Annotated in this window: 45 protein-coding genes and 4 pseudogenes (1 of these 49 cut by a window edge); 9 read left to right on the top strand and 40 right to left on the bottom strand. The window is 41.6% G+C overall.

Annotated elements, in window-relative coordinates; genetic code table 11:
• Positions 1 to 66 precede the first annotated feature (66 nt).
• The gene (locus AB4111_RS11705) at positions 67 to 669 is read left to right on the top strand and encodes a TetR/AcrR family transcriptional regulator (RefSeq protein ID WP_442031747.1); all 603 of its coding nucleotides are present in this window, start codon (positions 67 to 69) and stop codon (positions 667 to 669) included.
• 581 nt (positions 670 to 1,250) lie between these two features.
• Here AB4111_RS11705 and AB4111_RS11700 read toward each other — a convergent pair.
• The 3 genes from AB4111_RS11700 to AB4111_RS11690 form a co-directional block, all read right to left on the bottom strand.
• Positions 1,251 to 1,847, bottom strand: coding sequence for a TetR family transcriptional regulator (locus AB4111_RS11700; RefSeq protein ID WP_192267449.1), 597 nt, complete (start codon positions 1,845 to 1,847; stop codon positions 1,251 to 1,253).
• A 132-nt stretch (positions 1,848 to 1,979) separates the two neighbouring features.
• Entirely contained in the window at positions 1,980 to 2,735 is a 756-nt protein-coding gene (locus AB4111_RS11695; RefSeq protein WP_192267450.1) for an SDR family NAD(P)-dependent oxidoreductase, read from the bottom strand.
• A 56-nt stretch (positions 2,736 to 2,791) separates the two neighbouring features.
• Positions 2,792 to 3,247 carry a MarR family winged helix-turn-helix transcriptional regulator gene (locus tag AB4111_RS11690; RefSeq protein ID WP_442031746.1) on the bottom strand — a complete coding sequence of 152 codons (456 nt, stop codon included), beginning with the start codon at positions 3,245 to 3,247 and terminating at the stop codon, positions 2,792 to 2,794.
• Between the two features lie 1,051 nt (positions 3,248 to 4,298).
• Between AB4111_RS11690 and AB4111_RS11685 the strand changes: the two genes are divergently transcribed.
• Positions 4,299 to 4,667, top strand: a complete 369-nt coding sequence (locus AB4111_RS11685; RefSeq protein ID WP_442031745.1) for a TetR/AcrR family transcriptional regulator C-terminal domain-containing protein — start codon at positions 4,299 to 4,301, stop codon at positions 4,665 to 4,667.
• 90 nt (positions 4,668 to 4,757) lie between these two features.
• Positions 4,758 to 5,246, top strand: coding sequence for a pyridoxamine 5'-phosphate oxidase family protein (locus AB4111_RS11680; RefSeq protein WP_442031744.1), 489 nt, complete (start codon positions 4,758 to 4,760; stop codon positions 5,244 to 5,246).
• Positions 5,247 to 6,419: 1,173 nt separating this feature from the next.
• Here the strand turns inward: AB4111_RS11680 and AB4111_RS11675 are convergent.
• From AB4111_RS11675 to AB4111_RS11640, 8 genes and pseudogenes are all read right to left on the bottom strand, one after another.
• Positions 6,420 to 7,409, bottom strand: a complete 990-nt coding sequence (locus tag AB4111_RS11675) for an LCP family protein (protein ID WP_442031743.1) — start codon at positions 7,407 to 7,409, stop codon at positions 6,420 to 6,422.
• A 32-nt stretch (positions 7,410 to 7,441) separates the two neighbouring features.
• Positions 7,442 to 8,113, bottom strand: coding sequence for an SGNH/GDSL hydrolase family protein (locus AB4111_RS11670; RefSeq protein WP_442031742.1), 672 nt, complete (start codon positions 8,111 to 8,113; stop codon positions 7,442 to 7,444).
• 54 nt (positions 8,114 to 8,167) lie between these two features.
• Complete coding sequence (locus AB4111_RS11665; protein ID WP_442031741.1) at positions 8,168 to 9,976, bottom strand: acyltransferase family protein; 1,809 nt, start codon at positions 9,974 to 9,976, stop codon at positions 8,168 to 8,170.
• A gap of 184 nt (positions 9,977 to 10,160) precedes the next feature.
• Positions 10,161 to 11,309 carry a hypothetical protein gene (locus AB4111_RS11660; RefSeq protein ID WP_442031740.1) on the bottom strand — a complete coding sequence of 383 codons (1,149 nt, stop codon included), beginning with the start codon at positions 11,307 to 11,309 and terminating at the stop codon, positions 10,161 to 10,163.
• Positions 11,302 to 12,768: an ATP-binding protein gene (locus AB4111_RS11655; RefSeq protein ID WP_442031739.1), complete on the bottom strand. Its 1,467-nt coding sequence runs from the start codon at positions 12,766 to 12,768 to the stop codon at positions 11,302 to 11,304. The genes AB4111_RS11660 and AB4111_RS11655 overlap by 8 nt, the downstream gene beginning before the upstream one ends.
• Position 12,769: 1 nt before the next feature.
• The gene (locus AB4111_RS11650) at positions 12,770 to 13,468 is read right to left on the bottom strand and encodes a winged helix-turn-helix domain-containing protein (RefSeq protein ID WP_442031738.1); all 699 of its coding nucleotides are present in this window, start codon (positions 13,466 to 13,468) and stop codon (positions 12,770 to 12,772) included.
• Positions 13,469 to 13,550: 82 nt separating this feature from the next.
• A pseudogene (locus AB4111_RS11645) lies at positions 13,551 to 13,731 on the bottom strand (helix-turn-helix transcriptional regulator); the annotation flags it as partial.
• A 225-nt stretch (positions 13,732 to 13,956) separates the two neighbouring features.
• Entirely contained in the window at positions 13,957 to 15,360 is a 1,404-nt protein-coding gene (locus tag AB4111_RS11640; RefSeq protein ID WP_442031737.1) for an MATE family efflux transporter, read from the bottom strand.
• Positions 15,361 to 16,143: 783 nt separating this feature from the next.
• On the opposite strand from AB4111_RS11640, the gene AB4111_RS11635 reads away from it, so the two are divergent.
• Entirely contained in the window at positions 16,144 to 16,239 is a 96-nt protein-coding gene (locus AB4111_RS11635; protein ID WP_442031736.1) for a putative holin-like toxin, read from the top strand.
• A gap of 71 nt (positions 16,240 to 16,310) precedes the next feature.
• Here the strand turns inward: AB4111_RS11635 and AB4111_RS11630 are convergent, their stop codons facing one another.
• From AB4111_RS11630 to mdcH, 8 genes are all read right to left on the bottom strand, one after another.
• A complete protein-coding gene (locus tag AB4111_RS11630) occupies positions 16,311 to 16,592 on the bottom strand; it encodes a hypothetical protein (RefSeq protein WP_442031735.1) in 282 nt (93 codons plus the stop codon).
• Between the two features lie 237 nt (positions 16,593 to 16,829).
• Positions 16,830 to 17,702 (bottom strand): hypothetical protein, encoded by an 873-nt coding sequence (locus tag AB4111_RS11625; RefSeq protein ID WP_442031734.1) that lies wholly within the window; start codon positions 17,700 to 17,702, stop codon positions 16,830 to 16,832.
• A gap of 560 nt (positions 17,703 to 18,262) precedes the next feature.
• Complete coding sequence (locus AB4111_RS11620) at positions 18,263 to 18,895, bottom strand: malonate decarboxylase holo-ACP synthase (protein WP_442031733.1); 633 nt, start codon at positions 18,893 to 18,895, stop codon at positions 18,263 to 18,265.
• Positions 18,886 to 20,589 carry a biotin-independent malonate decarboxylase subunit beta gene (mdcD, locus tag AB4111_RS11615; protein WP_442031732.1) on the bottom strand — a complete coding sequence of 568 codons (1,704 nt, stop codon included), beginning with the start codon at positions 20,587 to 20,589 and terminating at the stop codon, positions 18,886 to 18,888. Before mdcD ends, AB4111_RS11620 begins: the two co-directional genes overlap by 10 nt.
• The gene (locus AB4111_RS11610) at positions 20,567 to 20,872 is read right to left on the bottom strand and encodes a malonate decarboxylase subunit delta (protein ID WP_442031731.1); all 306 of its coding nucleotides are present in this window, start codon (positions 20,870 to 20,872) and stop codon (positions 20,567 to 20,569) included. The genes mdcD and AB4111_RS11610 overlap by 23 nt, the downstream gene beginning before the upstream one ends.
• Positions 20,873 to 20,901: 29 nt before the next feature.
• On the bottom strand, positions 20,902 to 21,759 hold the full coding sequence (locus AB4111_RS11605; RefSeq protein WP_442031730.1) for a triphosphoribosyl-dephospho-CoA synthase: 858 nt from the start codon (positions 21,757 to 21,759) through the stop codon (positions 20,902 to 20,904).
• A complete protein-coding gene (gene mdcA, locus AB4111_RS11600) occupies positions 21,759 to 23,420 on the bottom strand; it encodes a malonate decarboxylase subunit alpha (RefSeq protein ID WP_442031729.1) in 1,662 nt (553 codons plus the stop codon). The genes AB4111_RS11605 and mdcA overlap by 1 nt, the downstream gene beginning before the upstream one ends.
• Before the next feature lie 35 nt (positions 23,421 to 23,455).
• On the bottom strand, positions 23,456 to 24,391 hold the full coding sequence (gene mdcH, locus AB4111_RS11595) for a malonate decarboxylase subunit epsilon (RefSeq protein WP_442031728.1): 936 nt from the start codon (positions 24,389 to 24,391) through the stop codon (positions 23,456 to 23,458).
• 157 nt (positions 24,392 to 24,548) lie between these two features.
• On the opposite strand from mdcH, the gene AB4111_RS11590 reads away from it, so the two are divergent.
• Positions 24,549 to 25,433, top strand: coding sequence for a LysR family transcriptional regulator (locus AB4111_RS11590; protein WP_442031727.1), 885 nt, complete (start codon positions 24,549 to 24,551; stop codon positions 25,431 to 25,433).
• A gap of 117 nt (positions 25,434 to 25,550) precedes the next feature.
• On the opposite strand, the gene AB4111_RS11585 is transcribed toward AB4111_RS11590, so the two are convergent.
• From AB4111_RS11585 to AB4111_RS11555, 7 genes and pseudogenes are all read right to left on the bottom strand, one after another.
• A complete protein-coding gene (locus AB4111_RS11585; RefSeq protein WP_442031726.1) occupies positions 25,551 to 27,410 on the bottom strand; it encodes a beta-glucoside-specific PTS transporter subunit IIABC in 1,860 nt (619 codons plus the stop codon).
• A 96-nt stretch (positions 27,411 to 27,506) separates the two neighbouring features.
• The gene (locus AB4111_RS11580; RefSeq protein WP_442031725.1) at positions 27,507 to 28,934 is read right to left on the bottom strand and encodes a glycoside hydrolase family 1 protein; all 1,428 of its coding nucleotides are present in this window, start codon (positions 28,932 to 28,934) and stop codon (positions 27,507 to 27,509) included.
• Between the two features lie 27 nt (positions 28,935 to 28,961).
• Positions 28,962 to 30,020, bottom strand: a complete 1,059-nt coding sequence (locus AB4111_RS11575; protein ID WP_442031724.1) for a carbon-nitrogen hydrolase family protein — start codon at positions 30,018 to 30,020, stop codon at positions 28,962 to 28,964.
• A gap of 63 nt (positions 30,021 to 30,083) precedes the next feature.
• Entirely contained in the window at positions 30,084 to 31,076 is a 993-nt protein-coding gene (locus tag AB4111_RS11570; RefSeq protein WP_442031723.1) for a molybdopterin-dependent oxidoreductase, read from the bottom strand.
• Positions 31,077 to 31,587: 511 nt separating this feature from the next.
• The gene (locus tag AB4111_RS11565; RefSeq protein ID WP_442031722.1) at positions 31,588 to 32,598 is read right to left on the bottom strand and encodes a LacI family DNA-binding transcriptional regulator; all 1,011 of its coding nucleotides are present in this window, start codon (positions 32,596 to 32,598) and stop codon (positions 31,588 to 31,590) included.
• A gap of 1,684 nt (positions 32,599 to 34,282) precedes the next feature.
• Positions 34,283 to 34,486: pseudogene (locus tag AB4111_RS11560) on the bottom strand (hypothetical protein); the annotation flags it as partial.
• 133 nt (positions 34,487 to 34,619) lie between these two features.
• On the bottom strand, positions 34,620 to 34,823 hold the full coding sequence (locus AB4111_RS11555) for a hypothetical protein (RefSeq protein ID WP_442031721.1): 204 nt from the start codon (positions 34,821 to 34,823) through the stop codon (positions 34,620 to 34,622).
• A 233-nt stretch (positions 34,824 to 35,056) separates the two neighbouring features.
• On the opposite strand from AB4111_RS11555, the gene AB4111_RS11550 reads away from it, so the two are divergent.
• Positions 35,057 to 36,019 (top strand): oxidoreductase, encoded by a 963-nt coding sequence (locus tag AB4111_RS11550; protein ID WP_442031720.1) that lies wholly within the window; start codon positions 35,057 to 35,059, stop codon positions 36,017 to 36,019.
• Between the two features lie 15 nt (positions 36,020 to 36,034).
• A complete protein-coding gene (locus tag AB4111_RS11545) occupies positions 36,035 to 36,505 on the top strand; it encodes a MarR family winged helix-turn-helix transcriptional regulator (protein WP_442031719.1) in 471 nt (156 codons plus the stop codon).
• A gap of 759 nt (positions 36,506 to 37,264) precedes the next feature.
• Here AB4111_RS11545 and AB4111_RS11540 read toward each other — a convergent pair.
• Positions 37,265 to 37,357, bottom strand: coding sequence for a hypothetical protein (locus AB4111_RS11540; RefSeq protein WP_442032754.1), 93 nt, complete (start codon positions 37,355 to 37,357; stop codon positions 37,265 to 37,267).
• Positions 37,358 to 37,824: 467 nt separating this feature from the next.
• Here AB4111_RS11540 and AB4111_RS11535 point away from each other — a divergent pair, with 467 nt between their 5' ends.
• The gene (locus AB4111_RS11535) at positions 37,825 to 39,090 is read left to right on the top strand and encodes an IS110 family transposase (protein ID WP_442031718.1); all 1,266 of its coding nucleotides are present in this window, start codon (positions 37,825 to 37,827) and stop codon (positions 39,088 to 39,090) included.
• A gap of 738 nt (positions 39,091 to 39,828) precedes the next feature.
• Here AB4111_RS11535 and AB4111_RS11530 read toward each other — a convergent pair.
• Positions 39,829 to 40,221: a hypothetical protein gene (locus AB4111_RS11530; protein ID WP_442031717.1), complete on the bottom strand. Its 393-nt coding sequence runs from the start codon at positions 40,219 to 40,221 to the stop codon at positions 39,829 to 39,831.
• A gap of 70 nt (positions 40,222 to 40,291) precedes the next feature.
• Positions 40,292 to 41,434 carry a hypothetical protein gene (locus AB4111_RS11525; RefSeq protein WP_442031716.1) on the bottom strand — a complete coding sequence of 381 codons (1,143 nt, stop codon included), beginning with the start codon at positions 41,432 to 41,434 and terminating at the stop codon, positions 40,292 to 40,294.
• A gap of 277 nt (positions 41,435 to 41,711) precedes the next feature.
• On the opposite strand from AB4111_RS11525, the gene AB4111_RS11520 reads away from it, so the two are divergent.
• A complete protein-coding gene (locus AB4111_RS11520; protein ID WP_442031715.1) occupies positions 41,712 to 42,365 on the top strand; it encodes a stalk domain-containing protein in 654 nt (217 codons plus the stop codon).
• Between the two features lie 69 nt (positions 42,366 to 42,434).
• Here the strand turns inward: AB4111_RS11520 and AB4111_RS11515 are convergent.
• From AB4111_RS11515 to AB4111_RS11465, 11 genes and pseudogenes are all read right to left on the bottom strand, one after another.
• Positions 42,435 to 42,692: pseudogene (locus AB4111_RS11515) on the bottom strand (IS30 family transposase); the annotation flags it as partial.
• 81 nt (positions 42,693 to 42,773) lie between these two features.
• A complete protein-coding gene (locus AB4111_RS11510) occupies positions 42,774 to 43,796 on the bottom strand; it encodes a phosphotransferase enzyme family protein (protein WP_442031714.1) in 1,023 nt (340 codons plus the stop codon).
• A gap of 125 nt (positions 43,797 to 43,921) precedes the next feature.
• Positions 43,922 to 44,877, bottom strand: a pseudogene (locus tag AB4111_RS11505) (IS30 family transposase).
• 780 nt (positions 44,878 to 45,657) lie between these two features.
• Positions 45,658 to 46,620 (bottom strand): glycosyl hydrolase, encoded by a 963-nt coding sequence (locus AB4111_RS11500; RefSeq protein WP_442031713.1) that lies wholly within the window; start codon positions 46,618 to 46,620, stop codon positions 45,658 to 45,660.
• A gap of 32 nt (positions 46,621 to 46,652) precedes the next feature.
• Positions 46,653 to 48,332, bottom strand: coding sequence for an ABC transporter substrate-binding protein (locus AB4111_RS11495; protein WP_442031712.1), 1,680 nt, complete (start codon positions 48,330 to 48,332; stop codon positions 46,653 to 46,655).
• 93 nt (positions 48,333 to 48,425) lie between these two features.
• Positions 48,426 to 49,364: a carbohydrate ABC transporter permease gene (locus AB4111_RS11490; RefSeq protein ID WP_442031711.1), complete on the bottom strand. Its 939-nt coding sequence runs from the start codon at positions 49,362 to 49,364 to the stop codon at positions 48,426 to 48,428.
• 14 nt (positions 49,365 to 49,378) lie between these two features.
• Entirely contained in the window at positions 49,379 to 50,338 is a 960-nt protein-coding gene (locus tag AB4111_RS11485) for an ABC transporter permease (RefSeq protein WP_442031710.1), read from the bottom strand.
• A 223-nt stretch (positions 50,339 to 50,561) separates the two neighbouring features.
• On the bottom strand, positions 50,562 to 52,724 hold the full coding sequence (locus tag AB4111_RS11480; RefSeq protein WP_442031709.1) for an alpha-galactosidase: 2,163 nt from the start codon (positions 52,722 to 52,724) through the stop codon (positions 50,562 to 50,564).
• Between the two features lie 55 nt (positions 52,725 to 52,779).
• Positions 52,780 to 54,381 (bottom strand): glycosyl hydrolase, encoded by a 1,602-nt coding sequence (locus tag AB4111_RS11475; RefSeq protein ID WP_442031708.1) that lies wholly within the window; start codon positions 54,379 to 54,381, stop codon positions 52,780 to 52,782.
• A 228-nt stretch (positions 54,382 to 54,609) separates the two neighbouring features.
• On the bottom strand, positions 54,610 to 56,157 hold the full coding sequence (locus AB4111_RS11470) for a response regulator transcription factor (protein ID WP_442031707.1): 1,548 nt from the start codon (positions 56,155 to 56,157) through the stop codon (positions 54,610 to 54,612).
• On the bottom strand, positions 56,145 to 57,671 hold the 3' portion of the coding sequence (locus AB4111_RS11465) for a sensor histidine kinase (protein ID WP_442031706.1). 264 nt of this gene lie beyond the right edge of the window; the window shows 1,527 of its 1,791 coding nt (coding positions 265-1,791); the start codon falls outside the window, past its right edge — the gene reads right to left on this strand; it ends in the stop codon at positions 56,145 to 56,147. The genes AB4111_RS11470 and AB4111_RS11465 overlap by 13 nt, the downstream gene beginning before the upstream one ends.

Below are 57,671 nucleotides of genomic sequence, written 5' to 3'. Positions count from 1 at the left end.
GACGATGTTTGGTTAGAAATCTATAATGAGATCAGAAATTTGTAGATTATATAGGGAGCGGTTTCTTTGAGAACAAAAAGTGAAGACAAGAGAAAAGCAATAATCGATGCTGCCTTACAGTTGCTAAAGGAGAGCGCTTCATATGAAGTATCCATGTCCGAAATTGCTGCGCGTGTGGGGGGTTCTAAAGCCACTTTATATAACTATTTTTCATCTAAACAAGAAGTGTTTGTAGAATTGGTTAAACAGTCTGTTCAACCTGAATTAACTACCATACAGTCCATATTGTCAGAAAATGAAAATCTTAAGACGATGCTACAAAATTTTGGGGAACATTACTTGCATCAACGGTGCAGCCCGGATACGATCGCTATTAACCGGATGTTAATTGCAGAGTCCGCGCGCTCAGATGTTGGGATTTTGTTCTTTGAGGAGGGTCAAAGGAAAATTCTCGGTATGTTATCTGTACTGTTTGAGAAAGAAATAAATGCTCAAAATTTAAAAAATATGGATACAAAAGTGGTTGTGTCACACTTTATAGCCTTAATCGAATCAGAACTAGTTGAAAAATGTCTATTCGGCTTTATTGAGGATCCATCCGATGAGCAAATCAAATTGTGCGTTGAGCGAGCTGTCAGTGTTTTTTTGGATTCGTATTTATCAAATTAAGTTATTGATAAAAATAAACGAGAACGAGTTATAACATGTTGACACGCCAGCAAAAAGGGATTCTTTCCCAGCCTACAGCTTCGCTTGTTATAAAAGGTCAACGCCTTTAATAGCTCAAACATTGATCTTTTGGGGATCGTGTGAGAACTATTTTTTTATGGTTTTATCTCCTAAAGCAGCCCGTTTTTCTAGCTCCCCATCGAAAACAACAAAAAAATTACTGACAGTTTTAGCTGGCTATCTTGATAACTTGAAATCCGCTTATTCTATCGGGGAACAAGCGTTTTAACTTTTTCAGGAATCTGTTCTGGTTATCGTACCGAATAGATTAGCTCACTTGCTGAACAACCTCAGCTGGACAATGTCTAGCTGAGGTTGTTTCAATTAACGGTTAAATGGCTTCGAGGTGTATTGAATTTGATGCGAGTGTAGGAGTACACTACTCAGATCCAAGTGATGGTCTGTATTCTCCATAAGAATGTCCAGGTATTCACTTGTTGCAGTGATGAAGCCTATCCTAGAACGTTAAATTCTAACTTTCTCCTGGATTTATTGTTGCTTTACATCTCGTTTTTAACAACTTAAGACTTTACTCCTAATCCTCGAAGTACAAAATCATTAATTTGTTCTATTAAATTTTCATACATAACACTGTTATGATCCATCATTAACCATGAATTATGTCGATTTGTATGTGTGATTGCAAGGTTTAAAACCATTAACATACTGTGCGGAATAGACTCAATTTCAAACATCCCTCGCTCTTTACCCACTCGAAGGAACCCATTCATTTTTGTAAAGAGTTGATCAATAAATTTATTTACAGTTGATGAGTGATTAATATTAACGGATAACTCTTGATAAATAATGTTACTCATCTCAGGATCTCTTAGAGTATACCGGACAATTAAACTGATTATTTTCCTAACCCCCTCGGTAGGATGCATTGAATCAGTTATGAGCTCCAATTCACTTGTTACATGGGGGCAATAAAAATGGTGAAACAAGGACTCATATACACTCTTTTTACCACCAAAATGATATGAGACAAGCGAAAGGTTCACATCAGCCTCTTCACAAATCTGACGAATTCCTGTGCCTTCATATCCTTTTTCTGCAAAAAGCTTCTTGGCGGCAAGTAAGATTTTACTTTTATTTTCTAATTTTTGTTCCAACAAATTATGCTCTCCTCATATTAGCTAGATGCTAAAGCTCCAATCAAGGCCCCGACACCAAAGAAAATAAGCGCTGTAATAAACAATTGCCTCGTTGTAAACGTTGAATTAATAGACCCGATAGTGAAACGAAAATTACACCATGGTGATTCCACCATCAACTGGCACATAAACACCTGTGATGAATTGACAATCATCACTCACATACATCGCAATTGCTTTTGCAACATCCTCAGCACTTGCAATCCTTCCCACCGGCGTCATTTCAGCCAGTTGATCACGGAATTGTTGCGGTTGATTAGCGGAGGCTTCTGTATCCACAAGGCCAGGTGAGATCACATTAACCGTAATTCCATTTGCTCCCAATTCCTGTGCAGTATATTTTGCAAACTGAACAAGTCCAGCCTTGGCTGTCCCATGTGCGATCATTCCGGGTGCAGGATTTTTTGCCAGACCACTTGCAACATGTACGATTCGACCATATCTATTTTGAATCATCGATGGTGTAGCTGCCTTGGTCATTGTGAAAGCTGCCATCATCTCATCGTTTAATTTTTGCGAAAATTCCTCCCAAGTCATTTCTTGAAAAGGTTTTATAACAAACGACATGCTGGCGTTATTCACTAACGCATCAATTCCCCCCCATATGGACAGTATTTCGTTCACCATTAGATTCACTTCATCTGGCCGGCGAACATCTGCCTTTATAGCTATTGCTTCGCCACCCTTCTCACTAATTTGTTCGACAATCTCGTTGGCACGCTCAGCATTATAGGCATAATTCACCACAACACGAAAACCTCTTTCAGCTAGAACAAGTGCTGTTGCAGCTCCAATTCCACGACTTCCGCCAGTAATTAAAACAACCTTTTTCTCGGTATTCTGCTCCATAGATAATCATCCTCCTGATTCATTTAGACAATCAGTTGACTAATTGAATAAAAAAATTATTCTTTTCTCTCTATGTTTTGACCAAGGTGGCTAACCAATCGCTCGACAAGTGATGCAAAATACAAAAGTTCTTCTGAACTAAACACTTCAAATATCTGATCGTTGGTGGAATACGTTAATGGTGTTAGATCCGTTAATATTTGATGACCTTGTTCTGTCAATTTCACCCTTGTGATTCTCCGATCAGAAAAATCCTCGTAAGTAAAAACATATCCAGCTTGACGTAAACGTTCCACCATGCTCGATATATTCTGTTTTGTTACAAGGGTATCTTGACGTAAATCTTTGATTGCTAATCCCTCGTGATTTGCAATCCTGTTAAGCAGCATCCATTGTTGAATACTGTGCACTCCCACGCTGGCAGTAATTTTACCACCTATTCGGGAAAGAAGATTCGAAGCTCTCATAACATTCAGCACAATATCCGTTTGAAAATCGTCTTTGTTCTGCATTTGATTACACACCTTATCCACAAAGTAGTCAACTAATTGTCTTTTGGATTATAAAATATAATTTAAAATTCATCAATAAGTTTTAATAATTCACTGAGTTACCATTACAATTCCCCTCCTTTAATCTAACCTTTTGTTCGAAGTAAATAAAAAAAAACCACAGGCGACTGTGGTGGGCAAGCTCACATAATTAACGAACAGTCCGTCTAATAATAACAGCAATCATTATCTTTTAATTTTTACTTTACCTGTAAGCAGAAGTCCATCTCTCATACTCAGGCTCATTAAGAGAAGGTTTATGGTACCACCTATAATTTCTATCGACTGTACCACGAAGAATCTTATTCCGAAATGTCCTGATGATGCCCACATATGAAGCGCAATAGCGGAGGAAATCATTACTAATATCCCAGTATACGCAATAATGGGCATCCGCTTTTTTTCTTTTCTATAAGGTTTCCTCTTCTACCCTGAGATATTTTAAATTCTGTCGCTCCAGTGATGCGTTGGCAGGAATCAATATAATTAAACCGGGAAGCAGGATCAATCTTTAGCAATCGTTTCATCGCTATAAAACAGCTCTGTGATTGTAGTAGCCATAAAAAAATAACTATTCAAAGATAGACTGCTATGCTCTCACTTAAAAGTAATTTCTTCATAAACCCTCCTGTAAATCCTTTGCATAATCTATGGAGATAAATGGAGGTTTAATTGATTAGCCGATCCAAATGCCGTATAAGACTTCTATCCGTATACAGGGTTGCTTTTCAAGAGGCAAATATTCGGTAAATTCATACCCTGCCTTACTCCTTTGTGCTTGCAGTGCTTTTTTTAATTCCTCTGGGTCACTCCCCAGTTCTTCCATCCCCATAAATTGGAAGGATTTTGCCTGCTTTTCATTTTCATATCCAGGAGAGATTGCTGCACGTGTTGGGGCTTTAAAGCAACGTTATACAACTACTTTTCGTCGAAACAAGAAGTCTTCCTTGAACTGGTCAGGAAGTCGTTCAACCTGAATTGACTGATATCCAATTCATCCTTTCAAAAGAAGATGATCTTAAGCGTGCTTCACAATTTCGGAGTACATTACTTGCAACAACGGTGCAGTCCAGATACTATAGCGGTTAATCGAATGTTGATTTCTGAATCTGCGAAATCTGAAATTGGGATTCTATTTTACCAAGAGGGACAAAGGAAAATTATCCATATGCTGTCCGAGTTGTTTGAGAAAGCAATGAAAGACTCCAAGATAAAAAGGAATAAGACAGCAGTGGTTGTGTCCCATTATATTGCCCTAATTGAATCAAAATTATTGGAGAAGTGTTTATTAGGCATAATTAAAGAACCTTCTGATATCCAAATCATAGAGTGTGTTGAGCGAGCAGTAAATATTTTTTCGGATGCATATTTTCTGCATTAACTGGTGTTCGGATTCGTGATTGTCTTGATGTTTATTGGAGCATTTCATGGGGGATACTGTGATTAATACAATGAAAGGGTACATTAAACAATGAATCCAAACTCCCCTAACCAAGAAGCGATCAAAAAGATTCAGCAACTGATTAAGGATATTGACATTGCGATGCTTACAACGGTCTCAGAAGAAGGCTTGGTTTCTCGTCCCATGAAAACTCAGGATGTCGAGTTCGATAGCAACCTCTGGTTCCTGACCAAGAAAGATACTAGCAAATTTCATGAACTGCTTCAAAATCAGCAAGTCAACGTGGCATACGCGGGTAAATCTTTCGTCTCCATTCGTGGAGAAGCCGAGCTGGTGGATAATACCGAGAAAATCAAAGAGTTCTGGAGTCCAGCCTACGAAAAAATACTGGAAACCACATTTGAGGATCCAAATCTCGTACTAATTAAAGTCAATGCCGAGAGTGCCGAATTCTGGGATGCAGGCAACAAGTTCAAGATGGCTTCGTTCCTGTTTCGTAGACTGCTGGGAAAAAATACGGAAGGCACAGACCTCAATCAAATCGTGGAATTCCATTAAAGGTTCAGCAGCCTCATCTTGCTGTAATACAATGCTCCTTTGTTAGACATAGCAAACAGCAGCAGCCTGTCACCTGATGGGCTGCTGTTTCTTCTGTATTTCTTCACACTTCACAATAAAATCATTAAAAGAAACGCTTATCCCCTCAGTAAACTCTCATGTAACCCTCCACCTCTATAACCGCTTGTCGAGAACCTACTCCCATTTAAACTTTCACAGCTCATGAAATACAATTTCATACTAGATGAGTTGAGCGATGTCGCCACTCTTGCCAAACATCCCTTCATCTGGCATAATAACCGGGTCATTTGGATACTGCTCCTTGGGTCGTAACCCGTTATTATTTAGACAACCATCTAATCGAAAATCGGACTATGTTCTTGTCCATTCCGGCAATCGGTACAAGTTCTTGTCCCTCCTCAGCTTTTTCCAGTTACTAAATTCCGTTTTTTTGAGTAACTATTAGCTGCTGGTTACCTCTCCTTGAGGCAGTGGTTCCATTAAGACGAAAAAAAGTCCTGTATTATTGCATTTATCTGGCACAAACTTACATGCGCTCCGTATTTAGATATTCATCTAATCGGAAATCGGATCAAGTTCTTGTCCATTTCGGTAATCGGTACAAGTTCTTGTCCTTAGCTTGGGACAAGAACTTGTACCGATAAAACAAAAAAGCCGCTAAAATAGCGACTTCAATGGGAATATGTTCTTGTCCCTCGACATCAGACAGACCGCCGTTACTATATTGTCGGTTAATTAATTTAAGATTCTTCTGCAGTTGGCCGTGTCGCGCTAACGTTGTATGCGGTGCAGTTCATATTTGTATGGATACTTACTCTGTCAGAGATCAATTATAGTTATGGGGAGATACCGTTCGGGGATCTGCTAGTTGTTGTTACAACACTGATTCTGGGGTGGTTGATCTCACTTCTCGGAACGGGTCCGCTTGAGTCATTCATGCGATACTTTGATCGGCTATTTAGTGCCCCTCCTCAAAAAATAATGCTGCATAAATCCTTTTTTTCATCTAGAAATCAAGTGGCGTCCAATCCTCGATATTATCGGCAATTGGACGCCTGTTTTTTTTAAGGATCTTACATAGTTACAAGTCCTTAAAATAGAGTGTTAATTAATTATGAAAACTTTAACCTAACTCAAACCCGATTTACAACTTCAATCCTGACGCGTTGAACTATCAGCTTCAGCGGGATCAGACTCATTGGTTTTAATAATGTTACGTACATACTCTTTTAACTCATCACTGCTGGAAACGGTTAATACCGCTGCCTTTCCAACATAGGTTTCCTTGAGTAACTTCATAGGCGGAATCTGTTCACTTGCTTCCATTTTGCTCTTATAGCCTACCGATGCCAGCTTCCACATATCGTCAACAGACAAATTCGTGTCGATATACGGACTGACTTCTTCCAGTATAGATGGAAGTTTTATGATGGATGTTGTACTTATCATTTTTTTGACAATAGCATTGGTAAAATCACGCTGCCGTTTTGTCCTGGAGTAGTCCGACATAGCATCATGACGGAAGCGAACATATTGTAGAGCAGTCTTACCGTCTAAATGCTGCTCTCCTTCTTTCAAATGGATGTCGTACTCATTTTTGTCAGCTTTACTTTCATAAGTCATATCCTTTTCGACATAATAATCCACCCCTCCTACAGCATCCACAAGTTTGATAAATCCCTGAAAGTCTGTATATACGTAAAATTGAATTGGAATACCAAGCAGATCACCCACAGCACGCATAGCTGTTTGCGGTCCATGCGTAATTGCTGTGTTAATTCGGTTCTTTCCATGTTCCGGAATATCGGTGTAAGTATCCCGAAGAATAGAGAAAACATTAATTCGCTTTTGGACAGGGTCTAAGGAAACCACCATCATACTGTCAGATCTGGGGATTTCACCTTTTTTGTTTCCACGTGAATCTACTCCCATTAACAAAATATTAACAGGCTCAGTACCTGACCATTTTGGAGGTTCTATGACTTTTTCTTCCTTTGCCATCACTTCAGAAAAAGGAGAATTTTCCGAGTTTTTATTTAAACCTTCCAACCCTTGATATACGGAAAAAACATAGTACAGTCCAGAAGCAACAACTATAAAAAATATAATGAATAATGTGATTTTTTTGCTTTTTAATGACATGTTTCTACTCCTTATTTTATCAAGAATTTATATTACTTTTCCTGCAAGGCTTGAACAAGAAGTGAAGCATAAAATCTGCTGCCATCCGGCTTCAAGTGCACACCATCTTTGTAAAAATAGTCATCTTTACCCGTGCTAGCTGTGTACCAATCAACAACTTTAGCATTTTCAAACTCACTCACAACATCTTTAATATTTGAGTTCACCGTGTTTTGCCATCTTTTAGGGACCCGGGTGGTCACAACCAAAACCTTCTTGGCTTCAGACAGAGACGCAAGCAAGCTTCTAAATTGATCCTTGGTGAAGGGACCATTTGTTCCAAGTTCGATAATGATGTGGTCTCCCAATTCTCCTTGCTTCCTTAGATCTTCAAGCAGTTTTTTGGCTTGCGACATCTGTCTGCCAACTTTTCCGTTGACGGTAGCTCGAGGGAGCTTCTCCTTTAAGTATGGCTCCACTCCAACCATGACTGAGTCGCCTATAACTGTAACACCTTCACCGTTAATGGCTGCTGAAGATGAAGTCTCTTCTGTTTGCGAATCTGTATCTTTCGTCGGCTCAATTTGATTAGGGGTTGAAGATACTTTAATCACTCCATTTGATTGAATATTGTTTTTTGCTGACTCTCCTTCAGGAGAAGCTAGCGAGCGGAAACCCATATCCCTAACCCGAGTATTAGAAAAATAAGCACCCATACCATCCATGTTTTTCGTTGTTTCATTTGATTTCTTCCTTTCATTTATAACGCTTGATATAATTTAAGATTGCACTTTCAGATGTTCTGCCAGCAATGAAGCATAATATCTAGCTCCTTCCGGAGTTAAATGAACACCATCATGAGCAAATAAGTCGCTTCGGTTCTCACTAGCTGCATGCCAATCAATAAGGACTACATTTTGGTATTCATTTGCAATTTCTTGCAAGGCATCATTTACTGTATTCTGCCAACTTCTAGGAACACGCGTCGTTACTAGGTAGATTTTCTTGTCCGGTAAAGAATCAATTAAGGATCGCAGTTTGCTTTTATTAAAAACCCCATTGCTTCCCAGCTCAATGATAATCCGGTCTCTTAATATCCCCTCTGCTTGCAGCTGATCTACTACCTCTTGAGCGCTTGACATCTGCCTTCCAACCTTACCGTCAACCACGATTCCCGGAAGCAGCTCCTTCACGTAAGAGTCTACATCCAGCGCAATCGAATCGCCGATCAGCGTGATGCTCTCTCCCGCACTGGAAGAGTAAACGGGTTCGTCGTCATGACTTCTCTGCTGATTCTCATTGATCGGTATTTGCTCATCATTCGTGATTTGTTGTTTACCATCTTGTGTAATCTTTTGAACGCTCACCATTTGATCCAACATGGTTTGATCTTTGGTTGCGTTAATAATCCATGAATGAGCAATGAAGAAAGCGACAAATGTTAAACTCAAGGCAGCCAATGGTTTAAATCGATCATGCCGCCAAACTTTACGCCATGTTGCCCGGAAATGTCCCCTTCGGATCGGCTCTTCAATGAACTTGTACGATAATGTGGATAACAACATAATGATTACAAAACGCAAGATCATTTGTCTGAATTGAAGTCCCTCAGTGCTTGCCTCAGGTTGCATTAAAATAATGACGGGGTAGTGCCAGATATATAGGCTGTATGAATGCTGACCAAGCCAAGTTAGTGGCCGACACCCAAGGATTTTACCAAGCCGACTGGCCGGATGTACCAAAACAGCAACAATCACATTCGATAACAATGACAGAAAGAGAAATCCAAATTGATATAACGAATCATCAAACTCATTCGTGCGATAAATTAATAGAATCAAGATGAACAATCCTAATGTGCCAATAATATCAAGTGACGTGCGCCTTAATGGTGAAATCGTCCCACGGATTTTCCAGCTTGGCCTTACAACTGCCAACGCAGCACCAAACAGAATGGCAAAAGCTCTAGTGTCTGTTCCATAGTAAACTCTGCTGGGGTCTGTTCCTGGCACGTACATTAGCGCCATAGCTGCTGCAGAAATCATAGCCAACACCAACATGCACAATAATAGTTTTCCACGTCGGGGTGCGAACCTTAAGCAAACAAGCAGAATAATAGGCCAAATCACGTAAAATTGCTCCTCGATGGAAAGTGACCATAAATGTCCGATCGGCGAGGCTGGACCGAAGCTTTCAAAATAGGATACTTCATGAAAAATAAGGTACCAATTATTCACATAAAAAATGGAAGAGATGAAGTCTCCTTTTAGTGACAAAAGTCTGGCTGGATCAGAAGCCAATAAGCAAATTGCAACAAGGAGGAGCATGCTTAACATCGCAGGTAACAATCTGCGAAACCTCCTCATCCAAAAGTTCCAAATCGATATGTAACTGTTCATTTTCCACTCGTAAAGAAGCTGATCCGTAATCAAGTACCCGGACAGAACAAAAAATACGCCTACTCCGAGTAATCCGCCTTGCGCCCATTTCAAATCCATATGGTAGGCTATGACCGCCAGTACAGAGATAGCCCGTAAACCATCAATCCCTGGCATATAACGCTTTTTCGGTTGATTCAATTTCCCCACCTCATTATGCTTCATTCCTTTTCTGTATAGGGAATATGTTTCTTTTTAAATATAATCAGTGGATGTCGCGAAAGTTTGATCAAGATGTAAACAAGTTGTTACAACGGATACATCCCTATTGACACAGAAAAAGCCCTTGATCCCGGAACTTGCTCTGGATCAAGGGTTTCTCAATGAGATGTTGCTATTTAAATTCAATAATAAAAGCGGGCTCCTTTGTCGAATTATCATGGGGTATACTATTTGAATTCGTAAAGGTTCTAGGACCTTGGATGAACAATCTTGTATTATCCGAACTCCATTTCATATTGGAAGGTAATATCCCGCGATAAACGGGCCCGTTATATAAAACATTTCTTCCTTGTATTTTTCCGACATAGACAGCATCTTCATCTTGCAACGTATAGGCAATGAATTTTTTGTCCGGAGAGAATTCAAATGTAAACACTCGCTCCAGAATGACGGAAAGCTCACCATTTCGTTGATCATATTCGTACAACGTATCATCTCTTCCCAGAAAAGCAAATTGATCCTCACTGATCCAGGTCATTTGTTTGTCTGCCATTTGATGTTTGTACTTCGCCTCAAAATGTCCATCGGCTAATTTGCCAAGCACGAGCGTAATACTTCTCGATTGACGGGTTTCAAACAACTTAATTAATGCACTGCGGCCATCATTGGATACCTGAGCATCAAGAAGAGTGTCACCTGGACCAAACCCTTGTAAAGAGTACGATTGGGATAACTTCGTCTTCGTATCATAAACCCTCAAGGTATCCTTTTCATATTGAACTGGGTCCTGAACGAGATAACCTATCATTTGGCTGTTTTCAGACCAGGACATAGTTTGCAGATAACTTTGACCCTTGGGATCGAATGTATCGACCTCCGTTTTCTTGCCGTCCTTTGTAGACATTAATGTAGTCGTTATCGTCGTTTGATGAGTATGAACATCAGCGATCTGGTCACCATCCGGAGACAGCGCTATTCGGGAATGGTCTCCTTCGCTTTGAATTATGTTTTTGCTTTCTTCAAAGGGATAAGCCAACTCTTTTAACTTATAACGTTCAGGAAAACCCGTGTTTTTGAATGAACCAATAAGCGAATCGCTTGAAGTCCAGCCCAACCAGTAGCCATTATCCGTATTCTCATCCGGAAGACGATAGATTTTTTGGACTTGGACAGGACTTAGCAATTCTTGATTTGCCGGTTCGGACATTTCGTCCCCAGAGATAATGACCGTTTCGTTCTGATACCGGGTACCACAAGCTGTCAGCAAAAGGATAAGCAAACACAGCAAACTTAACCCCAATCTGCCGGATGTTTTAAGCATGAATGCTGCCCTCCTCTGCTGGTTTTGAATGCTTAAACTCTACAGTAACTGTAGTGCGATGCTCTCGACTAACGACGGAAATGGAGCCTTCCAATTCATCCACGATAGACTTGACGATACTTAGTCCCAGTCCCACGCTGCCCTCTTCTGAGCCTGTGGGATGAGCAAGGTAGAATGGTTCAAACAGCTTGGAGAGTTGGTCAGCATTGATCGGATCACTTGGATTGTCGATAGTAAAGCGAATTTTTTCTTCTGCATGAACACCTCTTACACTAATCTCCGAAAAATCCAAACTGTATTTGATGGCGTTATCCAGAAGGTTGATAAAAAGCTGACGAATTCGGTCCTCCTGGGCGAGCATGAATAACTCCTTCTCCATGTCTACACATATGCTTTTTTTGTATCTCTGTGCGCGTATGGCCATGGACTCGCATACATCCCGCAGAATGGCTCCCGCTTCAACGTAATTCAGGTCCTGATGGACGGCGTGACGACGGGAAACTTCAAGCAGTTTAAGCACCATTTTGTGGAGTCGCTTGCTCTCTTCAATGATGTGATTCATACCTTTTTCAAAAAAGTTGCGATCCTTCTCTCCGTTCGTCTTGATCAATTCGGCATAGCCTAAAATGGAAGTTAACGGTGTTTTTAGTTCATGGGTAATATTATCAAAAAAGCGCTTTTCCTGCTCATGGAGCTCTTTGAGATGGTCACGATCCTTTCGAATAATGTTCATTTGCAGACCAATCTGATTAATCATGTCATTAAAATTATCCGCGAGCCGCCCAATCTCATCTTTTCGTTTCAATCGGATGCGGACGTCCAAATTTCCATTCTTCACCTCAGAAGAGGCTCGGGCGAGTTTACCAAGTGGAAGGGTAATGTGCCTGGACAGAATGAAGGAAAACAGAAAAGTAACTGCAAATATGGCCAATGTAATATATAGTGTTGTGTCAAGAATTCGATTGCTTTGCTGATACAGCTGGCTAAAGTCCTTGTAGAAACGCAGAATTCCAACTTTTGCTCCATCGATCACAACGGGATAAGAGAACAGGACCGTTGCTTGATCACCATCATAATTAATGTTATAAGCGGTCTTACCATCGACGGCCTCTTGCAGATCAGTCCCCTGCGGCTGTGTAAACAAGGACTTTTCAGAGGCATATATTAATTCTCCATCGACGTTATATACGCCGACGCTATTCCCGGTGGCATGATTCAGATTGTTTCCCAGTTCCTCAGCCATTTCTCCGAAGTACAGTTCGTTGTTTGAGAAATGATTAATCAAAAAGGTCTGTCGAACGTAAACGTTACTATTATTTTTAAGACCGACTAATTCGGTTTTGATCAGGTTTTGGTTACTTGTATGGATAGTCTCCATCACCGTTTGGCTCAATACAAGAAATGAAAAGGAGAAAATCAAGAGAAAACCGATAAGAAATTTAATACTGATTTTGCGCATATTAATCCCCTGTTTTTTTGAACTTGTATCCGATACCGAATACCGTTGTAATAAGGTCGGTAGCATCCAGCTTTTTGCGAAGTCGCTGGATATGTGTATCTACCGTTCGTGTATCACCAGCAAAGTCATAGCCCCAGACCATATCAAGCAGTTCGGACCTGCTAAATGTTCTCCCGGGATTCCTCACCAGCGTCATGAGCAGATCATATTCCTTAGGCGTTAAATCAACCGGTTTAGCATTGTTGTTCACAAGTCGTTCTTCGAAGCGAATCTCAATGTGACCAAAACAGATACTATCCGGCTGCCGATCACTCTGTTCTCGGAGGTTGGACTGCTCCAACCGGCGAAGGATGGTCCGGATCCGGGCTATCACCTCGCGTAGATCAAACGGCTTTGTGATGTAATCATCTGCACCGAACTCGAGTCCAAGCACTTTATCTGTAATATCGGATTTCGCGGTGATCATGAAGATCGGGATGTTATATTCGGCGGTAACTTTTTTGCAAATATCCAGACCGCTCTGGTCTGGAAGCATCCAATCCAGCAGCAAAAGATCAGGTTGAAAGGACTGGATTTCACTAATTCCTGCAGCCCCGTTTGATGCGACACGTGTTTGATATCCCTCCAAAGAGAGTCCATATGAAAGCAAATCTGCAATGGGCTTATCATCTTCAATAATTAGGATTTTTGAATTATTCATTATAATCTCCATCTCATTTGGTTACTCATGTCTACGAGCTCTTCGACATTGAATCCTATGTTAACGATTTGTCGAGAATTAATCAATTCATTTGAATTTCAGGCCCGTCGTCGGCACTCTCCCGGTACTGTCCCGGCGTCAAACCCTCCACCTTTTTGAATATTCGAATGAAATAAGATGGCTGATACCCGAACTCTCTCCGCGATTTCGTTAATTTTCATATCCGTTTCCCGAAGCAGCTCCTTTGCCTTGGTTATTCGTATTGTGTCACATAATTAATGAAATCGGTACAAGAACTGGTACCCATAAAAAAAAAAAAGAAAGCCGCTAAAATAGCGACTCTCAATTGGACCATGTTCTTATCTCTCGAAACTTGAATCATTAACATTCGTGGTCCAAATTTATTAAAACCTTTTTCCGCAATTGGAGCAAATACAACATTCATAAATAAGGAGGCGTTAGTCTGAGGGCTCTTCCATTCATATTTATTAACCCCCTTCTTCAGGAGCAGTCAATCCATTCAAGATTTTATTTGATTTATCATTTAAAAGTTTGTTAATGGTAACTCCAAATAAAACACAGCAAGTAATTGCCGCACATAAATCTGCGATGGGTTCAGCAATAATAACTGCGTCCGTTTTCGGACTAACAAAATTGGGGAGGAAGAGTACTAATGGAATAAGCAGAATAATTTTGCGCAAAATCGCGATGAATATAGAAACTTTAGCTTGTCCCAAGGCAATAAAGATCTGTTGAAAGGCTAATTGAATACCATAAATACATGTTCCCAGGAAAAATATTTTCATTAGTCTAGCCGTCAGTCCAATAAGCTCTTGATCGTTGGTGAACAGGCTAATGGGTAGCCGTGGTATAAATATCGCTATGCCCCACATTAACAAGCCAATAGTAGCACAAATAATACTACAATATGAAACTGTGGATTTTACTCGTGAATAATTGTGAGCCCCGTAGTTATAGCTAATGATGGGTTGTGCGCCCTGTGCAAAACTGGACAGCAACAGCCCAAATATCTGCATCAGCGTTCCCATAATTCCCATAGCCGCAACATACATGTCACCACCATATCTGGCGAGAGACGTGTTAAATACAATTTGAATTAAACTTTCCGTCGATAGCATAATGAACGGAGAAAGCCCCAACGCAAGGACGCTTGCTGCTTGTTTAAGGTTGATGCGCATATTGGATAAGCGTAAGCGCAAATGGGCACGTTTGGACGTTAAAAAGCCTAACACCCAAATCGCCGAAATAAATTGTGCAATAACAGTAGCCCATGCCGCACCCTTAATGCCCAAATTCATACCATAAATAAAAATGGTGTCGAGGATAATGTTCACAACGGCACCAACACATACCGTGAGCATGGCTGTTTTAGCATATCCTTGTGCTGCAATAAACGGATTTAATCCCAGAGAAATGAGTACTCCTAAAGTTCCAAAAAGGTAAATGTCTAAAAATTCATTGGCGTATGGCAAAGTCTCATGACTGGCACCAAATAGTATTAAGAATGGTGACTTAAATAGAAGAAACACAGTTGTTATTAGTATGGATCCCATTAGTAGCATAAAAAAACAACTACCAAGCAATTCTTCCGCTTTTTTATGTTCCCCTTCTCCCATTTTTATAGAAGCTAAAGGAGCACCACCCGTTCCAAATAGAGCTGCAAACGCTGAAATTAACATAATAATCGGAAAAGATACACCTATTGCCGATAAAGCTAGTGTTCCCCCTTCTTCCATTCTGCCCAGGAACATTCGATCAACTAAGCTATACATGGCATTGATTAACTGAGCTATGACGGCCGGAGTAGCTAACCAAAAAATCAGCTTGGGAATACTTTCATTCGTAAAACGGTAATTCATTGTATTTTTCATAACATGGACATCCTTTTTTGATCTTTAGAAAATGTTATTACTGCTCAAAAAGCCATCATAAAAAAACAGCAAGAAACAGCAAGAAACAGCATGAACATGTTGTTATATGAATTAATCAGAAAGAAATATATATGTTTAACTTACTGTTCCTATAGGATGTGAATGGATAAATACTTACATCTGATATTGCTTGATGGTAGGCGCATCCACAGTTTTTGTGATCTTTAAATTCATGCTTTTCCTCCTATTAACTCTTATTATCATTAATGAAAGGGAGCACTTTTCATCATGTATTAATCGATTAATATAACATTGGATTCGGATCAATGAATATAGATTAACATAATAAACACCTATGTAAAACATCGATTTTAAAGGTGCTAGTATACGTTTAATGATCTTTAAACTGTATGTTTGATCCTACCATACTAACGATCTAATAGAAACGATTATGCGTAGAAATAGAGCGTATAATGAATAGGGGAATTCATGGTTTCCAAAAATGATTAACTACGCTAATACAGTGACTGCGAAATTAGTAGTTACCTAATCGCAATTTGACTACGTTCTTGTCTATTCCGTCAATCGGTACAAGTTCTTGTCCTTGGCTTGGGACACGAACTTGTACCGATAACATAAAAAAGCCGCTAAAATAGCGACTTCAATGGGAATATGTTCTTGTCCCTCGACATTGAAAGAATACCCTACTCCACTTATACTACGTAGGTGTCAACGTGTTGATAGAAGTAATTTCATCATATTTACTAGAAAGGAGGTGATGGAATGAGTACATATGAGGCACTGGATGTCATGCTCAACTTTGGTATTTTAATTTTCGCGATGCTAGCTTTCCTTGCATCAAACACAAAAAAGCGATAGCCTCCCCGCCAAGAGCTGCTACCGCGATTCACTTTACGTAATTATCATAATCTTTACCGCCAACACACCTCTCAGTACTCAGCCCGAGATACTTCCGCATCAACACGCCAGCCTCCGCCGCCATCTGTTACCTCTTCGTAGACTTTGATGCCGCGTTGGCGAAAGCCTTTGCGCACCTCGTAGATGTCTGCGGTGAGTTTGCGTTGAGCTTCAGCAATTGCGTCGACGTACGGGCCAAGCGTCTTTAGCGTTGCTTTGATGAGCGCGATATCCCGTTCAAATGCGGTGAGAACACGCGGGAGGATGATATGCGATTTGATTAACGTATGATCTTCGTTGGTGATATCGATCATTAGGTGGGAGACCTTCGTATGTAGGGCGTTTAATCCGCAAAATCGAAACGTTTGTTCTTAGTATAGCTCGGAAACTGCGAATTATACTAGCCGGAGAAATGTCGCGACGTCGCGACATATTAGCGTAACCATACGCAACACTTCTGCGCGGTTGTGAATTGCGCATCTCAGGTGCTGTGCGGTATAACTACAAAAAACTGCAAACAGAAATGATATCCGCTGCGGGTCAGAATACTTTTATTTTTCTTCGTTCAAATACTCTTGAACGTCAATGCGCTTCTCGTTGTATTTGTCATCATCAGTTAAGGAAATAACTTCATTCATTACTGGTTTAGTAAGTGAAGAGTCTTCCATTTTCATTAGGCTTAAGCCTGCTAAATAAAAATAATTAACATAATTGACCTTTCCATCAGTAAAGGCACCTTCCATATTATCCTTGAGAAGTACCTCAAAAGCATAATTTCTTGTATCATCCATCTGAGCTTTAGTAGGTATAGGGTAACCAACACTTTCAAAGAAAGAAAGATCGCTTGAGTCAGTTCGAATAGTTGTATCAAAATTTAAGTCTGTAAGTTCAAATTCAGAATGATCCTTGTAATTACTTAATATGTACTTAGCTGATTCTTCAAAGTCCTTCAGAAGTTTTGTCTCTTTATCAAAGTCCTCTGTAAGAGTATTTTTAAGCCTCTCTACTTCCTTCTCTTCTACCAGTAATTCTGCGATATTGTCGATTCCTTTGCCTAACGATCTACGCACATACGAATAACTTTGGGATTCTGTCGCTATAATTGTAGACTTTAATACCGCAGCGATGAAGGCCGCATCCGTATCTTTAAAATCGGTTACGGTCATATCTAGGTATGTCTTTGCACGATCAATGTTACCTGACTTCAATTGCTCACTAGCCATACGTAAAGGTTCAGGTATTATATTTTCTTTTACTTCTCTATTGTCTTCTTCCTCAACAGCAACAACATTATTATCGGAGTTAGTCGCACTAGAAGCCTCTAATGATGCCTTCTCTTTTTCATTTGTCCGGGGGTCACTGCTACACCCTGCTATCACTGAAATTGAGGCTAAAATTGACAACGCTATTTTAATTTTATTCATTAAGCAAAAAACACCTCCCTTATAATACTTCAAAGTATATCATATATCGAAAAAAGCGCAGCCCTCATTGGAAGTGAATCCGCGAGATAGATCGTCACGAAGCTTGCCCCCATAGTTCTTATTTATACCTATATTTGCATTCGGCCTCGGTGGGGTCTTCACTCTAAGCATGACCTTGCCACTGGATAATACGAAGACGGTTGAAGAATCTAATGTTTGGAACGCATTCGTTCTAACTGTGGGTTATCTAATCGCAGCGATAGGACCGTTTGTGGTTGGATTTGTGCGGGATATTTCTGGAGACTTCGGTACTTCGATCTGGCTGCTTGTAGGTGTAACAATAATTATGCTAGTCTTGACACATTTTCTTAAACCGAATGATTGTTCCATACAATAGTATTTTTAAATCCCCCTATTATTACTCACTAAACTTTTTTCGGAATAATTGTAAAATTTTTGACGCGTAAGGATTTTGGACGCTTTTCAATAGGAATGATTAAACTCTTGTTTATTACAAAAAACCAGCTAATATATATCAGGATATTAGCTGGTTTTCTCTTCTAGTCCGTTTCCCAGATGTCATTAACACCCACAAGAGAAGGCCCGTTTGCAGACTTCAATAGAATGTTCCCTCTATTTTGTGTATACTCTACCAAAGAAATAGCTCCTTTGATTGTTTCCAGTTGTACATCAACTCTCGATGGTACAAATCTCAAACGATGTACTATCCCTCTTGCGATATTAAGAGACAACTTTGATGGTGTTCTAATGATAAGATCAAGGTCACTTTCCGAAGTAACTGTTGGAAGCCCTGTTGTTAATTCGAAACCTACACTTCCTGTTGGACCCCAGATTAGTCCATAGGAATCCATTAGTGCACTCACATGGAACAATGACTGCAGAGCAGGTAATGATCCTATCCGAAGGTTTTTCCTCCATAACGACTCGTCCACCAGTTCTTCAGGTGTAATTCTACTTACCACACGGTCATACGGTAGAAATGCTGCGAATCGTTTATTCCTTGTTTGTCCGCGTACACCTACTGCGATCTGATCTCCCAGAGAAAAAGCTCGACGAACGACGACAAATGGAACATTTTCAATAGACGTAAATACCCAATCTGGGATTTCAGAAAAACTGACCAAATCCTGTATACCATCGATTTTCAACAAATCATGAGGTTTTAGGTCCATTGTCTTTTCAATTCTTTTCTGACTTTTATGGAAGCTTGCCGCCCACCATTTAGTGCGGCTATGGTCTGTAAACGGTTAGTTAAGTCAGTGGATGTGTTCTGAATGTCCTCCATCGCTTGAATCAGTTTCTCACGAATCGTTTGGATATCCTGATGCTTTGGCAAGTCCGCTTCAATTCCTTCTATTAATTCATGAACTGCTCCTAACGTAGCATATGATTGAATATCGTACGCCATTGCTGGTATTTTTTCGGTGGCTTTCTCCAACTCATCGATACTTCTTCGGGTGATGCGCGTTGCAGATTGTTTGGACATCGCATGAACATTCACGCCTGGATCATTTAGTGCCAAGATGCGGCTCGCTTGATACCCGTGGGCAAGGAAGGCACCGGAAATTGCTTTACCGACCAGAAGGGATATGACAGGATGTCCAGCTAGTCTTGCCGATGCATAGGCGTCAACAGCAGCAGCACAAGCGTAGTGAATACCGAATAATTCCTCTCGATAACCATATGCTTGGCTTGGTACATCGACAATAGCAATGATGGAACGTGGGTTTCCACCTCTATCTTCTTCGATAACTTGCCGGATACGCTTTGCTATCTCCCAACCTTCCTCCAGACCAACTTCACCATTTCGCACTCGAGGAAAGCGATTATGTGGATTAGGGACTACAGAAATATACCGGACGAGATGTTTACCTAACTGAACATCTCCATATAAAACTGATGGTAGATCTGTTTGTGGATTATCCATACCAGTTAAAGCTGTAAACCATATCCTTCCTCGGCTTTGGGGCATGTCTTCAACATTATTGGCAATCTTATTTACCTGGGGAATTTTTACCTGTTGTTGTTTTGTTTGTCCCCACAAAGTTTGAAACAGTTGTGGGTTTGTTTTTTGTTCTGGATCAACGAGTTTCAAGAGTTTTTGAAATAAATCTACTTGTTCAGTTCTGTTTGTTTCTTTTTTGTTTTCAAAAACAGCCTTCTTGACAGCAAGAAGTATTTCTTGTACATCATCGTTAACTATAGTATCGACCAAGCCTGTACTGAAGCGCTGTGTTCCACCAATCGTGCCCCAAATAAGCTGGCGATCCCTCGAATCGAATTCTTCAACTCCAGCTTCCTGTTCAATAACCTCAGGTCCGTTAAGACCAAATCGGCCCTGCTTCGTCATAATGAGATGACTAAACAACGCAGCCGTGATTGACATGCCCCCGAAACAGCCTACATTGCCAGGAATGATCCCCAAAACAGGTACGTATTGGCGAAGAGCTACCACAGCCGAACTAATCTCCGAAATGGACAACAGTCCATAATTTGCCTCTTGTAACCGAACACCGCCGGTATCAAGAATCACAATGGGAATGATTTTTCTTCCATTTTGATTGTCCTCTAAGGCTAACTCTAGTGCTCCTGCAATCTTTGCACCAGATACTTCGCCGATTCCACCACCTTGAAAGCCTCCTTCTATAGAGATGACAACAATAGAATGACCACTGACTGTCCCCTGGGCAATGACGACACCATCATCACTTTGCGGTACGATACCTTGAGGGGCTAAGTGAGGGGATTCAAGCTTATCAAACGGTCCTAATAACTCGCGAAATGTCCCTGAATCCATTAGAGTCTCGGCACGTTCTCTGCCACTTAATTCAATAAAACTATGTCTAATTTGTCTGTTCACGAACACTTACCTCCAATGCTTGCGCTAGACGTAATGCAACAACACCTGGGGTTGCACCAAAATCATTAATGGTTACTCGTGCAGAAACATCATGAACCGTAAAAAAACGATCCATGACTGCTCTCCATGTCTGCCCAAATCCTTCACTACCTGTACGCACAAATACCTTTGTTCTGTGGTCACTCGAAGGTTCAAGCAAAACTTCCAAATCACCAGACCCCACAATACCAACATGCGCACGAGATGCCACGGTTTTCGTTGCATGATATTCAAATAGTAATGTTTCCAAAGTAAGCACCTCCCATTAATCGGACTTCGTTAACTCTCGCAACAAACCCAATCCAAAAACAACGTTGCAGCCAACAAATCTGCACTTCCACCTGGAGATACTCGTGCGGAAAGCAATTTGTCTTCCAACAGTTGCAGTCTGTGTTTCCCTTCTATTGTAGTGCTTCCCCCTGCTTCTAAAACTGCTTTAGCATGAGTTTTTGTCATAGATAATGCCTCTAATCCACCACGGTGAAGAATACAGGTATCATCTAAGGTAGCCATCAATGCCAAGAGTGCATCAAGTCTGGCTTCCTGTTCATTAATAACTTTGCTTCTGGCCTCTCTCAAGGCAGGAAGAGCAACATGCACAACGTGAGGGAAACCTTCCTGCGCTTCTCCAATGGCACCAGAGAAACCAAAACGTTTTCTCACCTTATTTCCATTAGTGTCATGCTCATGAGGAGTGGGGGCTGGATAACTTGCTATTTTGCCAGCTGTTTGAGTTAGCTGATCCACATCCGTACAATAGCCATGAATAGAGGTAGCAGATATCAATAGACCTAGCGCCCAAATGGCACCTTTATGCGTATTGATGCCACCTGTTGCTTCAAACATTCGACGCTCTCCCTCTTGCCCAATCCATGCTAACATATGACGTAAACGTTGATTTGGCTGTTCATTAATACTTTTAAGAGACATTTCTTTGAACGTAGCATGCAAACTACAGGCAGACCTTACCATCAAAGTAATATTCATGTCCGTATGAGCGCCGCTGCTTCTAGCGTCAACTAGTCCTGGTTTAGGTGATAACATGGCTTCTTCAACAAGTGCTTTAACTGCAAGATCCGCCAGATAAGTTGCATATAACTCCTCTTGGCCACGACTGAAATGATCATATATACGCATCACCAATTTCTAAATTTCGCAGGGGGATTATATAATCCCCCTGACCACTCTACAATGTCTTCTACGTTTTGTGCAGCCAGCAAAGAGCGTTTGGCATCCGTTCTACGGATCTCCAAGTCCTCCGGAAAGGCAATAAGTCCGGCTTGTTTTAATTTCTCATTTCGTTCTGGATTATGATCGATTCCAATGGGTGTTACTCCAGCAATGGCTGCAAGCGCTTCTCGCCGCTCTTCCAAACTTTGCGCTCTATATAAGTAAGCGATACCTTCTTCGGTAACTACATGCGTGACATCATCGCCATAGACCATGACGGGCGTAGTGGATAATCCTGCTTCCTTACGGACATCGATTGCATCCAAGGATTCAACGAAAACAGGCGTATTTCCAGATTGATATGTTTCTACCATTTGAACGACCAGCTTTCGGCCCATGCTGATGTCTCCCTCTACAGTCATCATATCTAACCATGCTGGGGTAGAATGTCGGCGTCCTCTTGGGTTATGTCCCATATTTGGGGCACCTCCAAATCCCGACAAACGACCTGAGGTTACTGTTGATGAATTGGCAAGTCCATCTATTTGAAGTGTTGAACCGATAAATAAATCCACGGCATACTGTCCTGCAACCTGGCACATTGCCCGATTTGATCGTAAACTTCCGTCTTTCCCAGTAAAAAAGACATCTGGACGCGCTGCTACGTACTTTTCCATCCCTACTTCACCGCCAAAACAATGAATGTTCTCTATCCATCCACTTTCAATAGCTGGAATCAGCGTAGGATGAGGATTCAAAGCCCAGTGCTTGCATATCTTACCCTTCAAGCCCAATTGTTCTCCATAAGTGGGTAATAAAAGCTCAATGGCAGCTGTGTTATATCCAATGCCATGATTTAATGACTGAACATTGTGCCGCTCATAGATCCCTCGAATAGCCATCATTCCCATTAATATTTGCAGCTCCGTTATATGTCTAGGATCACGTGTAAACAACGCTTCAAGTTGGTAGGCATTATCGGCTTTAACAATAAAATCCACCCAGTCCCCAGGAATATCGACACGAGGAAGTGTATCCGTTATTTCGTTCACTTGAACAATGACAATTCCATCTTTAAATGCGGTTGCTTCAACAATAGTTGGCGTCTCTTCGGTATTGGGTCCGGTATAAAGATTACCATTCTGATCTGCCTTATCAGCTGCTACTAAAGCTATATTAGGGATTAAGTCTATAAACAATCGCCCATACAGTTCTAAATACGTATGAATCTCACCAATTTTGAGCGTCCCGTCTTCAATCATCTGCGCTATTCGAAGACTTTGAGGACCTGCATAGGAAAAGTCGAGCTTTTCTGCAATCCCTTGTTCAAAAATATCCAAATGTTCTGGACGAGAAATACTGGACATGATCATGTGAAGTCCATTTACTTTGTCAGCATTAACTTGAGCAAGTGAAGTTGAGAGAAATGAAGCTTGTTTTTGATTGTTACCTTCTAAAACAACTCGATCTCCATTAATTAAAAGGGTTTCTAGTGCTTCAACAATACGATCTGTTGGAATAATCCTCCCTTTTGTTATGTTACTCAGTTTAGAAATTCGTATAGCTTTCTCATCTCGTCTTGTCGTCCATGAACGTCGTGACTGACCAGTTTTATTTGTTATATTCATTCACATTAGCTCCTTCCACACACTAGTTTAATATCCTAATATCCACTTTGGTAACGCTTAATTATTTGAACAGTATTCTTCAAACCGGTTGTTGATACATCAATAGCATGTGCATCAGGAAATGCTTCCGAGGCAAGATTACTTAATACGTTTCCGGGTGATAATTCGACATATAATCGAGCACCTAATTCAAATAGAACAGATGTAGCATCATGCCACCTTACAGGATTACAAATACTTAGTGCCAGATCCTCTCGTATTGTTTGAGCTGTTCGTAGAGGACGGGCAGTGCGGTTACCTGCAAAGGGAATAGTCGGTTTTTGAAGTTCGACATGTACCAACAAATTCGATAATTCATTGGCTATACGATTTAACAGTGGACAGTGTGAAGGAACACTGACATTTAGTTTGCAAGTCCTCCGTGCTCCAGCAGTTCTCGCCTCCTGAAAAACACGCTCAATGGCAGAATCTTCACCAGTAATGGTCAATTGTGTAGGTGAATTCAAATTTGATATATACACGGGATAAGATGGTGTGTGAATTCGATCTATGATAGACGCCAGTTGTTTTTCTCGAATGCCCAAAATGACACCCATGCCATATCCTTTTGGAAAAGCTTGCTCCATATATTCTCCACGTCGTCTTACCAAGTTAACGGCTTCCTTGAACGGTATTACACTTGCAATAACCGCAGCGCTAAAGGCACCTACAGAATGTCCAGCAACCATATTGGGTCTGGCTCCTCTCTGCTGTAGCAGTCTTGCCGTAGCAACTCCTGCGACTATTAAGCAAAGCTGGACCGCTACCGTAGAATCTAATTGGTCTTCAGCATCTAAAGTCAAAATGTCCCTTTCAAGCACCAGGCTTGCTTCTTCAACCGTTTGCTGCACAATGGGTTCTTCCAAAGGTAATTCATGTAGCATTCCGGGATACTGTGACCCTTGTCCCGGAAATAAAAAAGCTACTGACATATCATTCACCTTTATCTCATTAGAATTTTACTTCCTACGTCACAAAAACGATACGATTGCACTAGCGATCTATTTTTATTATAATTCTCAACATATATATAGTTAAATACATGTTTCAATATATGTTATATAAATCATAAGTTATGAGGGAGGTATTATGGAACTTCTGCAATTACGTTATTTCAAGACTGTCGCACGTTTGGAACATATGAGCCAAGCAGCCGAAGAACTGCACATTTCTCAGCCTTCACTTAGTAAAACCATTGCCTTATTGGAAAAAGAACTTGGCATCAAACTTTTTGATCGCCGTGGAAAGAACATTCAACTTAATGAATACGGCAAGCTCTTTTATAAAAGAGTGGATGAATCCCTGGTGGCACTAGAGAATGGAAAACGTGAGCTAGCTGATTTGAAAAACGAAAATCATGGTGAAATTAAATTGATGGTGCTTACTGCGTCTCATCTTCTCCCAAATTTGCTGACTGAATTCCGCAAGGTTCACCCTTATATAAGTTTCCAGCTATTGCAACATTCCCCTCATTCCATAATCCGTCCTGACTTTGATTTGTGTATCGGTGCACATTCGTTTCAATTCCATGAATGTGAAAGTACTCCACTGTTAACTGAGGAAATCTTCATAGCAGTGCCTAAAAGTCATGATTTAGGTAAAGAAGAGTGTATTCACTTGAGTAAGGTTGCCAATGAAGGATTTATCAGTCTCAGATCTGGAGCAAATTTACGAGAACTAACCGATGAATTTTGTCGTAATGCCGGCTTTTCGCCGCGAATCATATTTGAAAGTGATGACCCTTCCATGGTGCGTGGATTGATTAATGCTGAACAAGGTGTGGGATTCATTCCAGAAGTCACTTGGGGAGGTTCGACAGGATCTTCAGTTAATCTTCTACGTATTAGTCAGCCAAGTTGTCAACGAACCATTACATTGTCTTGGAAACAGACTCAATATTTTTCAAAACCACTACGACTATTTAAAGATTTTACTATCCAATATTTTGCTCAGTTATCTGAACATCGACAATAACTAAGAAATTAATAACCGTAGCACTATTCATGAAAAAACAACCAGCTATCCAAGCGATAGTTGGTTGTTAGGTGATTCAAAATTTAACTATTTTCCGAACATGATTTTGTATTTATGTCAAACCGGATTTGAAGTAGATTCTCCAAGTTCTGCAGGGATCACATGTAATAACCGTTTAGAATCTGGATCTTCTAGGTTTACATTCACTTGATCATAATTAAATGAATTTGTAACAATTACCATTACAGTAGGATCATAGCCTGCAGCCTTGATCTGCTCTAAATCAAATTCAACTAACGGGTCTCCAATCGTAATTCTGTCATTTTCCTTCACCAACGGTTTGAAGTGTTGTCCCTTTAATTTTACAGTATTAATACCAATATGAATCAAAAGTTCTAGACCAGAATCAGATACAATTCCAATTGCATGTCCTGTTTTGTATACGCTGCTTACAGTACCACTTACAGGAGCTGTAGTAATGCCGCTTACTGGAACGATGCCTGCTCCCTTTCCCATAGCTTCCGAAGCAAATACTTCGTCACTAACACTGCTTAAAGGAACAATTTTACCTTCCACAGGTACCATTACATCATTCGGATTCACTTGATTGCTGATTGGGTTTGTCAGATTTTTATTAGATACACCAAAGAAATATGTTAGTATGACGGCTCCAACGAAAGCAATAAGTAACCCTATGATTTCTCCGATAAATCCTTGGCCTAAATAAGTGGGAATAGCCAACAAGCTAGGAAACGTAAACGTGGATGCATGCACTTCAAAAGATCCGATAACAGCGCCGCCAATACCCGCTGCAATCATAGCACAGTAGAAAGGCCGTTTTAACTTAAGCGTAACGCCATAAATTGCTGGTTCTGTAATACCAAATAAGGCAGTGATTGCTGCAGACCCTGAAAGTCCTTTGATTTTTGGGTCTTTACTTTTCAAAAATACGCCAAGAGAAGCACCAGCTTGAGAAAGGACTGCTGCACAAACCACCGGCAACCATTGGTCGTAGCCCTGATTAGCGACATTGTTTATCATCAGTGTAATCAACGCCCAATGAACTCCGAAAATAACAATCGACTGATGGAATGCCCCTAAAACCAATCCTGCAAGCAAAGGTGAAAAGGCATATATCACCAATAAAACCCAGGCGAACAAATCGCTAATCTTTGTGCCTACTGGGCCAATAACAGCTAGAGTCAGAGGTAACATAATCATAAGCGAAACCAGAGGGGTTAACATGTTTCGCATTGATTCTGGAAAGATTTTGTTCAATAAAGGTTCTAAATAAGAGAGTCCCCATATGGACAATAAAATTGGAAATACGGATGATGTATACGTAATCGGAACAATTGGTATACCGAAGAAATCAATAGTTTGCGAGTTGGATACAATTTCCACTAATGATGGGTGAATCAGTGCACCAGCCAAGGATACAGAAACGAATTGATTAACTTTTAGTTTTTTGGCTGCAGTAAACGCCAAGAAAATAGGTAGGAAGTAGAAAATGGCATCGCTCGCTGCATTCCAGACTTTATATGCACCGCTGTCGGTCGATAACCAATTCATTGTTGTAATTAAAGCCAGAATACCTTTTAAGATTCCTGCTCCAGCCAATGCTCCCAAGAAAGGTGTAAACACAGCCGAGACAAAATCCATCAATTGACTGACAGGATTAAATTTCCCAGATTGTTTTTCTGTAGCGCTTTCAGAGTTGGCATGTACTGCCATTCCAGGTAGCGAAGTTAGTTCATCGTAGACTTGAGCTACGGAATTACCTACAACTACTTGGTACTGTCCGGCACTGCTGACAACGGTAATAACCCCATCAGTACTTTCAAGCTTAGTGGTATTGGCAATATTTGAATCATTTAATTTAAAACGCAATCTTGTAGCGCAATGCCATACTGCATTTATGTTCTCTTTCCCACCTACGCCATCTAGAATATTTTCTGCCAGTTTCTGATAACTCATTGTTATCCCCCCTGCTGTTAGTTCCCGGATCATCCTGCTGAGCTGATCCGGGAATGCCATATTCGTTTAGTCGGTTTTCATCTTATTCAGGTATTTTTATAATTCCTCGCCGTTTGAATCAATAACTTGCTTATACCAGTAAAAACTATCTTTATAATGGAACTGACCACTTCCATTGCCCTTATCATCATAGTCCACATAAATAAAGCCATATCTTTTGCTCATTTCCGCAGTACCTGCGCTGATAATGTCAAAAGGAGCCCAAGTGCAGTAGGCAAAGATATCAGCACCTTCACGTATAGCCTCTTTCAAGGCAGCAATATGTTCTTGGTGATATTCGATACGATAATCATCATGAACTTGGTTGTCAGGTGTTAGAACATCTTTGAATCCAATACCATTCTCTGCTACCATCATAGGAACGTGATACCTATCCCAATACTGGGACATACAGAGGTATAAACCTGATGCATTAATAGACCAGCCCCAACGATTGGCTTTCAAGTGAGGATTTTTGACGGTAGAGTTAGGATCCATCGTATTCTCGCTTGCTTTAACAGTATTGGACCAATAATATGAGACTGCAAGGAAATCGGCTGTATTGTCTCGCAGCAATTTTTTCTCTTCTTCAGTAATTTTTAACTCGATACCCTTGTCTTTAAAATAAGCCATGGCATATTCTGGATAATCTCCACGGATTAGAACGTCACTGTAGAAGTACTGCATTCGATTCCGTCTAAAGTTTAATTCGACATCATCAGGTTTACAAGAATAGGGGGCTGTTAAGGTGTCAGCCAGCATCACTCCCAATTGCAAAGAAGAATTAAGTTTATGCCCAAACTCAGTGATCTTTGCTGATGCAACGAATTGATGATGTACTGCTTGAAATTGAGCCTGTTCGTAATGATCAACTTTATCTTTCAAAATACCTAGCGAGGCAAAAGCTTCTTTGTGAATAAGATTAATTTGATTGATAATGATCCAATACTTTACCATTTTATGATATCTTTGCAGTACAGTTTTTCCGTACTTCACGAAAAATTCGACCAGTTTTGAGTTTGTCCATCCACCATATTCCTCAACCAAATTCAAAGGCATTTCATAATGAAATATTGTTACAATTGGCTCAATATTTTTTTCTTTCATGTACTTAAATAGTTCATCATAGAAAGCCAAGCCCTTTTCGTTTGGGTCGGTATCATCACCATTAGGAAAAATACGACTCCAGGAGATAGATAAACGTAATGTTTTTACATGCATGTCAGCTAATACATCGATATACTCACGATATCTTTCATAGAAATGTACCCCTTGCCGTTTAGGAAAATAGTAATCTCCTTGTTGATACTTTTCATAAGTGATGGAATCCATATCATTAAAATGGAGGTCTGTGGGCTTAGCATCAGGTATAAAAGGTTGAATATCTGCGGTGCTTAGACCTCTTCCATCTTTGTTGTATGCCCCTTCTGCTTGGTTGGCTGCTATGGCGCCCCCCCATAGAAAGTCTTCTCTTATTTTGCTCATGTCTCTTCCTCCTAATAGAATCGCCAATTACTTTTTATCTTCCTCTAAGCTGATTTTGTTAGAAAGGTCTGCGGGATTCCCTAAATGTTTAGATGGCTGATTCTCATTAGAGTTAGCATCAATGAACTTGGCAGGGACCATTCGTTCTCTACGGACACGTAAATCAAAAATATCAAAACGATTATAATAACCTGCCACATCATGGAATTGTTTTTGCTCAATACATTCATCGAGATCGATTGTACAGTACAATATTCCTTCTTCTTCACGCATGACTTCACTTACCACTTCGCCGTGAGGGCCCATAACAAACGAAACACCACGTGCTGTGCCTTCGATAATATCTTTAGCATCACTCCCCAAGCAAGAGAGTCTGGTCTTGGCTGTTGTATCGTAAATTGATGAAACTACAAGGTTAAATACTTTTCCTTCAAAGGAATGTGCTCCAGCCCGAATACGAATTGCACTCTCTAAATCATAATCTCTCCCCATGGAAGGATCCTGCGTTGGCCATAAAGGTGGATAGGTTGAAATATGAAGTTCTTCCCGTTCTGCAATGAGAGCAAAACGAGCTAACGGATTGGTGTTTTCCCCACATATCAACGTACCAATCCGGCCAATTTCTGTATCGGATACACGCAATCCTTCACCATCACCAGGAGCCCATACAAGCTTCTCATAAAATGTGGGCATGATTTTTCGATGATGATTAAGGACTACTCCATTACTTCCAATTAAAATATTCGAATTCCATATACAGCCTACACTGGCATGACTCAATTCGCTGAATCCAAAAGATACATAAATGTTGTTTGTTTTTGCAGCTTGCATGAGTTGCTCTACTTCAGGACCATCCGTATATACGGAATTCTTAACCATCTCCGTGAACAGTTTGTGATTGTAGACCGGAGCTCGGACAGCAGCCCAAACCGGGAATCCAGGCAAAAAAGATTCGGGAAAAGCAATAAGCTGAGCACCAGACTTGGCAGCTTCTTGAATTGCTACTATGGCCTTTTCGATGGTCGCCTGTTTGTCTAAAAAGACCGGAGCTAAATGAGCTGCTGCTACACTAATGTTTCGAGTCATGTTTTATTCTCCTTTTGCATGCATGAAGATTAAGGATCTCAGTCTATGACGTGAATATCCCACTTACAAATCACTACATTGCTCAACAAAAATCATTACTCTGGTTACCTGATTGCGCTTGAGCGTTATGGGTTGGTTGAAACCTTCGATGTTCTTGGCTCGCGACATAATACAGTACTCACCAACGGATTTTGGCATCCATGTATAATTGAAGCGCTGCCATTCCATGTTAGATCTGGGCTCTACATTTGTTTGTTGCCAAGTCTCACCCCCATCAACAGATACTTCTACCACATCAATAGCTGATTCAGCCCATGCCCAACCCCAAATTGTAATTTCTTCAAGTTTGACCGTTTGACCATTTTGAGGATGTACTATAATTGAATTGGGTTGAATTCCCCAAACTGGTGTTTCTTTTAGTTCGCCATCGACCATTTCGCGATCCATATAGTACTTGGTGGTAAATGCACTAGAACTTCGGACATTAGAAATGATTAAATCCGTTAACCATTTCGTTGAGTTTGTCCCATAATATCCTGGGACGACAAGTCGAATGGGACCACCACGTTCTACCGTAATTGGTTCATCGTTGATGGTTAAAGCAATTAATACATTAGGATCTAAGGCTTTATCCAATGGAAGGTCCTTTTCATAATTGGAGTAATAAACGTTGTTGTACACCCCTTCATCAATTCCTCTAGAAATCACATAGGCTGCGTCGCTCAGGATATTGACCTCTTTTAATAAATCAGAAAGTTTGACTCCGCCCCACACAACGTTTCCAATTCTTCTTTGAGGCACTTTTGGATTTAACGGACTTCCAGCGCATTCATGAATTGCTGTCACTGATGTTTGCGGCAAGGATTGTAAATCCGAAAGTTTAAATTGTAATGGATGTTCCACAAGGCCAGTAAGGTTTAGGACCCATTGACTAGAATCGACAATGTCAGGGATACCTAGATGCCAAACTTTAAACAGGTCACGTTCATTAGTAATTCGGTTCTCATGAACAAGTGGGTCACGGTTTTGTACAAGCCCATATCCTGAAAACTTCATTTTGAGCTTCCCATTTGAGGAATTTACCATGGCGAAGACCCAACATAGTGACTAAGGATGTGCTTTTGCTGTTTCATTTCTTCCTCCTCATCTATCCTTCCTGATGTCGTAATTTCATTTCTATCAGAATATTCATTTTCTTAGCTGTTATTATAGTTCACTGTGATTCATACCGTGTAATACATATTTAATCATATAATATATACACTACAAGTTATAAGGAGTTTTTCCCTTTCCCTGCAAGACAATTAGCCTTTTTTATTAGGTATAAAGTGCATTCTAAAAATGTAATCCATTACATTTATTAATTGAAAAATATGAACATATTAATAATACTTTATACAATGTAACGGATTACATTATTATGTACACATAATATATGTTAGCTCGAAATATATGTCAATATTCGTATCTTCAATTGGAAAAATAGTTCTATAGATTTCTGATATCAGCTAAAATAAGTAATAATCGACTTAAACATTAACAATTTGTCTAAGTCGATTTTATTTGTTCACTTCGTTTTTCTTGTTGATTCTCGAACAATGATCTCATGTTTGTGCATTACATTAAAATATTTCTTATGTTTATTAGTCATGTTATGGATTAACAACTCCATCGCGCTGTACCCTATCTCATGTTTAGGTTGATGGATTGTCGTAAGTTGAGGAACAGACATCAAAGCCTCTTTTGTATTGTCAAAACCTACTACAGCGATGTCATCTGGTACGGAATAGCCGTACTGTTTAATTGCATTAATGCAACCGACACCGAGAATATCGGACAAGCAAAAAATAGCTGTTGGAGGCTCTTGAACTTTTAGAAGTTCATACGTTAATTTTATCCCATCCATGTAATCACAACCATACTTCACTAAATCAGATCTGAAAGAAATTTCGTTACTCTCTAAGGCTCGTTTATATCCTTCTTCTCTACGTAAAGTTGATGATCTCGATAACGGATCATTATCACCTATAAGTGCAATTCGTCGATGTCCCAGTTCGATCAAGTAATTAACTGCATCAAAAGCTGCTTTATCGTCATTAATGGATACCGAACATGTGAAAGGGGCTTTCTTATACTCGCAACATTGAACAATGTTGTATTTTTGGCTGATTTCACTCAGCTCTAGCTCACTTAGAGCTGTACTGAATGTAATTGCTCCATCAGCAAGTCGATTCTTTAACATTTGAATAAGTTCTTGCTCTTTATTCCAATTATATGAAGTCGGGCACACTAAAACATAATACCCATGTTCCTTAGCACAAATTTCGATTCCTTTAACAACATCAGCAAGAATTGGCTTTTCTAATGCGGAAGTTAACACGAGTATCTTCTTTGTTTCTGATCTTCTTAAGTCTCTTCCTAATAGGTTGGGCTGGTAATCGAATTTCTGAATCACATCTAGCACTTTCATGCGAGTAAGCTCTTTAACTTTTGGGCTATTATTTAGTACTCTGGAAACCGTAGCGACAGATACACCTGCCAAGCGTGCGACTTCCTGTATATTCATATCTTTCTTCATTACAAATCCTTCCTTATCTGTGTTGTGATCACCTCTAGACACCAACATTACTTTCCTTGCATTCGTAGAGATAGATATTTCACTCAAATTGAATACGAAATTATGAAACGTTATAGAATCCTTTCTTTGAAGTTTAAACAAGAGGTGGAACCTTAATAAAACCCAATAATCGGGCTAGTCGTCGTAGAGTGAACCATTCACGGATATAATCAAATTAGTTCCCAATTTACTTATAATAGTACTATAGTACAAAGTAAAACTCCAAAGCATATGGAAAACTCAGTTGTGCAACTTTGTCGCGTTGAAGCTTGGGTGACAGCTCGCTTGCTATATCTTTAATTTTCGCTCGCCGTTCCGGAACATAAAATTATTGTGGTACTTTTGTTGAAGTGCACTCAATATTTGAGGATGCAACTCAATAATCAATGCCTGCTGCATTAACGAACATTGAGTTGTGTATGTTAACGGCGGAATTTCTTTTCCCGAGGTTGGAGTTCGAACAGCAAAGTTAATCCAAGCACTAAAACGAATGTCAAAATTACTTTTAAAATCACCTCGTGATTGGGAATTTTATTTTTTCCAATATAATGAGTTGAATGCAGTTTTATTGAACTAACCTTCCCGATAGCTGAATGAGAAGAAGCAATTGCCGCGACGGCAAACTGCTCTTATTTAGTCTTACTCACTTACCATAGCGTCCATATCAGCATGATCTCCATCCATAATACTATTTAGACAATTACCTATTCGGAAATGGCACAATGTTCTTGAACCACGACAGCTCGGGACACAACTTGTACCGAAAAATAAAAAAGCCGCTAAAAAATAGCGACTTCAATGGGAATATGTTCTTGTCCCCCGACAGTTGTGTTGGACAGCGTCTCTGGCCCATTTGTACAGATTGCTGTATCTTATGGATTTCACTGATCCAGTTACCGATTCCCTTATCCGGATCAGTGATTCGATTATATCGGATCACTGATCCGTTTGTCGAGACAACCATGTGAGCCGATGCCAGAAAAACTACAGTATCTACTTGCAATCGCGCGTGACATCGTCGCCGAGCATGGTGTCGATGCGTCTGTCTATGCGAGATATCGTCCGCTAGGCCGACGCCCCAGCTTGCTGCGATCAATATCGCTTACAATCAAATCCGCTATACGATCTTCGTCGACATTGGTACTATCTTCTTAACCTTTTCAGCAATGGCACTAAGTTCTTGCCTTATGTCGGAAAAAACTAGTTCGTGATACAAAAAAATCGTTATTCAAGTGAAGACTTATATTAATGTGCTCTTATCTCGCGACAGGAGTTCCATCATGTTACTATTTAGATAAATACCTAATCCGAAATGACACATTGTTCTTGTCCTTTTCGGCAATGGGACAATGTTCTTGTCCTCGGCTTGGGACAAGAACTTGGTTCCTTAAAACAAAAAAAAGCCGCTATAATAGCGACTATGAATGGAACAATGTTCTTGTCCATCGACAATTCAACACTAATAATGACACAAAGTTCCCTAAAAAAACACCTCCAAGTTAATTACCATATCTAACGACAAGGTAACCATCACTTGAAGGTGTTTGTACATATCTTAGCGGCGCTCGACGGCTACGCCCCCAAAGATTGTCTATTGTTTAAAATAAAATTGTGCAAAACATAATATCTCTTGTCTGAGGTGAACGCCCTCTTCCTCCCCTACAGCGATGCGGAAATTCCGAATGGCCCGGCTTGGTTCAGCTCCTTCGATACGGTCATTGAGCGCTTCCCATTGGTAGGGAACAACCACGTTGCGGACCAGTTCAATATAATGTGACCAGAATGGATCATTGATTTTATGGCTATATCCTATTGGCTGTGGATGGTACGGTACATCCGGTTTTGTCATGGGAACCTCTCCTTGTTCTATTCAATATCCTTATTTTACAAATCATTACATCAGGGTGAAATCATCATTTCCAACTGAAATTTATATGATTACAACCTTGCACGAGCGCCTTCCTTGCTACCATTGTTCTTATTCAGGCTTTCTCCTCAACAAGATACACGGCCAGCAGCTTATAACCATGATTGGAATCGGCAATTCGGATGCAACCAGGCCAATCGTGCCGGTTAAAGCCTTGGGATAGAATTCGTTTCCCATATCCTTGTTTCTTCAACAGTTTTGGCCAGTAGGATAAGACCACCCGTACCATATACCTCGCTGGTGTAGTTCTGTATCCCATTACAATTATCATTCTTAATGTGTGGGACAAACTGGTCAGTATAAGTGCGAAATTTTGAAGCAAAAGAACGGTCAATGAGCGGCATCCACGGGTTTACGACTACGCTTATAGCAAAAGTTTCCCTACAAGAGCTCTATTGATATTCATACAGTTAATATATATACTGTAAACATATTAACTGTTCAAAAGTTGAAATATAACTGCTTACTTAATTCAATAGAAGGAGTTAAATTATGAATACAAATAAACAATGTGCATGGACGACTTCCGATATTCCCTCCCAGAAAGATCGTCTTATTGCCGTTACCGGTACAGGGGGATTAGGTTTTGTAACCGCTCAAGCTCTGGCCAATGCAGGTGCGCAGGTGATCCTGTTGGGTAGAAACAAGAGTAAGGGTGAGGCAGCAGTAACAAAAATTCGGTCAAGCATTCATTCGGCAAATGTTCATTTTGAAGAACTTGATCTTGCCGACCTTGCCAGCATTGAAGCCTCCGCAAAACGAATGCGCGACAAATACCAAAGGTTAGACGTTCTTATTAATAATGCTGCAGTCATGACGGTTCCGAAACGGCAGGTTACTCAGGATTGCTTTGAATTACAATTCGGCACAAATCACCTCGGGCATTTTGCGTTAACGGGTCAGCTTATGCCGCTATTGCAACAAGGGCACAACCCTCGTGTGGTCAATGTATGCGCCCTTGCCGCCAAATACGGTATAATTAACTTCAATGATTTACAATCGGAACGTGAATATAAACCCATGCAAGTATATGGGCGGTCAAAACTAGCTAATTTAATGTTTTCACTTGAACTTCACAAACGCAGCGAAGCCCAGAGGTGGGGGGTTATGAGCATTGCCTCCCATCCAGGTTTATCCAGGTCGGATTTGGTCGACAATGGACGAAGCGAGCAAAGTAAAGCACCACTTCTCCTTCGCTTGTTTGGAGGATTTTTAATGCAGTCAGCTGAACAAGGGGCGTTGCCAACACTTTTCGCTGCAACATCCCTTGAAGCGAAAAGCGGGCAGTACTACGGCCCTGGCGGCGCAAATGAAACAAAAGGGTTGCCCGCACCGGCTAAAATACCGAATCAGGCAAGAGACGAGGATACCGCGAAAAGATTATGGGAAGTTTCAAAACAATTGACAAATATGAATTTTGATAACATAGCGTCAACCACAAATTTGGACGCCTGATAAGGAAGTATAAAGATGGATCAAAATTTAAAGACTCAATTCATACATTCAATATTTCAATTCAAAAAGATGTTAGTAACCGGAGTTGGAATGGAGTCGAATGGAAATACAAATGACCTTAATATGGCGGAGATTGTTTTAATGAAAGGAGTCGCTGGTAATTCTGTTGAATCCGAAAGTAATATCGGTTTATCCGACATTCGGGGATATCTGTCAATCTCCAAAGCAGCAGTTTCCCAGATGCTCGGCGTGCTTGAGAGAAAAGGATATATAAACAGAGATATAGATAAAAACAATCGCCGGAATCTTATAGTTACGCTAACCTCAAAAGGACATGAGGTTTTGGCTAAAAAAGATAATGAATTTAACGACAGGCTCGATAGAATAATATCCTATCTAGGAGAAGATGATGTTAAACAGATGATAATGAACATAAGCAAAATGGTAGAGATTATGAACAAACTCAATAACGAATTAGACGAGTAAAAATGGGCCTGGGAGTACCCCCCGAAGTTTGTACCTAAAAGTCAATCATTACCGAAGGCCGAGTGTATGTTATCGTTAATATGTTGGCGGAACCCCAAGAAGATGCTCAGCAAATTCGCTCCATATCAAGTCGGATTTATACACTGGGATTTGCTAAGCAATGCAAAACTGCGAATAGCCACATTTCCTTTAAGCAAAACATCCCCAGGGTTTTCCGGGAGCTGCTTTGCTTATTCCTTTTCTTGGTACTGCCGCCCTAGGAACTGCGGATGGAAGTTGGCAAGAAATGGCATCTCGTCATTCTCGTTAGCGTATGTTTTTTTGAATTTTGTTGGGGGATCCCTGATGCTGTTACTATCACTAAATAAGATGAGCAGCCCTCATTGTTCTGTAATATTTTCCTATTCACATTGCCCCTGATGACGGCTACGCTGGTACTCCCCCTATTAGTTGTTCTTTTCAATATCCTGCAGCCATGGCAGACCGGGCGGATGAAGCTGCCGGCGCAGCCAAGGCGTAAGAGGCGCTGATAACGGGGCAGGCCGCAATCGTAATAGCCAGCGAGCATGCCAACGTTTTTTGCGATAAAGATTTGAGGTTTGTTCGAACTATTGAATTCTCTCCCTTATTTAAATGTTTAGTACTTACATCCGGGTTACCTGTATGAAGATTATTTCCGGCCAGCGGCCAGCTTTTACTTCGCTAGGTCGGGTAGTTCACTGGCCTTTATTTCCCGGTAGGAGCTGACTTCACCTCCCTTCACATAGATTCGCAGGTACGCTTCTTGCGCAGTTCTTTGAATGCTGTAAAGGTCAGGTTTTTTTCCTTCCCGTTAGAATCAAAACCCTTCATGCTGTATTCGTACTTCCTTTCCATTGTCCAACTTCTCTTCCCGTTTGCAATATAGTTTCATGGAATGCCACTTACTTAAAGTTGAATTTCTTGAATGCAATTTTAATCTTAAAGGCCGAATCTTACACCGTCTTTATCCCAACCTTACATTACCAAAAAACCTCAGGGCGCTAACCATAGCGTTTATCCAGTCACTGAGGGAGCTAGAGAAACAGGAATAGATCCTCCGGGAAAACGCGAGGTCGCGTGCGTGGACCCTTCTACTGGCATTCCAGATATTGATGCTGTCAGCGCAAGATCCAAAGCAGGAAAGCATGATAAGATCGCACGCCTGCGCCTATCCCTTCCCGTTAGAATTCCTGTAAAACGAATAATTTGGGGTTTGAACAAAAACGAGCGCCTCGGTACGATGGGATTACGCAACGGGTCAAAAGCCCTTAAAATCCACATCAGGAGGTCGCTCTACTATGAAGTTTAAGGCACAAGACAAGCAAAATCAACTCATTGAAAACATTACCGTTCATCACTTGGTCATTGGTGTAGACATCGCCCAAGAAGTCCATGTTGCTCGTGCAGTCAGCTTTCGTGGGATTGCTCTGGGAACACCACTTGAGTTCGGTAACCATCGCGAAGGCTTCAATCTGTTCGAACGTTGGGTTCAAGATCTACTCAAATCCTACAAACTTAGCAGCGTCATAGTTGGTATGGAACCCACTCGTCACTACTGGTTTAGCCTTGCACGCTGGCTCCTCGATCAAGGCATCGAGCCCGTTCTGGTTAATCCTCATCTCGTCAAAAAGAATAAAGAAAACCGGGATAATACCCCGTCTAAAAGTGACCATAAAGATGCACTTGTCATTGCAGACATGGTCAAAAACGGTTACTACTCCCCTGTTCGTTTTCATCCCGAAGATTATGAGGAACTACGTATTCTTATGGCAAACCGAGAGACGGTTACCAAACGCCTCAACGCTGCGGTTAATCAGATTCATCGCTGGGTAGACATTGTTTTTCCTGAACTTCGGCAGGTCTTTAAAATCCTCACTTGCACCAGTGCAATCGCAACACTCAGACTCTTCCCTTTGCCGAAAGAGATCCGTTGCTTAAACACGGAACAGATTATTGGCGGTTGGAAGCAATTTGTAAAGCGTCATGCTGGGGTTAAACGTGCTGAGTTACTCATTTCACTCGCAAAATCCAGTGTGGGCACTACTCAAGCACTCCGTGCTTACAAGCTTCATCTTGGACAATTGCTTGAAGAATATGACCTAGCCCAGCGCCAGCTTGAACAAATTAAGCATGAACTCCATCTCATACTTGAACATATTCCTTATGCACAGAAGCTGCTTAAAATACGAGGCGTCAATGCGACGAGTCTAGCGGGTATACTCGGTGAGGCTGGCGATCTAAGTGGTTACACGCACGGAAACGCTCTACTGCGGCATGCCGGGTTAAATCTAGCTGAAGCTAGTTCCGGGAAATGGCGAGGAAAGATGGTGCTCAGCAAACGAGGCCGGCCACGTTTACGCCATTTTCTTTATCTCATGACGATGAGCATGGTCATGACCAACCCAGAAGTTCGGGCGTCACATCGGTACAACGTAGAGGAAAAGAAGCTGAAGAAGATGAAATCCATTATGAAATTATGCGGTAAAGTCGCACGTATGTTAGTCGCTCTGGCTAAAAACGGCACAACTTACGAACCGATCAAGGTATTCTCACACGCAGCATAAAACCAATCCATCCTCACCAGCTCATGCATTCGCAGGATTTCAAGAAGCACGGAGTATCGGGAGACGTTACGCAAAAGGGCTTGAGACCCGTTCCGTTAGAAAGACCGACCTCCACCCCCTTGGTTAGATGTGACGAAGGAATGATAGGGCTTTGACCCGTTGAGACATGGGAGCGAGAATCGCTAGGGCGAAGTGGAGACGTGCAATATATGGAACAATATGGGTGATGGATGCCTCACCTTTGTTTACGCATGCCCTTTTCTATTCACCCGGCCAAAAGTTCCTCCATGACTTCTTCTCCCACACTTACCACAGGGTGAAATCCTGCGAATTCATGAGCTAGAGTGAGGATACTGAATCATTTCGAGGGAGCTTAACGCCGACGCTGCCAGTCTAGAACTTTATTTTCCGGTCTAACACTTTATTTTCTCAGTCTACAACTTTATTTCCAGAAGACACCCAAATATGATAGCCTAAATGTTAGCTCGAAAAGATCGATATTCAATACACTGATTCCTCAGCAACGAGCTTAGCGACTACCGCCAACCGCTTTGATGTGCCAGCTGCGCCCTGACAAGTCGATAATATTAGATACCGATCATTAATAATCGTATTGTCGGATCGATTTAAGGCTTTGACCTCGTTCCTCTTTGAAAGATTGTCGACAAATTTCTGACGCTCGGGAGAGCAAAAAATGCAAAAGAAAACCACCCTTGGAGACTGGGTGGTTGGGTTGAGCTAGTCCTGCATTGCTTTTCTGATAGCTGCTTCATTCACTTTGTCCTGGCATTCAAAGACCGAATCAATCAATCCCTGAAGCTCTTCAACGGAATAGTTAAAGTCCGTATTAGGGTTATCGAAATTTTGAATGACCTTCCTTACGGCAATTTCAAACTGAGCTGCCGCTCTTTCCATATCCTCAATATCGTCTCGGACAAGAGGGTATACCTTCTTGTATTGATCAAACCGATTGTAGATACTTGCTCTTGCATGCTCAACGTCTTTGTTGGAGTTGACCCTGCGAAAGTAGGAATTATCGTTAAAGAAGTGCATATCCGAGTATTTACGCAGTTGTTTATTGTACTGGTGCTTCTCAATTATTACTCTAACCTCAGGAGTTATTTTACCCAAGAAACCCACCTCTCCTCTCATCAAATACATATCCCTTACGATACCATTAAGTGGAAATGCGGACAAGCGATCAAGTATTCTCAGCAAGCTTCGCATAGAGCAGGAGCTGCAGGTCAAGCTTGTCTGTTTCCAAGTCTACGAAAGGCGGTAAGACCCCTGCTCCGACGAGACGCTTGATATGATACTCCAGTAATGATGGTTCATAATACGGATTGTGCAGGTACTCGAATACTTTGGATAAGTCGTAGGATACCTCTTTAAACCTTCTCGGTCTCGCATGCAGAAGATGCCAATGGGACAGTTCTTCGGAATCCGTATCGTCATCTTCATTTGTAAATGTCATGCCCTGAAGTGCCTTGCATAGCTCATCAACCAATAGGTGAAGGGACTTCAAGTACTTAGCTACTTCTTGCCGTTCTTGCTCAGGAAAGTCCTGCGAAGCAGTAAACAGCTCGATCATCGTCTCGATCTCAAACTGATACCCCGATTTATCACCGATCCGAGCATTGTTTTCTTCTAATAATATTTGAAGCTGTTCGAAAATGTTTGAACTACGCCCAATCTCTCGCTGCCGCTGCTTCTCGACAAAGATACCATTCTTTTTCTTAATTTCGCATACCACGTTCGATAAGAGATCGTATCGCATAACCGTATACTCATAAATTTTGGCGAAGCTCATTGAGAAGCGAATCGGTTGAACCTCATCAGGCTTGTTGCTGTAGAGGTAAACCGCGTAATCGCCCTCACCCCCGACATCACTAGACCAAGAAGCAAAGTACTTGTCCGTACTCTTCTTGTCTGGCGGGGTTCCGTCAGCACTCCTTAAATCTACCGGATGTGCCCCAAAACATGCCCGGATCTGCGCGAAGTACGCATCGTCTGGAACTGCCGCGTTAAATACCGAATCGTCCTTCTTTAGCGGGTATTCTATCTCGAAGACACGATGGAGCTGCTCCATCGATTGAAGAACAAGATCGTATGTCGTGATCAGCTGCAAAACATTCAATGAACGAACATCGTCATGAGGATGGGACAGATTGATGTGCGGCAAACCGTTCACGCTGACGGAGAGCCAGTCCTTCGCTGAGCATATTATGCTCCAGAAGTTTTTACCGTTGTAGTTTCTGTATGTATTAATCAGGAAATCGTCATGATCGCTTACGGCTTGCTTGAAATTCTCAAGCAAGGTGCTATCGAGAATGTATGGGTTCATTACAAATCCTCATTTCAGGTTTAGGTAGTCTAAAATTATTTTATCTGAAATTGTAAGATAGAAAAACCACTCTTTGAGTATGAAAGGTATTCTACTACATCAGTACTGAACTAACCTGCCCGTTAGCGTAATGAAGCTGCCGGTCCAACACAGGCAGCCTCGCAGAACGGTGAAAAGAAGTGCCCTTGTTGTCTTCACCAAATACCTCTATAATAATTATCGAATTTAAAGATAGTGTAGGTATCACAGATACCGATTTTCGAAAGGAAGAATCAACATGAAGAACAAAATTATTGCCGGACTCCTATCAACTGCTTTACTACTTAACCCATTAGCTGCTCATGCAGATGAGGCAGTTCATCTCAATGGGAAATTGGTTGATGGTCGAGTATTTATGCCTTTGAGAGCAGCGGGTGATCAGATCGGCGCAGTAACAACTTGGAACCAGAAAACTAAAGCTGCAACTGTTAAAAAAGATGGAAAAGTGTTGGAAGTAAAGCTAGGGGAATACGTTAAAATGTTTGACAATCGAGTGTACGTCCAGTTTCGAGAGTTCAATGAAACATTCTTTGAGCAAGACCATATCGTCTGGCATCCAACTGATTTGGTTGCTAGTTCAGAACACATCACTGTCGATATTGGAACACTGGATAATACCCAAGTCTTCAAATTGGTGAAACCTTTATTGAGCAAACACGAAGACTCTAAGGAATATTTTGAAGATAAAGACAACTCATACTACGGTCTTTCAATCTCTTACTCTGGAACTGATAAAGCAGTAGTAACCGTTAGCACTGGACAGAAAGACGAGTACGGAAGGTACATTTTCATATGCTCATACAAAGTTAACGTAAGCAAGTATAGCTCTGGTTGGAAAGTCGTCTCCTACAATTACACCAAAACGGAAATTCCTGACTGGGTTTACTCTTAATAGAACCAACGCGGTACAAGACTTCTGGAGTCCTTAAACAGGCTCCTTTTTTATTTATATGACAGATTGTCAAACCAAGTGCGACAGTTCCTCTGTGAAAGATTCGTGAGCGGTTCTCCAACCCAAGCATTTTCGTGGTCTGTGGTTTATTAGATCTAGTGAACTGGCAAGATCTTCATCCTCGACTTGAGCGAGATCGGTGCCTTTCGGGAAAAACTCTCGAAGCAATCCATTCGCATTCTCATTGGAACCGCGTTGCCAAGACGAATATGGATCAGCAAAATAAACGTGCAGGTCATGGCTTGTTTCCAGATTGGCATAGCATGTTATGAACAAACACTCTAAACAGCGACCTATTGTAAATCATCACCATAAGATATCATTATTTTAGCCCGGTATCGGTTAGTATTAATCCACATTTACAGGCTCGATCACTTCGAATAAAAATGGATTACCATTTAAATATTCTCTTATGTATGCTTGGGCATACTTTTGTTCATCGATTAAACTGGTTGTTTCTCTTGGATCAGAGGCGTGATGGCAGCAGTTCTCGATCATGAACATGACAAAAAAACATTCCAGATCCCGAATATAGTCGGTTTCCAACTTCCTAATACTCTCATAACCTTGGATAAGCATCCATCGATGCTTTGGCCAAAGCTCCAATATGGTGCCTGCCATATCGTAGAGATAATATCCGTACCCACATCTTCCAAAATCAATTGGATAGGGTTGATTATCCTCAAAAACCATATTACCGGTATGTAAATCAGCATGAATGAGCCCATAGTTATGTTCACTTGGATGCATCGTGGTAAGTTGGGATACAACCTTCTCAGCTGCATCTTGATACAGCTTCCATCCCTCTTCGGATAAAAAACGCTCATAGTAACGTTCCAACTTAGCCATTTCACGTTTAAAACTTTCTACTCCCCAAGTAGGTCTTACAAAATCAGAAGGTGGATTGAAATCCTTTGCTGCTTCATGGAGCCTGCTCATCAATACACCTATATTATATGCGTGACTATCTGTAAATTCACCTACAACTTTTTCACCCTCTATCCATCGCATCATCGTTATATAAGGGCGCCTATATCCTGTCTCTGTTTCGATGTCCAATACATAAATACTATCACAATTTGCCATCCCTTCTGGTACTTTTAGATCTTTCGATTTGTTCAGTGCTTGTAACAGTAGGAGTTCCGAACGAATTTCCTCTCTGCTTAATCGGTCCGAATGAATGCGAAGTAAATAATTGTTATCTGTACTGGTTTCAATTTTATACGTGATCGTATCGCCGGATAGTTGAATAAACTGGATGTTATCCCATTCTACGTCATACTTTCGAATTGCAGATAAAGCGACTTTCCTTGCTCTGATTAATAACGCCCGCCGTTCTTCATCAGTATCAAATCTAAAAAAATCATTCATTTGTTATCCCCCTGCAATTTTTATGAAGTAAATTAACTACTTCTCTTATATGTTATTATAACGATAGTAAAAGCTTGGAAATATGTAATAAACAATTTAATTTAAACTATACTTACGACAGATTATCAAACCAAGTGCGACAGTTCCTCTGTGAAAGATTCGTGAGCGGTTCTCCAACCCAAGCATTTTCGTGGTCTGTGGTTTATTGGATCTAGTGAACTGGCAAGATCTTCATCCTCGACTTGAGCGAGATCGGTGCCTTTCGGGAAAAACTCTCGAAGCAATCCATTCGCATTCTCATTGGAACCGCGTTGAAAAGACGAATATGGATCAGCAAAATAAACGTGCAGGTCATGGCTTGTTTCCAGATTGGCATAGCATGCAAACTCCTTTCCCCGGTCAGCCGTGGCTGTGAGGAAAGTGCCTGTGGGATACTGTGAGATGGCTACACCAAGCGCAATTTCCATAGACAGAGCAGTGCGATCAGGCATGAGAATGGCGGTATATAGACGGGTTTTGCGTTCAATGAGCGTGGCTATGCATTCTTTACTTTTCCCACGACTAGATACGACGGTATCCAGTTCCCAGTGCCCAAACGTTTCACGAGAACGAACCTCTTGGGGACGATCCGAAATGGATCTGCCAATGGCAAATTTACCGCGAGTTTCTGCGGGTTTCTGACGCTTTCCTTTGTGCCGAAGAACCTGTAACGTGCCTTGAACCAGTCGACCTGCGTAGATCCAGCGATAGATCGTTTTGAAGGATACTGCTGGCAAGCCTTCGGTACGGAAGCGTTGATTGATCTGTTCCGGAGACCACGTTGCCTTCAGTTTTTCCTCCAGTGAAGCAGCTAAGGTGCTTGACCATTTACCTGAAGAAACAGAGGATTGACGACGCTTCTCATAAGCGTTCTGAGCGTGTTCTGCCTGATAGGGATACGATGAATTAGCACGATCTAGTTCGCGCAAATCGTGGACGAATGTCTCCCCAGTTCTTTTGCAATAGCTCTTGAGCTTTTGCCTTGTCTGTGGAGGATTTCTAGCTTGCTGCGTTCGATTATGCTAAGATGTGAATAACTCATGGACTGATTCTCCTTGTGTGAATGCTGGTGTGGTAACTTTCATTCTACACGAATCAGGCTGTGAGCCATTTTTTTTATTTCAGTAGGGTGTCGCACTTCATATTACAATTCGTCATATGTATAATAACTTATAATTTTCAGACCACACGCTTGTCGCCAGCAGGAACTATCTTACTCGTTAACTTAATAAGTACATCAATCCAGCAACTGCAAACAAACAGACAAATAATAACAAAGGATGTAATAGATATCAATAAATGTTTACTTTAGATCAATTAGAATCTCGAGATGTTTTTAACTAACCTGCCCGTTAGTTTAATGAATTGACGTACAAAATACCGATTAGATACACGCCTAATCGGCAATAGGAACATGTTCTTGTCCATTCCGGCAATCGGTACAAGTTCTTGTCCTTGGCTCGGGACAAGAACTTGTACCGATAAAACAAATAAGCCGCTAAATTAGCGACTTTCAATGGGACCATGTTCTTGTCCCTCGACAAGTTTCCACTACAAAGCAGAATGTCCTTCTCCAGCAATTCTCAACCACGTTTTAAAGAAGTTTTCACTAAAATGAGCTACTATCTTTTCTAACACCCAGAATAATGCGTTCTGATTAATCCCCCCCGAAATGCTCATTTGATGACCGACGATTTGGTCTGCAAAGTATTCAGTAGTATAGAGTATGTGCCATCCATCCCACTAGCTGGACTAACTTTACTACGACAACTAGAAAAAAGCCGCTAACTAATATAGCGGCTATCTCTCTTGCCTTACACTTTTAATAAAGCTTTGGCAGTTTATCCAGTGTAATGGCATAGTCACAATGATACGCGCTGCGTAGCTCATTATTGGTCGTGAATTTCTCCGTCTGACCAAAATCACGGGACCACGTCATAAACCATAACCATGGAATACGCGATTCGGATAAGTTTCTGATGCTCGGTATGGGTCCAATCTCCCCGATGGCAGCCAATTTGGGAGTCCGTGTGACGCCAGCCAGTTCCTCATACTCCTCACGTAAATCGGTATGTTGATGGGCCGGGGGATACATATCCCTGGAAATGATGTCGACCACGTCATCTCCAACATAACCTTCAACTAAAGGTGAGTTCCAAACCCAAATCAAATTATTCAAACCATGATCATACGTAAATCGCTTATACATCATACGGTACAACTCTTTCGCAATAGCTGGACCTTGACTCCCCCACCAAAACCAGGTGCCTTCCGCTTCATGAAAGGGTCTCCACAAGATAGGGATGCGTTTATCACGAAATTCCCGGAGAATATCGGCCATATGGTCCATATCGGACAACAAGGCTTTGTGTTCTTGGGTCCCCTCTACAATGGCTTTCCTCACATCATAATCTGTATGTTCTGTATAAAAACTTTTGTCCCGTCCACCAAGAGGAGAAAACCAATGCCATGTAAACGTAAGCAGTCCTCTTTTTTTCTCCGTCCACTCCCAAGCTTTTTGCAGTGTATCCCTATTTTCAGCGACTTCCAGCAAACACTCTTCACCACTATCGTCATAATTGATATTTGGAGAATAACCGAGGAGCTCAAATCCGCATAGCGCAGGCCATTTCCCTGTTACCTGATTAACGTAGTTCAATTCCTCTTGCGCCATGGTTTGTGTATGCTGTCCTGTAATGATGCCCTTTCCTTGAATCTCGCTCAAATAGTTAAGCACTGACCGTACTTCTTCCGATGCATTAGGATTGCAAGGTATCGTTTTCATCTTTGCCTGCCTTTCTGTCAATCATTGAATGGTTATTGACCACTCCATAGCTTAACGCGATCTTTCACATATTGACCAAAAGCCTCTTCCATCTCTTCTACTCCTGCTTTTTCCAATTCAGCCATGTACTCATCCCAGACTTTATCGAAATTTTCCGGTTTGGCCATGACAGCCTCAGGAACTCGTTTCCATGTGATATCCTTCATTTTGGCCATTAGAATTGTCGCCTGGCTATCGCTTGGCAGTGCAATATTGTACACCGCACCTGCCTTCCTTTCAGGAAACTCCTCTTCTTTCGGGAAAAGATCTCTCCAGTGCTCGACTTGGTAAGCAGCCAAAGCTTCTTTTTCGGGTGCACTGTAGGTGGCTGTCAGAAGATCACTGTTCGTTTTCGTAAAATAATTTCCTGTCGAGTCCTCAATGCCATCCCCATAATGAACCGAAAGGTTCCAATACAGGCCAAGACCGGATTCCTTCATGTAGCCACTACCTTCACGGTCCATCTTTTCTTGAACTTCCTTCGGTACAATTCTTTTTCCGTTCTCGACAACATAGTCTTGTCCCTCTATCCCCCAGTTCATCAGAATCTGACCTTCTTCTGAAGCGAGGTAATCCAAGAATTTGATGGCAGCTACCGGATCTTTGCATTCGCTGGAAATCGCTATTCCATATCCCCCATCAAAACCAGCGGACCAGAAATTTGTATCCTTATACTCATCAGACAAAGTTACTGGATAATGACCATAAGTCTGGTCAAATTTGCCCGCAGCTTTCAGTGCTTGTTGAGCATCTCCATAATCCCATGCAGGGTCGATCAGACCAAGCACACGACCGGATGACACTTTGGATTTGAACTGATCCGTCTTTTGCACGAAACTTTCCTTATCCAGTAAACCGATATCATTCATATGGTTCAACCAGCGGAAGTATTCTCTCTCCTCCGGACGTCGGAAATGATAGGTTACATCGAATGTTTCTTGATCCACATAGTATTCACCATCATCAGGCGCTCCTGTCGTAAAGAATCCCATGTTCGTCACCTGATACATATGCCAGTCATCCGCATTAACGGTGAGTCCGATATTTTTATTGCCGTTTTCATCTGTTGGGTGTTTAGCCAAATAGTCTGTAATTACCTTTTCATAGTCTTTTACTGTACGGATTTCGGGATAACCGGCTTCCTTCACAACACGATGCTGGAGTTGGAAGCCACCGTCGGCTTTGAACTTTCGTTCTTCGATGGCAGACCAGGTTGGAATTGCATAAATGGCCTGATCCTCTAAACTGTACTTGGCACGGACGATTTTATCGCCAAGCATTTTTTTAATATTGGGCGCATGTTCATCAATTAGGTCAGTTAGGTCAAGGACTGCTCCTACATCCACGAGCTTGCCCAGATCAGCCTTTGCAGCTATAAGATCGGGAACTTCACCGGTGGCAGCCATGATCGATACCTTTTGCACAGGGTCACCCACTGCGAATTCAGCATCCAATACGACGCCTGTTTTCTCTATAATGATTTTTCCTATGCGGTCCTTCATATTGTTCCAGTTAGGACTGCCATCCTCTGAAAAGTAAGTAAGCGTAATCGGATCCGATCCGTTTCCAGCGGCGGATTCCCCTCCACTGCTTCCACTGCAGGCTGCGAGCTGACTGAGTAACAGACCCGCTGAAAGTATCGCTGCCGTTGTTTTTCGGGTTCGCTTTTTCATCAAAACAAACACTCCCCATGATTCAGATTATTTAAGGTGAACAGGCCAATAACATATCGCTTGAATACATAGTCATTTACATTCAGTGTCTCATTAGCTCTTAACAGCACCCAGCGTCATGCCTTTAACAAAGTACTTCTGCAAGAAAGGATAAACAATGAGAATAGGCACGGTTGCAATGATGGTAATCGCCATTTTCACAGCGTCAGGAGACACCTGCGACATCAATTGAGACATGTTTTCCCCGCGTATATTGTTAGAATTCGTAGTCGTACTCTGAAGCACTTTCATAAGTTCGTACTGCAAGGTTGTCAGGGAATCATTTGACCCATTATAAAGGTACGTATCAAACCAAGAATTCCATTGCCCCACAGCAAGGAACAGGGCTACGGTTGCAAGTGCAGGCTTGGTAAGCGGGAGTATGACACGCCAGTAAATGGTGAAATCATTAGCCCCATCAAGCTTGGCTGATTCTTGCAGCGCATAAGGGATACCATCAATAAACGAACGGATGATAAATATATTGAAGGCGCTTACGAGTCCGGGCAAAATATAAACCGCGAATGTATTAATCAGATCCAGATTCTTAATAAGGATAAAACCAGGAATCAACCCGCCGGACACATACATGGTAATCGCCAGAAATACGGAAACAAAGCGTCTTCCCTGAAATTCTCTCCGAGCCAGTGTGTAAGCAACCATTGATCCACTTACAAGTCCCGCGAGTGTCCCTATAAGCGTTCGAAGAACCGATATTTTAAAGCCGATGATCAACCCTTCATAACTAAAGATGAGCTTATAATTTTCCAGAGTGAATTGTCTAGGAAAAATAGATATCCCACCCCGAACGGTATCCACGGAGTCATTGAACGAAATAGCAAGCACATTCAAAAAAGGATAAAGAGTCGCAATAGTGACAATGCCTATGAATACATAAACAAAGGTGTCGAATATCAAGTCTTGGGGAGATTTTGCGCCGATCTTCGGTCGTTTCGGTTTGACAGAAGAAGTTGTCTGCTGTGATGCTTCCATGTCTGTTCCTCCTCTTACATAATGCTCTCGTTAGCGAATTTTTTGAAGAGGCCATTCACGACGAACAGCAAAATCACGCTAATTACCGAGTTAAAAATACTTATAGCTGTACCGAAGGAATATCTCCCCATGGATAAACCATAATTCAACGCATACAGATCCAATACTTCGGAATAATCACTGACCATGTGATTGCCAAGCAAAAATTGTTTTTCAAATCCGATTCCAACGAGATGGCCAATCGACATAATAAACAGTACGATAATGGTTGGTCTGATGCCCGGGAGTGTAATATGCCATATTTGTCTTAATCGACTGGCCCCGTCGACTCTCGCTGCCTCATACAGTTCAGGTCCAATCCCCGAAATGGCCGCCAAATAGATAATGGCGTTCCAACCAGTCTCCTTCCAAACATCCGCCCCGGTCACTATTCCCCAGAACAAATTTCCCTTGGCCATGAATTGTATCGGCTTGTCTATCAAATTCAGCCCCAAGAGCAAATCGTTTATCGCGCCTCCGTCGGTTGACAGCATTTTAATGACGATTCCGGCGGCCACGACCCAAGACACAAAGTGAGGCAGGTAAGAAACTGTTTGTACGAAACGCTTCATAAACTGAACCCGCACCTCATTCAGAATCACGGCGAACAATACTGGAAACACGAATCCTGCAACCAGTCCCATAAGGCTCATGGCCAGCGTATTTCTTAGCACCAGATAGAAGTGTTCATCCTGAAAAAGTGCCTGAAAATGATCGAATCCAACCCATTTCTGATCGAAAAACCCTTTGCCCGGTCTGTAGTTTTGAAATGCCATCGTCCATCCCCATAAAGGCAAATACTGAAAAACAAACACCCAAATCACAAATGGAAATGACATCATGTACAAGTACTTTTGATTTTTGAACACTTTCCACTTTTGTGATTTTTTTTGTTGATGCATGCGAAACTTTTTCTCTTCTGTTATCGCTTTCATTTCATCCCCCCCTTTCTTCTCTCATCATAAAGCGATTGCAATTTTGGCAACATATCAGAGATCCATTACAATTTCATTCAAAAATCTATATTCTTTTCAGCAAATTCATTAATGTTTTCATAAAAAAGTGGTATATAAAAAGTCCTCTGCAGTTAGACAAGGCAGAGGACTTTTTAGGACTTTGAATATTATTAATTAAAAATTATATATTTACTTGATCTTCTCAATGAGCAGCTCTTAATTTGAACCACACACTGGTGTAATCTCCAGTAAGAGGCGGGATAATCAATCCTGCTTGCATTAAACGGTCCCCATGGAATGATCCCACTTGTCCACTCTCTCCACTCACCTCATACGTATACGTATGCTCCAAGCCTCTGAGCTGAAGAACATCCGTAGCAGGATTGGGCTTCGCTAACACTTGAAAATAAAATACGATCGCTTCACATTGATCTTCCGAAACAAACATCCAGGAGGTTTCATTGCCTTGAAAAGGACTTCGAAGTCTAAATAAATCTCCCTGTTGAATGAGGGATCGATGTTCCTTATACATGGCAACCTGTTCCTTCACCTGGATTTTCTCAGCATCGGTGAACTGGGTCAAATCAAGTTCATAGCCAAAATTCCCCGACATTGCGACGTCTCCTCTGAATTTAAGCGAGGTTTCACGGTGTACTTGATGGTTCGGAACGGCAGAGATATGAGCGCCGATGGTACTAACGGGATATACAAGGCTTGTTCCGTATTGGATTTTCAGCCTTTCTACGGCATCCGTGTTATCACTTGTCCACGTTTGTGGCATGTAATAAAGCATTCCGGGATCAAACCGACCTCCGCCGCTGGAACAGCTCTCAAACAAAATTTGCGGAAATGCAGTAGTCAATTTATTTATAAGTTCATAGAGTCCAAGTATATACCGATGTGCAATCTCCTGTTGATTTTCGGGTAAAGCCGCTGCAGAGCAGATTTCGGTCAATGGGCGGTTCATGTCCCATTTCACGTAGGAAACAGGTACATTGGCAAAGATATCAGCTAGTGCATTGTACAGATAATCACGGATCTCCGGCCGTGAAAGGTCCAGCACCAATTGCCATCGCGCTTCCGTCCGCCTGCGGCCTTCTGCGTGCAGACACCAGTCCGGGTGTTTTCGATACAGTTCACTGTCGGGTGAGATCATTTCAGGTTCAAACCATAAACCGAATTGCAGGCCTTGACGTTCAATTCGTTCAGCCAAGTCACGTAAACCGTTAGGGAGCTTTCGACGATCTTCAACCCAGTCCCCGAGAGAGCTGTTGTCGCTGTCACGTTTGCCAAACCAACCATCATCAAGCACCAACAGTTCAATCCCTAGTTGAGAGCCAGTTTCGGCAATGGCTTCAATCTTATCTGCGGTAAAATTAAAATAAGTAGCCTCCCAATTATTCACAAGGATCGGGCGCTCTTTATCCCTATGCACTCCGCGGCATAAACGGTTCCGATAGAGTCGGTGATAGATTCGGGACATGCCTCCGATCCCTTCATTCGAATATACCAAGACAGCCTCAGGGGTTTGGAAGGATTCGCCGGGAGCCAGCATCCAACAAAAATCAAACGGATTCAACCCGATGCCCAAACGAACGACTCCAAAAGTATCGACTTCTGCTTCAGCATGAAAATTACCGCTATACACCAAATTCACTGCAAATACTTCACCATGCTCCTCATCGGCACCCGGGCTAACCACAGCCGCAAAAGGATTGTGCTGATGACTGCTCATTCCGCGTCTACTCCCAAGGCTTGTACCTCCTGGGCCCAGCGACCTGCGCTGAAGCTGTGCTTCTCGTGCCCAGTGTCCCGCAAGGTATAATAACTCATAATTGCTCTTACCGTATAAATCGACATTGGCGCTAAGTGCACGTAAAAGTTTGACGGTACTCTGACCATTGTTCTTAAAGGACGCAGATCTGGTAATAGCCCCATCCATGAAGATGCTATATTGTAGAAAAACGGTCAATCCTGAATATGCATCCTCCAATTCCAGCTCCAAGGTATCTGCTTCATGATCCGACTCCGTGTACACATAAGGCAAACCTGCAATTCCCGGTTTACCGGCTCCTGTGGAATACCCTTTGTAGTGAAGCTCTGTGATTCGGCTTCCGTCTTCAAGCAGAACTTGATAGGCAGGCGACCTGAAATCACCTGCTCCATATTGCGGATATTCCTGAGGCATAGAATCTGGTTCCTTTTTTTCCAACCTCGGTACAAGGTTCTCTAAATTCCCTTTCTCAGACAACCGTTGACCCCAATATACCAATAATGGAAAACCGTCTATGATCTGAATAACATAACTGGTTACACGGGATTGCAGATGAAAAATATGCTGTGACTCGTCAATATAAATGGCCATTACACTACTCACTCCTGTTATACTGGTTTGTTCCTGCTCAATAATAAAATGAATGCTATTTCCATCTAGGACTGCCGTACAATCCCTTGGGAAGTTCATCCAGTGTGATCAAGTTGTCATGATTGTAGACTTTTTTCAAATGTTCCTTTGTATTCGTTTTTCCATCACGCAGAACATCGCCAGTCCAGGTATTGAAATAGCTCCAATGTGCACCGTATGTCTGCAGCAGATCAGGATCGGGAATCGGCCCATTTTCGGCGAGTGCCACAAGTTTCTTATGCTTGCTCAGAAACAAGAGCTCGTCGTACTTGGCAATGTTCGGGCTGTGATCACCGGGCGAATTATAAATGTCGACACTTACCAAATCCACCACATCATCTCCCGGGTACCACTCCTCCTTAACAGAGTTCCAAACCCAAATGAGGTTGTTTAACCCATGCTTCTTCGTCAATCGTTCGTACATTAATCTATACAATTTTTTGGCAGGTTCAGGACCTTTGGCTCCCCACCAAAACCAGCCGCCCTCCGCTTCATGCAGCGGTCTCCAAAGTACGGGAATATTGTGTTCCTGTAGCCGCTTCAATTGAGTAGCGATCGCATCAATATCCCGGATTAAAAGCTTGTAATCTTCCGATTCCGGATGATTCAGAGCATATTCTACATCGAAGGTTGTGAACTCTGTATTAAACCCCCGCCACCACTCGTGACCTGGTTCATTGCCGCCGATCCCTTTCGGCGCATTCCAGTGCCAGCTTAAGGAGACAATGCCTCCACGCTTGTACCACTCCATCATCTTTTCTACCTCATTCGAGGTGCTTCCGTTTTCCACACGGGATGGAGAATAATCCATCAAATCACTGGAAACCAGTGCAGGGTACTTACCAGTCTGCTGGTAGATCCACGTTGCGTCCTCTAGGGTTTGCTGACCTGATATAATTTTTTTTCCATACTGGTTGCTCATAAATTTCATTAATGCTTTGGCTTGCGGAGATGCTTTGGAGTTACTTAAGGGATCCATCTTTGTTTTTTGGGTGGATATGCTGGGTTCTACACGTTCAAGCTTGATATACTCAATGCCATAGTACCCCCACCCCCTTAATATTTGAATGGAGTTGTTACCGCTGTTCAGAAGCACCTTTGTCATCTTTTTTTCTGCTCGGACCGTCCCTGGCTTTGGCGCACTGAGCGTCAGCTCGCCGGCTCCCGAACCATTTACTTGGATGGAAGTCGCTTTATCCCCATTTCCTTCTGGGATGTAGTATCCCAAACTTAACTCATAAAGCCCATTTTCCGGTGCTTTAACCTGGAATGTAGCGCTTCCCTTCTGAGCTGTGGCCTTTTCATCCTCTTCAAAAAAATAAGAGATATAACCTGTACCATCATAGAGATCGTCCTCCGCTTTGGCTGTTGTCTCATCGCGTTTCTTGATCCCGTACCCTTTGATTGAAGCATCTTTGAATGTGGCAATTATGGCCTGGTTTTGATCAGAAGAAGTGTAGGGTTCAACAACAAATCCCGGTACCGTAATAGCTGCTTCCACCCTGGAATAAGTAAAACTCAACATGAGGATATACAGAACGAAAATGGCCGATCCAAACATAAAATAGGTTTTATTTGATGTTGAACATCTAATAAGCGAACCTGATTTTGCCTTCATTTTATTGCCTCCCCTCTGTTCATGGCATTTCTGTTATCGCTTTCAAATGATTGTATTCCCTCCTTTCGTATCCACTATATTGGCACAGGGACATCCAGGACATATCACAAATTTCAGATCCTTTCATTCTAAAATTATCTATGTTTTCAGAAACCCTCATTTCATTTCCATACTAATAACAGAAAACTCCCCTACTATTCGTTAATTCCATTAGTAGAGGAGTTTTGCTCATTCTTTTTTCTGATAGAAGGAAGGTGATCTTCCTTCCAGCTTTTTAAATTTACTATAAAAATAATTGACGTTTGAATATCCTACCCTTTCAGCGACTTCGTAAACCTTCATATCCTGAGCCAGTAATTCCTTCGCTTTTTGGATCCGTATCCGGTCAAGATATGCGTTAAAATATTCTCCTGTATAACTTTTGAAAAGTTGACCCAGATAGGAGCTGCTGTAATTAAACAAAACGGCCAGCATTTCTAATTTTAGGTTATCTCCATAGTGGCGATCTATATAATCCAGCAATCGCTTCATTTCATTGTCCTTGCTGTTATAATCTGCACATTGAGCCAGCCTCTCCATGACAACTGATATTCGGTCAATGAGATCCTGCATATAACGGGAATGATATACTTCAGCAAGAAATTGGGCCGGCTCGCCTGGATAACCACTCATAGACCAGACACGTGGATGGACTTTTCGAACCGTTTCATTGGCCAGGTAGAAGAAGCGGTCACGAATCTGCTTTTCCTCTGCTTGAGCAGCCACTTGCTGCCATGCTATTTCGTTTAAAAAAGAAGAGATCGCACTTGCATGTCCAACATCGACCAGGTAATGGAGCCTGAAGGCCTCTTCTTCTTTGCTAGATAGGGAAGATCCTGAATGTTGATCCGTTTCCTGTCGATAAGATTCTGGTGTTTCCTCGGTCAGGAGCCTTCCCCTATCGTAAAAGAAACTATGTTCCAAAAGAGATCGTGCCGTTTTGAAAGAATGAATGATGTCATCTAGTGACCGAACAGGCTGGCCCAACGCTACGTCCATTTCGAATCGAAGCTCTCCCGATAAGAGTTGAAGGTTCTTATAGAGTTCACTCCACCCTGCTTCGCTTACAGGAGAGCTGCCAAGCAGCAGGACGATGTACGGAGCGAAATATAATACGACTCCTTGACGTCCGGAAGCATAGGTTCTGCTCACCACATCCTTGAAATTCTGAATTTGTTCGCTTTCTTCTTGGTCCAGGCCAGAGAAGCCAATTAAAACAATTTGATAGGTTGTCCAGTTCACTTCAAATGAGTTTGACCATTCACTCAAAAGGGAATCATCTAACGCATGTTTACCGGTTAGTAATGAGTAAAGTATCCATTCTGGCGTATTTGTTTGTTGTAACAGGCTTTTTTCGTGCACCTTCGAGAGCTGTTCGTGAATCTTTTGGAGAGATGCCGACAGTTCTTCCTTGTTCACCGGTTTCAACAGATAAGCATCGACGCCGAATTGAAGGGCCTGGCGTGCATACTCAAAATCAGCATAACCACTGAGAATAATAACATGACTGGGCCAGCCACGGTGGCGGATTTCCTGAAGGAGTTCAAGTCCGTCCATTCCCGGCATACGGATATCCACCAACAATACATCAGGAATCGTTTTTTCAAATATCCGAAGCGCTTCATTCCCACCAGCTGCTGTTCCAATCACTTCGAACCCCAATTCCTTCCAAGGTATTAACGTTTGCAACCCCAACCGTAGTTTGGGTTCATCATCAACAATGATCACTGAAAACATAAAGTTCGACCCTCCTTCGGTATGCAAAATGTGATACAGGTGCCTTTCTTCTCTATGCTATTGATGGTGAGCCTTGAAGCTGTACCGTAGGTGAGTTCCAATCGGTCATTTACGTTACGAAGACCAATACGATCCCCTGACTCATCGGAGCCCGTTAACTGTTTTTCTAGCTGGCTCATTTTCATGGGTGAAATACCTGCGCCATCATCGTGGATTTCGATCAAAAGCATATCCTGATCATTAAACTTAGTACGAATAGTGATCAGCGTTGGGCCCTCTTTGCGATCTAGCCCGTGGACGATCGAATTTTCAACCAAAGGTTGAATGATCAGCGGTGGGATTTCTATCTGTTCGGTTTCCGGATCGATTTCCATACTGTATTGAAGCCGGTCTTCATATCGAAATTTTTGAAGTTCCAAGTAACAACGTACCATATTCAACTCATCCGATAACGGAATCTGACGGCTTCCGACCTCCAAACTGTTTCGGAGTAACATGCTTAGCTGCCATACGGCTTGGGCCAGCCCCTCTTCCCCGCGAAGATGAGCTTCCATTCGGATGGATTCAAGTGTATTAAACAGAAAGTGGGGATTCACCTGACTTGCCAGCATCTTGAATTTGATATCATTTTGTTTTTGTAATAATAACTGTTTCTGCTGATTGCTTTCTTCCACTTCAAACATCAGTTCACTGATCCGGTGAACCAGATCATTGAATTGCCGAGATAGTTGTCCAATCTCATCTTTTCCGTCGAGGTCTAGGTATGTATCCCAGGATACCGTGCCTACTCGGGACATATGTTTACTGAGTCGGAGCAATCTTCTTGCTATAAAGGATGCGGAGATATAAACAAGCACTATTGCAATGATTAGACATCCACCTATCACCAAAGTAGCCAAACGTATGATAGCGTTTGCATCTTGTAGAATGTCCGATACCGTAAAAACGGAAATAATGCGGAATCCATTCCAGCTGTTTTGAGGAGTTACGTTTGCTATGACCACCTTGGATTTCTTTCCATCCATGACAGCTTCGTAGCTGCCCTGGGTTTGAGACATCATGTTGCTCCCCCCGTGAACAGAAGCGAGGTTCTTACCGTAAAGATCTGGCCGATTGGCCGCAACAATATGGTTGTTGTCATCAACAATCATCGTGGAAAATGTCTCCTGAGACAGAATTGAATTCAGTAAATCAGAATTCACGTTAATAACCAAAACACTCTCATCTTTCAGATTATCCAGATTGATTTTTCGAACAAGGCTCAGGTAATGTTTTTGATCACGCTCATCCTCAATGTAGCCCCAACCAGCCAGCCCCTTTTGACTTAAGGCAGACTTGAACCAATCTGACTCTTTTGTTCGGTCATCTGGCTGCATAAATTCCCAGTTATTAAGCATGGTTGGATTGTCCGTGTATAACCGTATTGACTTTATCTCTTTATACAGCCGCATATAATCTCGAATGTCCGTGTATTGACGATAGGTTTGAATAATTTCGTTATAGCTTTCATAACT

It is taken from the genome of Paenibacillus sp. 2KB_22 (assembly GCF_052115745.1).
Classification (GTDB): Bacteria; Bacillota; Bacilli; order Paenibacillales; family Paenibacillaceae; genus Paenibacillus.
The sequence above is the reverse complement of the archived record's forward strand: the minus strand, read 5'-3'. Positions and strand labels throughout refer to the sequence as shown.

What these genes read in the sequence shown, in the direction of transcription:
- AB4111_RS11485 (WP_442031710.1), bottom strand. Translation starts at nt 50,338, where the DNA reads ATGAAAGCGATAACAGAAGAGAAAAAGTTTCGCATGCATCAACAAAAA.
- AB4111_RS11630 (WP_442031735.1), bottom strand. Translation starts at nt 16,592, where the DNA reads ATGATCGATATCACCAACGAAGATCATACGTTAATCAAATCGCATATC.
- AB4111_RS11575 (WP_442031724.1), bottom strand. Translation starts at nt 30,020, where the DNA reads ATGACTCGAAACATTAGTGTAGCAGCAGCTCATTTAGCTCCGGTCTTT.
- AB4111_RS11490 (WP_442031711.1), bottom strand. Translation starts at nt 49,364, where the DNA reads ATGGAAGCATCACAGCAGACAACTTCTTCTGTCAAACCGAAACGACCG.
- AB4111_RS11670 (WP_442031742.1), bottom strand. Translation starts at nt 8,113, where the DNA reads ATGGATGGTATGGGTGCTTATTTTTCTAATACTCGGGTTAGGGATATG.
- AB4111_RS11470 (WP_442031707.1), bottom strand. Translation starts at nt 56,157, where the DNA reads ATGTTTTCAGTGATCATTGTTGATGATGAACCCAAACTACGGTTGGGG.
- AB4111_RS11545 (WP_442031719.1), top strand. Translation starts at nt 36,035, where the DNA reads ATGGATCAAAATTTAAAGACTCAATTCATACATTCAATATTTCAATTC.
- AB4111_RS11655 (WP_442031739.1), bottom strand. Translation starts at nt 12,768, where the DNA reads ATGCGCAAAATCAGTATTAAATTTCTTATCGGTTTTCTCTTGATTTTC.
- AB4111_RS11570 (WP_442031723.1), bottom strand. Translation starts at nt 31,076, where the DNA reads ATGAAGTTTTCAGGATATGGGCTTGTACAAAACCGTGACCCACTTGTT.
- AB4111_RS11540 (WP_442032754.1), bottom strand. Translation starts at nt 37,357, where the DNA reads ATGAAGGGTTTTGATTCTAACGGGAAGGAAAAAAACCTGACCTTTACA.
- AB4111_RS11480 (WP_442031709.1), bottom strand. Translation starts at nt 52,724, where the DNA reads ATGGCCATTTATATTGACGAGTCACAGCATATTTTTCATCTGCAATCC.
- AB4111_RS11495 (WP_442031712.1), bottom strand. Translation starts at nt 48,332, where the DNA reads ATGAAAAAGCGAACCCGAAAAACAACGGCAGCGATACTTTCAGCGGGT.
- AB4111_RS11475 (WP_442031708.1), bottom strand. Translation starts at nt 54,381, where the DNA reads ATGAAGGCAAAATCAGGTTCGCTTATTAGATGTTCAACATCAAATAAA.
- AB4111_RS11620 (WP_442031733.1), bottom strand. Translation starts at nt 18,895, where the DNA reads ATGGACCTAAAACCTCATGATTTGTTGAAAATCGATGGTATACAGGAT.
- AB4111_RS11550 (WP_442031720.1), top strand. Translation starts at nt 35,057, where the DNA reads ATGAATACAAATAAACAATGTGCATGGACGACTTCCGATATTCCCTCC.
- AB4111_RS11605 (WP_442031730.1), bottom strand. Translation starts at nt 21,759, where the DNA reads ATGCGTATATATGATCATTTCAGTCGTGGCCAAGAGGAGTTATATGCA.
- AB4111_RS11585 (WP_442031726.1), bottom strand. Translation starts at nt 27,410, where the DNA reads ATGAGTTATCAGAAACTGGCAGAAAATATTCTAGATGGCGTAGGTGGG.
- AB4111_RS11640 (WP_442031737.1), bottom strand. Translation starts at nt 15,360, where the DNA reads ATGAAAAATACAATGAATTACCGTTTTACGAATGAAAGTATTCCCAAG.
- AB4111_RS11500 (WP_442031713.1), bottom strand. Translation starts at nt 46,620, where the DNA reads ATGAAAACGATACCTTGCAATCCTAATGCATCGGAAGAAGTACGGTCA.
- AB4111_RS11680 (WP_442031744.1), top strand. Translation starts at nt 4,758, where the DNA reads ATGAATCCAAACTCCCCTAACCAAGAAGCGATCAAAAAGATTCAGCAA.
- AB4111_RS11520 (WP_442031715.1), top strand. Translation starts at nt 41,712, where the DNA reads ATGAAGAACAAAATTATTGCCGGACTCCTATCAACTGCTTTACTACTT.
- AB4111_RS11590 (WP_442031727.1), top strand. Translation starts at nt 24,549, where the DNA reads ATGGAACTTCTGCAATTACGTTATTTCAAGACTGTCGCACGTTTGGAA.
- AB4111_RS11625 (WP_442031734.1), bottom strand. Translation starts at nt 17,702, where the DNA reads ATGAATAAAATTAAAATAGCGTTGTCAATTTTAGCCTCAATTTCAGTG.
- AB4111_RS11635 (WP_442031736.1), top strand. Translation starts at nt 16,144, where the DNA reads ATGAGTACATATGAGGCACTGGATGTCATGCTCAACTTTGGTATTTTA.
- AB4111_RS11535 (WP_442031718.1), top strand. Translation starts at nt 37,825, where the DNA reads ATGAAGTTTAAGGCACAAGACAAGCAAAATCAACTCATTGAAAACATT.
- AB4111_RS11510 (WP_442031714.1), bottom strand. Translation starts at nt 43,796, where the DNA reads ATGAATGATTTTTTTAGATTTGATACTGATGAAGAACGGCGGGCGTTA.
- AB4111_RS11580 (WP_442031725.1), bottom strand. Translation starts at nt 28,934, where the DNA reads ATGAGCAAAATAAGAGAAGACTTTCTATGGGGGGGCGCCATAGCAGCC.
- mdcH (WP_442031728.1), bottom strand. Translation starts at nt 24,391, where the DNA reads ATGTCAGTAGCTTTTTTATTTCCGGGACAAGGGTCACAGTATCCCGGA.
- AB4111_RS11690 (WP_442031746.1), bottom strand. Translation starts at nt 3,247, where the DNA reads ATGCAGAACAAAGACGATTTTCAAACGGATATTGTGCTGAATGTTATG.
- mdcA (WP_442031729.1), bottom strand. Translation starts at nt 23,420, where the DNA reads ATGAATATAACAAATAAAACTGGTCAGTCACGACGTTCATGGACGACA.
- AB4111_RS11695 (WP_192267450.1), bottom strand. Translation starts at nt 2,735, where the DNA reads ATGGAGCAGAATACCGAGAAAAAGGTTGTTTTAATTACTGGCGGAAGT.
- AB4111_RS11675 (WP_442031743.1), bottom strand. Translation starts at nt 7,409, where the DNA reads ATGTCATTAAAAAGCAAAAAAATCACATTATTCATTATATTTTTTATA.
- AB4111_RS11555 (WP_442031721.1), bottom strand. Translation starts at nt 34,823, where the DNA reads ATGGGATACAGAACTACACCAGCGAGGTATATGGTACGGGTGGTCTTA.
- AB4111_RS11525 (WP_442031716.1), bottom strand. Translation starts at nt 41,434, where the DNA reads ATGAACCCATACATTCTCGATAGCACCTTGCTTGAGAATTTCAAGCAA.
- AB4111_RS11565 (WP_442031722.1), bottom strand. Translation starts at nt 32,598, where the DNA reads ATGAAGAAAGATATGAATATACAGGAAGTCGCACGCTTGGCAGGTGTA.
- AB4111_RS11685 (WP_442031745.1), top strand. Translation starts at nt 4,299, where the DNA reads ATGATCTTAAGCGTGCTTCACAATTTCGGAGTACATTACTTGCAACAA.
- AB4111_RS11660 (WP_442031740.1), bottom strand. Translation starts at nt 11,309, where the DNA reads ATGCTTAAAACATCCGGCAGATTGGGGTTAAGTTTGCTGTGTTTGCTT.
- AB4111_RS11650 (WP_442031738.1), bottom strand. Translation starts at nt 13,468, where the DNA reads ATGAATAATTCAAAAATCCTAATTATTGAAGATGATAAGCCCATTGCA.